The 53340-nt window shown below is 37.8% G+C and carries 50 protein-coding genes, 1 riboswitch and 1 other annotated feature; of the genes, 40 read left to right on the top strand and 10 right to left on the bottom strand.

Going from position 1 to position 53340, the window contains the following annotated elements; all coding sequences use genetic code 11:
* Positions 1-443: 443 nt before the first annotated feature.
* Positions 444-1886, top strand: a complete 1443-nt coding sequence (locus tag AC3WOM_RS15505; protein WP_492447486.1) for an MDR family MFS transporter — start codon at positions 444-446, stop codon at positions 1884-1886.
* A 145-nt stretch (positions 1887-2031) separates the two neighbouring features.
* On the opposite strand, the gene AC3WOM_RS15500 is transcribed toward AC3WOM_RS15505, so the two are convergent.
* From AC3WOM_RS15500 to hisA, 3 genes are all read right to left on the bottom strand, one after another.
* The gene (locus AC3WOM_RS15500) at positions 2032-2760 is read right to left on the bottom strand and encodes a GTP pyrophosphokinase (RefSeq protein ID WP_427549941.1); all 729 of its coding nucleotides are present in this window, start codon (positions 2758-2760) and stop codon (positions 2032-2034) included.
* Positions 2761-3149: 389 nt separating this feature from the next.
* Entirely contained in the window at positions 3150-3437 is a 288-nt protein-coding gene (locus tag AC3WOM_RS15495) for a hypothetical protein (protein WP_427549939.1), read from the bottom strand.
* Positions 3434-4201, bottom strand: a complete 768-nt coding sequence (gene hisA, locus AC3WOM_RS15490) for a phosphoribosylformimino-5-aminoimidazole carboxamide ribotide isomerase (protein ID WP_492447485.1) — start codon at positions 4199-4201, stop codon at positions 3434-3436. Before hisA ends, AC3WOM_RS15495 begins: the two co-directional genes overlap by 4 nt.
* Positions 4202-4391: 190 nt before the next feature.
* Between hisA and recD2 the strand changes: the two genes are divergently transcribed.
* Both recD2 and AC3WOM_RS15480 read left to right on the top strand, forming a co-directional pair.
* The gene (gene recD2 / locus AC3WOM_RS15485) at positions 4392-6815 is read left to right on the top strand and encodes an SF1B family DNA helicase RecD2 (protein WP_492447484.1); all 2424 of its coding nucleotides are present in this window, start codon (positions 4392-4394) and stop codon (positions 6813-6815) included.
* Positions 6816-6845: 30 nt separating this feature from the next.
* Complete coding sequence (locus AC3WOM_RS15480) at positions 6846-8543, top strand: polysaccharide deacetylase family protein (protein ID WP_492447483.1); 1698 nt, start codon at positions 6846-6848, stop codon at positions 8541-8543.
* Positions 8544-8621: 78 nt separating this feature from the next.
* On the opposite strand, the gene AC3WOM_RS15475 is transcribed toward AC3WOM_RS15480, so the two are convergent.
* Positions 8622-8810 carry a hypothetical protein gene (locus tag AC3WOM_RS15475; RefSeq protein ID WP_492447482.1) on the bottom strand — a complete coding sequence of 63 codons (189 nt, stop codon included), beginning with the start codon at positions 8808-8810 and terminating at the stop codon, positions 8622-8624.
* Positions 8811-9151: 341 nt separating this feature from the next.
* Between AC3WOM_RS15475 and hpaB the strand changes: the two genes are divergently transcribed.
* The 21 genes from hpaB (at position 9152) to mtnN (ending at position 30550) form a co-directional block, all read left to right on the top strand.
* Positions 9152-10591 (top strand): 4-hydroxyphenylacetate 3-monooxygenase, oxygenase component, encoded by a 1440-nt coding sequence (gene hpaB, locus AC3WOM_RS15470; protein WP_492447481.1) that lies wholly within the window; start codon positions 9152-9154, stop codon positions 10589-10591.
* Between the two features lie 60 nt (positions 10592-10651).
* Positions 10652-10819: riboswitch (M-box (ykoK) riboswitch) on the top strand.
* Positions 10820-11062: 243 nt separating this feature from the next.
* On the top strand, positions 11063-12028 hold the full coding sequence (locus AC3WOM_RS15465; protein WP_492447480.1) for a magnesium transporter CorA family protein: 966 nt from the start codon (positions 11063-11065) through the stop codon (positions 12026-12028).
* Between the two features lie 69 nt (positions 12029-12097).
* Positions 12098-12311 (top strand) — a binding site (T-box leader).
* Positions 12312-12389: 78 nt separating this feature from the next.
* Complete coding sequence (gene alaS, locus AC3WOM_RS15460) at positions 12390-15050, top strand: alanine--tRNA ligase (protein WP_492447479.1); 2661 nt, start codon at positions 12390-12392, stop codon at positions 15048-15050.
* A gap of 87 nt (positions 15051-15137) precedes the next feature.
* Positions 15138-15404, top strand: a complete 267-nt coding sequence (locus AC3WOM_RS15455) for an IreB family regulatory phosphoprotein (protein WP_004226839.1) — start codon at positions 15138-15140, stop codon at positions 15402-15404.
* Between the two features lie 2 nt (positions 15405-15406).
* A complete protein-coding gene (ruvX, locus tag AC3WOM_RS15450; RefSeq protein WP_492447478.1) occupies positions 15407-15823 on the top strand; it encodes a Holliday junction resolvase RuvX in 417 nt (138 codons plus the stop codon).
* Between the two features lie 19 nt (positions 15824-15842).
* Positions 15843-16151, top strand: coding sequence for a DUF1292 domain-containing protein (locus AC3WOM_RS15445; RefSeq protein ID WP_427544308.1), 309 nt, complete (start codon positions 15843-15845; stop codon positions 16149-16151).
* A gap of 301 nt (positions 16152-16452) precedes the next feature.
* Positions 16453-16980, top strand: coding sequence for a DUF1292 domain-containing protein (locus AC3WOM_RS15440; RefSeq protein ID WP_492447477.1), 528 nt, complete (start codon positions 16453-16455; stop codon positions 16978-16980).
* Positions 16981-17311: 331 nt separating this feature from the next.
* The gene (locus AC3WOM_RS15435; protein WP_427544299.1) at positions 17312-18121 is read left to right on the top strand and encodes a MetQ/NlpA family ABC transporter substrate-binding protein; all 810 of its coding nucleotides are present in this window, start codon (positions 17312-17314) and stop codon (positions 18119-18121) included.
* 40 nt (positions 18122-18161) lie between these two features.
* Complete coding sequence (locus AC3WOM_RS15430; RefSeq protein ID WP_492447476.1) at positions 18162-19241, top strand: methionine ABC transporter ATP-binding protein; 1080 nt, start codon at positions 18162-18164, stop codon at positions 19239-19241.
* Complete coding sequence (locus tag AC3WOM_RS15425; protein ID WP_427544338.1) at positions 19234-19836, top strand: methionine ABC transporter permease; 603 nt, start codon at positions 19234-19236, stop codon at positions 19834-19836. Before AC3WOM_RS15430 ends, AC3WOM_RS15425 begins: the two co-directional genes overlap by 8 nt.
* A 14-nt stretch (positions 19837-19850) precedes the next feature.
* Positions 19851-20687, top strand: a complete 837-nt coding sequence (locus AC3WOM_RS15420; protein WP_492447475.1) for a MetQ/NlpA family ABC transporter substrate-binding protein — start codon at positions 19851-19853, stop codon at positions 20685-20687.
* Between the two features lie 14 nt (positions 20688-20701).
* Positions 20702-22045, top strand: coding sequence for an LLM class flavin-dependent oxidoreductase (locus AC3WOM_RS15415; RefSeq protein ID WP_492447474.1), 1344 nt, complete (start codon positions 20702-20704; stop codon positions 22043-22045).
* Entirely contained in the window at positions 22045-23232 is a 1188-nt protein-coding gene (locus tag AC3WOM_RS15410; protein ID WP_427544287.1) for an acyl-CoA dehydrogenase family protein, read from the top strand. Before AC3WOM_RS15415 ends, AC3WOM_RS15410 begins: the two co-directional genes overlap by 1 nt.
* Before the next feature lie 152 nt (positions 23233-23384).
* Entirely contained in the window at positions 23385-24512 is a 1128-nt protein-coding gene (mltG, locus tag AC3WOM_RS15405; protein WP_427544284.1) for an endolytic transglycosylase MltG, read from the top strand.
* 291 nt (positions 24513-24803) lie between these two features.
* Entirely contained in the window at positions 24804-25436 is a 633-nt protein-coding gene (locus tag AC3WOM_RS15400) for an O-methyltransferase (protein WP_427544281.1), read from the top strand.
* Positions 25437-25441: 5 nt separating this feature from the next.
* Positions 25442-26374, top strand: coding sequence for a peptidase U32 family protein (locus tag AC3WOM_RS15395; protein WP_492447472.1), 933 nt, complete (start codon positions 25442-25444; stop codon positions 26372-26374).
* Positions 26375-26388: 14 nt separating this feature from the next.
* A complete protein-coding gene (locus AC3WOM_RS15390; protein ID WP_492447471.1) occupies positions 26389-27669 on the top strand; it encodes a peptidase U32 family protein in 1281 nt (426 codons plus the stop codon).
* Complete coding sequence (udk, locus tag AC3WOM_RS15385; RefSeq protein ID WP_427544272.1) at positions 27669-28307, top strand: uridine kinase; 639 nt, start codon at positions 27669-27671, stop codon at positions 28305-28307. The genes AC3WOM_RS15390 and udk overlap by 1 nt, the downstream gene beginning before the upstream one ends.
* A 186-nt stretch (positions 28308-28493) precedes the next feature.
* Positions 28494-28982, top strand: a complete 489-nt coding sequence (gene greA / locus AC3WOM_RS15380) for a transcription elongation factor GreA (protein WP_427544269.1) — start codon at positions 28494-28496, stop codon at positions 28980-28982.
* Positions 28983-29145: 163 nt separating this feature from the next.
* Positions 29146-29799, top strand: a complete 654-nt coding sequence (locus tag AC3WOM_RS15375; protein WP_427544266.1) for a YrrS family protein — start codon at positions 29146-29148, stop codon at positions 29797-29799.
* A 58-nt stretch (positions 29800-29857) separates the two neighbouring features.
* On the top strand, positions 29858-30550 hold the full coding sequence (mtnN, locus tag AC3WOM_RS15370) for a 5'-methylthioadenosine/S-adenosylhomocysteine nucleosidase (protein WP_427544263.1): 693 nt from the start codon (positions 29858-29860) through the stop codon (positions 30548-30550).
* Positions 30551-31016: 466 nt separating this feature from the next.
* On the opposite strand, the gene sigK is transcribed toward mtnN, so the two are convergent.
* Positions 31017-31724 (bottom strand): RNA polymerase sporulation sigma factor SigK, encoded by a 708-nt coding sequence (gene sigK / locus AC3WOM_RS15365; RefSeq protein ID WP_283868838.1) that lies wholly within the window; start codon positions 31722-31724, stop codon positions 31017-31019.
* An 87-nt stretch (positions 31725-31811) separates the two neighbouring features.
* Positions 31812-32312, bottom strand: a complete 501-nt coding sequence (gene pssA, locus AC3WOM_RS15360; protein ID WP_427544335.1) for a CDP-diacylglycerol--serine O-phosphatidyltransferase — start codon at positions 32310-32312, stop codon at positions 31812-31814.
* A 136-nt stretch (positions 32313-32448) separates the two neighbouring features.
* On the opposite strand from pssA, the gene AC3WOM_RS15355 reads away from it, so the two are divergent.
* From AC3WOM_RS15355 to AC3WOM_RS15315, 9 genes are all read left to right on the top strand, one after another.
* Positions 32449-33231, top strand: coding sequence for a phosphatidylserine decarboxylase (locus AC3WOM_RS15355; RefSeq protein WP_492447470.1), 783 nt, complete (start codon positions 32449-32451; stop codon positions 33229-33231).
* A gap of 36 nt (positions 33232-33267) precedes the next feature.
* Positions 33268-33789 carry a YqeG family HAD IIIA-type phosphatase gene (locus AC3WOM_RS15350; RefSeq protein WP_427544257.1) on the top strand — a complete coding sequence of 174 codons (522 nt, stop codon included), beginning with the start codon at positions 33268-33270 and terminating at the stop codon, positions 33787-33789.
* On the top strand, positions 33786-34889 hold the full coding sequence (yqeH, locus tag AC3WOM_RS15345; RefSeq protein ID WP_427544254.1) for a ribosome biogenesis GTPase YqeH: 1104 nt from the start codon (positions 33786-33788) through the stop codon (positions 34887-34889). Before AC3WOM_RS15350 ends, yqeH begins: the two co-directional genes overlap by 4 nt.
* Before the next feature lie 231 nt (positions 34890-35120).
* A complete protein-coding gene (gene aroE, locus AC3WOM_RS15340) occupies positions 35121-35951 on the top strand; it encodes a shikimate dehydrogenase (protein WP_492447469.1) in 831 nt (276 codons plus the stop codon).
* Positions 35952-35956: 5 nt separating this feature from the next.
* Entirely contained in the window at positions 35957-36259 is a 303-nt protein-coding gene (gene yhbY / locus AC3WOM_RS15335) for a ribosome assembly RNA-binding protein YhbY (protein WP_427544248.1), read from the top strand.
* A gap of 9 nt (positions 36260-36268) precedes the next feature.
* Positions 36269-36859, top strand: a complete 591-nt coding sequence (locus AC3WOM_RS15330; RefSeq protein WP_427544332.1) for a nicotinate-nucleotide adenylyltransferase — start codon at positions 36269-36271, stop codon at positions 36857-36859.
* Positions 36828-37400 (top strand): bis(5'-nucleosyl)-tetraphosphatase (symmetrical) YqeK, encoded by a 573-nt coding sequence (yqeK, locus tag AC3WOM_RS15325; RefSeq protein ID WP_427544245.1) that lies wholly within the window; start codon positions 36828-36830, stop codon positions 37398-37400. Before AC3WOM_RS15330 ends, yqeK begins: the two co-directional genes overlap by 32 nt.
* Positions 37397-37741: a ribosome silencing factor gene (gene rsfS, locus AC3WOM_RS15320; RefSeq protein ID WP_427544242.1), complete on the top strand. Its 345-nt coding sequence runs from the start codon at positions 37397-37399 to the stop codon at positions 37739-37741. The genes yqeK and rsfS overlap by 4 nt, the downstream gene beginning before the upstream one ends.
* Positions 37742-38482, top strand: coding sequence for a class I SAM-dependent DNA methyltransferase (locus tag AC3WOM_RS15315; protein WP_427544239.1), 741 nt, complete (start codon positions 37742-37744; stop codon positions 38480-38482).
* A gap of 162 nt (positions 38483-38644) precedes the next feature.
* Here AC3WOM_RS15315 and AC3WOM_RS15310 read toward each other — a convergent pair whose 3' ends face one another.
* Both AC3WOM_RS15310 and AC3WOM_RS15305 read right to left on the bottom strand, forming a co-directional pair.
* Positions 38645-41230, bottom strand: a complete 2586-nt coding sequence (locus AC3WOM_RS15310) for a polynucleotide kinase-phosphatase (protein ID WP_492447468.1) — start codon at positions 41228-41230, stop codon at positions 38645-38647.
* Positions 41227-42522: a methyltransferase domain-containing protein gene (locus AC3WOM_RS15305; RefSeq protein WP_427544233.1), complete on the bottom strand. Its 1296-nt coding sequence runs from the start codon at positions 42520-42522 to the stop codon at positions 41227-41229. The genes AC3WOM_RS15310 and AC3WOM_RS15305 overlap by 4 nt, the downstream gene beginning before the upstream one ends.
* 209 nt (positions 42523-42731) lie before the next feature.
* On the opposite strand from AC3WOM_RS15305, the gene AC3WOM_RS15300 reads away from it, so the two are divergent.
* From AC3WOM_RS15300 to AC3WOM_RS15290, 3 genes are all read left to right on the top strand, one after another.
* Complete coding sequence (locus AC3WOM_RS15300) at positions 42732-43382, top strand: helix-hairpin-helix domain-containing protein (protein WP_492447467.1); 651 nt, start codon at positions 42732-42734, stop codon at positions 43380-43382.
* A gap of 109 nt (positions 43383-43491) precedes the next feature.
* Positions 43492-44061 carry a ComE operon protein 2 gene (locus AC3WOM_RS15295; protein ID WP_427544227.1) on the top strand — a complete coding sequence of 190 codons (570 nt, stop codon included), beginning with the start codon at positions 43492-43494 and terminating at the stop codon, positions 44059-44061.
* Between the two features lie 107 nt (positions 44062-44168).
* Positions 44169-46349, top strand: a complete 2181-nt coding sequence (locus AC3WOM_RS15290; RefSeq protein WP_492447465.1) for a DNA internalization-related competence protein ComEC/Rec2 — start codon at positions 44169-44171, stop codon at positions 46347-46349.
* 33 nt (positions 46350-46382) lie between these two features.
* On the opposite strand, the gene AC3WOM_RS15285 is transcribed toward AC3WOM_RS15290, so the two are convergent.
* Positions 46383-46520, bottom strand: a complete 138-nt coding sequence (locus tag AC3WOM_RS15285; RefSeq protein WP_492447464.1) for a YqzM family protein — start codon at positions 46518-46520, stop codon at positions 46383-46385.
* A 165-nt stretch (positions 46521-46685) separates the two neighbouring features.
* Between AC3WOM_RS15285 and holA the strand changes: the two genes are divergently transcribed.
* Positions 46686-47696 (top strand): DNA polymerase III subunit delta, encoded by a 1011-nt coding sequence (gene holA / locus AC3WOM_RS15280; protein WP_492447463.1) that lies wholly within the window; start codon positions 46686-46688, stop codon positions 47694-47696.
* Positions 47697-47800: 104 nt separating this feature from the next.
* On the opposite strand, the gene rpsT is transcribed toward holA, so the two are convergent.
* On the bottom strand, positions 47801-48049 hold the full coding sequence (rpsT, locus tag AC3WOM_RS15275) for a 30S ribosomal protein S20 (protein ID WP_283868823.1): 249 nt from the start codon (positions 48047-48049) through the stop codon (positions 47801-47803).
* A 163-nt stretch (positions 48050-48212) separates the two neighbouring features.
* On the opposite strand from rpsT, the gene gpr reads away from it, so the two are divergent.
* The 3 genes from gpr (at position 48213) to AC3WOM_RS15260 (ending at position 52468) form a co-directional block, all read left to right on the top strand.
* Entirely contained in the window at positions 48213-49229 is a 1017-nt protein-coding gene (gene gpr, locus AC3WOM_RS15270; protein WP_427544215.1) for a GPR endopeptidase, read from the top strand.
* 52 nt (positions 49230-49281) lie between these two features.
* A complete protein-coding gene (gene spoIIP / locus AC3WOM_RS15265; protein WP_427544212.1) occupies positions 49282-50115 on the top strand; it encodes a stage II sporulation protein P in 834 nt (277 codons plus the stop codon).
* A 454-nt stretch (positions 50116-50569) separates the two neighbouring features.
* Positions 50570-52468: an acyltransferase family protein gene (locus AC3WOM_RS15260; RefSeq protein ID WP_492447461.1), complete on the top strand. Its 1899-nt coding sequence runs from the start codon at positions 50570-50572 to the stop codon at positions 52466-52468.
* The last annotated feature ends 872 nt before the right edge of the window (positions 52469-53340 follow it).

The following is a 53340-nucleotide window of genomic DNA, read 5'->3' as shown; positions in this document are numbered from 1 at the left end:
CCTGGAGCGAGCAACGCGAGTGAAGCGGCTCATCGGACGCCCCCAGGAAAGCACTCAGTCGGAACGGAGATCAACCCTCGTTTTGAAAAAGGGGCTTTACTTTTTAATTTGTCACCTTGATTTCATTGACATAATAGTATTTCAACAACATGAGTAGCAAGTGTCATTTCATGAACTTGCTGCTTTTTTATCTTGATTCAGTGGGCATTTGTACGCCCACTGAATATAAAGCCTGTGGCGGATGTCACGAATATTGAGGAGGGGCTTTTTGAGCGAGCTCGAAAAACATTCGGACGCAATTGATTTAGTAATAATCCGAATAGAGAGATTGAAGAAAATTAAAGTGATGAACTATTATTTTTTTATAAAATGAATCCTTTCTTCTTTTATTATCAGCTCAAACTTGGTAATGTATGTCATGCAGGAAAGGAAAAGGTGACAAGATGAATAAAGTATTTATTGCACTACTACTTGTAACAGCACTTGCTGCAATTGAAGGGACGATTGTTAGTACTGCTATTCCAAGCATTACAGCTGATCTATTAGGTGTGGACTTAATAAGCTGGATTTATTCGGCTTATTTATTAGCTTCTGCCATTGCTGCGATTATTTTTGGAAAGTTAGCCGATTTATTTGGACGTAAACGGATGATTATTTCAGGTATCATTATTTTTTTATTAGGTTCCATGTTATGTGGTTTAGCACAATCGATGGAGCAATTAATTGTCTTTCGCGCGGTCCAAGGTATTGGCGCAGGTTCGATTTTACCAATTACATTAACGATGGTCGGCGAGCTGTTTAAGACCGAAAAAGCGCGTGCTAAAGGACAAAGCTATTTAAGCATGGTATGGGGCGTATCTGGCGTGGTTGGTCCATTATTTGGAGGATTTATTGTTGACCAAGTGTCATGGCATTTTATATTCTTCATTAATGTACCATTTGGCTTAGCCTCCATTTATTTAATTGTCAAACATTATCAAGAACATTTAGAGACAGTGAAACGTAAAATTGACTACTTAGGCGCTGTGTTATTTACAATTGGAATGGTTTCGCTGTTATATGTTATTATCGAAAACAGTAAAACCCAGGCTTGGTTATCGAGCCAATCGCTTCTTATGTATGGAGTCGCAGTTGTACTTTTAGGAATTTTTATATGGGTGGAGCTACGAGCAGAAGAGCCGATCATTCCGTTAACGCTGTTTAAAAATGGTCGCTTAATGGTGATTAATGCCTTAACATTAAGCGGAATGTCTATTGTGATTGGTGTGACAGTCTATATTCCGATATTTGCACAAAGTGTTCTTGGTAAAAATGCAACACAGGCAGGCTTATTATTAACACCGATGTCTATTTTCTGGACAGTGAACTCTATTATGGCAGGTTATTTAATCGGACGTTTAACGAATAAACGAATTATTCAAATGGGTACGATTTTACTGGTTACGGGGACGCTATTGCTTGCTAGACTATCTTCAGATTCTAATGATTTCAGTGCTTATTTCGCTTCATCATTAATCGGACTAGGGATGGGCTTTATCATGCCAATGTTGATGATTTCCATTCAAAAGGTGGCAGATCCGAAACAGCTCGGTATATCAATTGGTCTGAACTCCTTTACGAATACCTTTAGTCAAGCGGTTGGTGCAGCACTATTTGGCATGATTTTTAACCTTGCAACGAGTGAAAAAATGGCTTCCTTAGGAAAAGGTGAAATTCAATTAAATGGTGAATTTGCAAAAGGTGGCTTTAGCATAGATGAAGTAAGCTTTTTAAAGGAAACCATTGCGAATGGTGTAAGCCATGTATATATAGCTGCCTTTATTTTTGCCATTTTGGCCCTTATTTTCTCCTTCTTTATAGCAACTAAATCTAAACAGCAGGCGTAAGATGCTAAAAGGTTCGTAATCTTGAAACAGTAAAAATCCACTTCACTTTCTGTGAGAAGGCATATTGGACCTATAGGGTCTTTTGCTTTTCTCCCAGAATGCTAGGTGGTTTTTTTGTTCTATTAAAAAATCATTGGTAGCATTATCAATATTTTTTATTGCTAGGCAGCTGTGTTAAGTATTTAGCTAAATGTGATATAGATGTATTATCTAACAATGAAGGCTCTGCTTCATTTTCTTTTAAAATATTGATCTCTTTATTCAGTCGCTCCATTTTTCGATCTAATTCAGCTGCTTGTAGTGCAGCTTCCTTTAGTTCAACACGAATACGTTCGGGTACTTCTTTGTTATACTTATAATAAATTTTGTGTTCTAGGCTTGCCCAAAAATCCATCGCTATTGTTCGGATTTGAATTTCTGTATAAACCTTCTCCATATGATCTGACATAAAAATAGGGATTTTAATAATGAGGTGTAGGCTTTGATAACCATTTTCTTTTGGCTCAGCAATATAATCTTTAACCTCTACAACCTCAATATCATGCTGTGCCTGTAGCATGGCACTTACCTTATAAATATCCTCCACAAATGAACAGGTGATGCGAGCCCCTGCTATATCACGAATGTTTTCACGAACGGCTTCCATTGATGGGAGAAGTTCTTTTTTCATCATCTTTCCTAAAATACTTTTAGGCGATTTTACACGTGTGGAAATATGCTCAATTGGGTTATATTCATGAATCAACTTAAATTCTTCTTGTAAGATATTTATTTTCGTCTCCACTTCTTGTAGGGCAAATTTATAGGCTAAAAAGAAGCGTGTTAATTCCGTTTGAAATGATTTTAAAGAGTTTACTTCAAGTTCTGTTTTCATATTTTATAAGTCCTTTCTTGTTTTAGGAGGACATACCATCATAAGTAAATACTCCTGTATACGTGAAAAAAGAGGGTTCTTATGTATTGGTATTATTTTGATAACCATAGCAAAAAAAACTAATGCCAATATCCAGATGAATATATTTTGTATCCAAATGCTTAAGCCTATACCATAGTAAGAGATTATGGTGAGCATTCTTACTAGAAGAACGGGAAAAGTTAAGATTGGGTATTTTTATTAAAAAATTTACTCATGTGAACTCTCTATACTTCATGCTATACAATAAAGAACTCATATGACAAATAAAAGGTTTCAGAAATACTGGAAAGGAATAGAGGAGAAGGGATGAGGAGTTAAAACAAAGGGGAGCTAGTTGTCCCTTTGTTTTAACTAATAATTTCAGCATGTAAGTTATAACGCTTATTGAACTCGTCTACAAATACTTGTAAATCGATATATGTCCCAATATAAGGCTCTGTTTCTTGGTCGCGCAGGAAGCCGCATGTTGCTTTTAATGATTTGGAAAACTCTAATAGCATTTGCTCATTATCTAGCTGTACATGCAAGGAACGTGAATTATCCTTAGTATTAACCTTAAAGTACTTGCCGTCTATAATACGCTCTAAATTTGTTTCTTGAAAAGGGAAAATAATATCTTTATAAATTAACTTCACAATACCCCGCCTTTTTTACAATAGTTCACTACATCTGAATACGATAAATCTCCACCGAAAATTGAAAGGGCACTTCCAATTGTCACGTGAAGTTTACCATTCGCTAACTTCTTGAATTTCTCTAAGTCCTCAATAGAACGGATCCCTCCAGCATATGTTGTTGGGATAGTAGTCCATGCTGCTAGATCACGTACTAAGCTTTCCTGCATACCACCTTTTTTTCCTTCCACATCAACCGCATGAATGAGCAGCTCATCACAGAAATTTTCAATATAAGGGATGGACGCAGCATTGACCTCGAAATCACTAAATTTTGTCCATTTATCAGTAACGACATACCATTTATCATTGCGCATTCGACAGCTTAAATCAATGACTAAATGCTGTTTGCCAATTTTCTGTACGAGTTCCATCAGTCTATCCATATCAAGCTTGCCATCATGAAAAATAAAAGAAGTCACAATCACATGCGAAGCGCCAGCATCAATATACTTTTTGGCATTCTTTGAGGTGATTCCACCACCTATTTGTAGACCATGAGGATAAGCTGCAAGTGCTGTTAATGCAGCCTCTTCATTTCCTTCACCGAGCATTATAACGTGCCCACCTGTTAATTGATCTTGAGCAAACATTTTTGCATAATAACTAGAGTCATGATTGGAAATAAAATTTTCAATGACTTTTTGATTTTCATGTCCTAATGTGCTACCCACAATTTGTTTTACTTTGCCATCGTGTAAATCGATGCAAGGTCTAAATTCCAATAGCTTCACAATCCTTCCGTGCAACAAAATTCATCTCTATCATAGCATGGAAAGATTGATAAAAGATGTGAAATATCAATTGTCAAAATAATGTTAAAAGAATTGAGCGAATTCTCTTTTTAAACGATTATAAACATTATATTGTGGTAAAATAAAAAGATTGAAACGCACATGAAAGGACGAATCGACAATGGCTGAGAATCTTGATTTATTTGAACTAAATAAATTTTTTATACTCGGACGTCCAATCGTCTCTATCTTTCATAATGCTCAAAATATGTATTCGATTGTTCGTGTAAAAATTCAAGAAACCAATTTACAATATGAAGATAAGGAAATAATTGTTGTTGGCTATTTTCCACCATTACAAATGGATGAACAATATCGTTTTACAGGTTTATTGAGACAGCATCCAAAATATGGTGTACAATTTCAAATTGAGACGTTTACAAAAGAAGTACCAGCAACAGAGCAAGGAATTATTCACTACCTATCGAGTGATTTATTTGTTGGAATTGGAAAAAAAACGGCTGAAACGATTGTAGAGAAACTTGGAGCCAATGCTCTACGTCTAATTTTAGAGGACCCAAATGTACTTGATATTGTCCCTCGTCTATCAGCTGAAAAAAAAGAGGTTATCCACCGTACGATCGAACAAAATCTGGGTCTTGAACGAGTAATGATACAGTTGAATGAATGGGGTTTTGGACCTCAGCTCGGTATGAAGATTTATCAAACATATCGCACTGATGCCATCGAGCTTCTAACAGAAAATCCATATCGTTTAATTGAAGATGTTGAAGGTGTGGGATTCTTTCGTGCAGATGAATTAGGTGCAAAATTAGGGATTACTGGCAATCATCCAGACCGTATTAAGGCCGCTATTTTACATATTCTAAATACAGCAGCTTTATCAGAGGGGCATGTATTTTTAGATGCTGAGCAAGTTTTGCCCTTAGTAAAAGATATGCTAGAGCAAAGCCAACGAGAGGATATACCATTTGAGACAATATCAAAGTCCTGTATTGAATTGCGTGAGGAAAGTAAAATTTGTGGGGAAGAAACGAGGCTGTATTTACCATCCCTCTATTTTTCAGAAGTAGGAATCGCCTCCAAAATAGTGGCATTAATTGAGCGCAATAAGAAAGCTGAGCATTTTAGTAGGGACGAAATTCGTAAAGCGATTGGAGAAACAGAGGACTTACTTCATGTGACCTATGCCGAAACACAGGCGAATGCTATCGAACAGGCCTTAAATTCGGCTGTGATGATTTTAACGGGTGGACCAGGTACTGGTAAAACAACGGTTGTTCGAGGTGTCGTGGAAGTATATGCAAAGCTCCATGGTTTATCACTAAACCCAAAGGAATATGCGCAAAAGGAAGAACCCTTTCCCATCATTTTATGTGCACCTACTGGTCGTGCTGCTAAGCGTTTATCGGAATCAACAGAGCTTCCTGCAATGACCATTCATCGATTATTAGGATTTACTGGGCAAGAAAAGGAAGAAGAAACAGAGCGTGAGGTTACAGGAAAGCTCATCATTGTAGATGAAATGTCCATGGTGGATACTTGGCTTGCTCATCAATTATTGAAAGCTCTACATGAGGATGTGCAGGTTGTATTTGTGGGTGATCAGGATCAGCTCCCACCAGTAGGACCTGGACAGGTGTTAAAGGACTTACTAGCCTCACAGCAAATTCCTACTGTTGAATTAACCGAGGTGTATAGACAGGCTGAGGGCTCAACAATTATTGAACTGGCTCATCAAATTAAACGCGGTACAATTCCAAAAGAATTAACGGTAAAGACATCTGACCGCTCCTTTATTAAAGCCTCCTCAGATCAAGTAGCAAGTGTTGTTACACAGGTTGTAAAGAGTGCTGTGGCGAAAGGACAAGAAATTCGCAATATTCAAGTGTTAGCACCAATGTACAAGGGACCTGCAGGCATTGATAACTTGAATAAAATGATACAAGAGCTAATAAATCCAAACGATACTGGTACAAGAAAAGAGCTTGTTTTTGGTGATGTAACATATCGCATAAAGGATAAAGTATTACAGCTTGTCAATCAGCCTGAAAGCAATGTTTTTAATGGAGATATGGGTGAAGTCATCAGTATTATCAAGGCAAAGGAAACTATTGAGAAACAGGATTTACTTGTCGTTTCATTTGACGGCATAGAAGTAACCTATCAGCGCAGTGATCTCAATCAATTGACGCTCGCCTATTGCTGCTCCATTCATAAATCACAAGGTTCGGAATTTCAGACCGTAATTATGCCAGTAGTTCGAGGCTACTCTAAAATGCTGCGTCGTAATCTGCTATATACTGGTATAACCCGTGCGAAAAATTTTCTGATTTTATGTGGTGAGCCAGAAGTGCTCGCTGACGGCTTACAGCGTACAGATGACCTACAGCGCTTTACTTCTTTACGTGCAAGACTTAATCCTATGGATATAGCAGTGGAAGTGGTTGAAATAGAAGCAGTATCGGTGGGAATAGATAAGCAGCAGATAAGAGATGTAAGGTTAACGGTTGAAACAGAACCGTTTATCCATCCTATGATAGGGATGGATGGTGTTTCACCGTACGATTTTTTAGATGACTAAAGAGGATTAAAATATTTTGAGGTGAAGAAAGTGAAACGCATAGTATTATTGCTTCTATTCATGATGATCCTACCTTTTGTAGGAAAAGTATATGCAAATAATATGATCTTCCAAGTGAATGAAGAAGCAACTGTCTTTGATAATCGTTCAGGCTCACTTGAGCAGGTGGGCACATTATCAGCAGGGCAAACCTTTGAAGTAACAAAAGATTACGGGGCTAACTGGTGGCAAATACGTTGGGGAGGTTATTACGGGTATGTTGATAAGCGTTATACAACAGTAGTACCAGCAACAACCTATAAAAACAAAGTCCCAACACTGGCATCGATAAAAAATTATCTTGTTCCAACGCGTGTTGCACCAATTTTTGATAATACTGGTAATAAGCTTGTGCAATTTGCAACCCTATCAGAGGGAGTTCGTTTCCCTATTTATAGTAAAATGGGGGATTGGTATGGCATTGCGGTGAATGGCCGATTAGGATTTGTACATAGTAATTTTGTTGAAGAAGAAAAAGGACAAGATACTACAAATCCAAATAACGCAAAACCCGTTGAAAAGCCTACTCCTACCCCAACTCCTCCTAGTAAGCAAAATGGTTATATGGAGGCATTAGAAAATGTCACCCTTTATGACCTGCGTCGAGACAAGCCAATGACTATTGCAATATTAATGAAGGGGCAACAACTTGAGGTTGTCGATGCATCAGACGAAACATATGTAAAGGTTCGATGGGGGCAAACTTATCTTTATGCAGAAAAAGATAAAATTAAATTAATGAATACTCCTTCTTATAAGAATACTGGGAAGGATCATACTGTAAAAAATGAGTATTTCATCCCGATTTCTGCAAACAGTGAAATTTATGACTGTACCAATAAAGCATTATATCCCTTTGCAAAGTTAGATACGAATCGCCGTTACCCGATTTTACGAAAAGAGGGCAGCTGGTATGTAACAGTTCTTGGAGGCCGTGAGGGGTATATCCATAGCTCGAAAGTGGCGCTGGATCGCGGTGTTCCTGTTATGATGTATCATCATTTTTTAAAGGAGCATGAGCTTGGTCGCTTTAAATATGTCAGTACAACAATGACAGATGTACAATTTACAAAGGAAATGCAGTATTTAAAAACTAAAAGCTACGAAACGATTACAACGGATGAATTATTGCGTTTTATGCGTAATGAAATTACATTACCCGCTTATTCCATTGTACTAACTTTTGATGATGGCTTACTATCGACACGTGAATATGCATATTCTGTCCTTCAAAAGAATGGCTTTAAAGCTACTCAGTTTTTAATTACATCACGTAATGAAAGTTCATCAGCTGAGCAAATGTTTAATTATGACGACTTGCAGGCACTTTCACGTCAGGATGTTGAAAATATGCAAGATGTCTTTTCCTATGGGTCACATACTTACAACTTACATGATCTAATAGGAAATAAAGGTAAGATGCTACTAATTCCATACCATGAAGTAGTGCAGGATTTAAAACAGAGCTTAACGTTTATCCCTGAAGCAAAAGCATTTGCATATCCATTTGGACAATATACATCGAATACAATTTATGCAGTAAAAGAAGCCGGTTTTGACATGGCGTTTTCAACGCAGCCTGGCTATAATAAGCCATATGATGATGTGTATCAAATTAAACGACTATATAGTGATCAGAAAACTACCTTTGAACAGTTCCAAAAAATGGTTCTGCCGTACGCTAAATAAAAGCACTTGTCCAATCATAAAAACCTAAAAAGCGCGAGCATTGATTGCTCGCGCTTTTCTCTGTACTTTCAAAGGTGATTAGTGAATGCCTACAATGTGATGTTTGACAACTTCATATGCCTGGCAAACATTATTATATTGAGCCTTGTCTTGAGCAATTAAATTGGAAGCAATAGAAAATAAAAGATTTTCTTCGTTATGATCCTCTATTCGATTCATTAAGGCAGCTTCTAATTCTTCGACATATGCAATGATTTTATGATTCATCTATAATTCTCCTTTGAAAAAAGATGTTTTTGTTTTGTTTACGAGGTTATCTTACACCTGCATGAAGTAAAAATCTAGCAACTCTGTACTAGTTAAAACAGACTTTTTCATGAATGTGACGTAAAATTGAACATGTTAAAAAACCGCTTATTGTAATCGCTTTTATCTAAAGTAACTGAAAAATCAGCAATATAAGCAAATTTCCTTTGTATTAATAAAGTGGTACAGTTTTCTTGGATTCATAAGTTGATGTAATACAGTTGGCTACCATGGAACCTAAAACTGGGAAATCTCATATACTAAATGAGTATAAAACATTTGGAATATTTAGGGGTGACTGCATGCCAGTAATTACAGGACAGCAATATATTGAACGTATTGATGCGTTGCAATCGTATATTTCCATTGATGGTGAAGTTGTAACAGGGAAGGTGTCGGAGCATCCAGCATTTAAGGGAGTTATGCAGAGTCAGGCAAGACTCTTTGATTTACAAAATGAGCAGGCATTGCTTGACAAGATGACCTATGCATCACCGACTAGTGATCATCGTGTAGGGATGTCTTTTCTACAGGCATTGACAGGTGAGGATCTTGTAAAAAGACGTCTTGCCGCAAGAGAATGGGCACTATCCACCCATGGTCTTATGGGAAGAAGTCCAGATTATATGAATACAACATTAATGGCACTAGCATCAGCTGCTGATTATTTAAAAGATAAACCAAATTGTTTCCCAGAGCATTTACTGAAATTTTATGAGCATGCTCGCGAAAATGATTTAACGATGACCCATACCTTTATAGAGCCACAAGTTAATCGGCAGAAGTTTTATTTTGAGGATGAAGAAGTTACTATAGCCGCTAAAATTGTTGCCAAAACAAGTGAAGGATTAGTTATTAAAGGGGCAAGATTACTTGCCACACAGGGAGGAATTACCGATGAACTCCTTGTTATATCAACAAATGGTTATGACGGGGGAAAAGGCTTTGGATTTTCGATTCCTAGTAATACAAAAGGCCTGAAATTTTTATGTAGACAGTCATTTGTTGGTGGTGAATCGACTTTTGATTATCCATTAAGTTGTCGCTTTGAGGAAATGGATGCAATTGTTGTTTTTGATGATGTGGTTGTGCCATGGGAGCGTGTCTTTTATTATGAAAATATAGAAGTTGCCAATACCTTTATGAACATCAGTGGCTTCCAGTCCTATGGCTTACATCAGGTGCTTTCGCGCCAAATAGCTAAAACAGAATTTATTTTGGGCGTTGTGCAATCTATTGTAGATACGATAAATATCGGAACCTATCAGCATGTGCAGCAAAAGGTTGTAGATATTATTGTGGCGTTAGAGACAATGAAGGCTTTATTGTTGAAGTCAGAAATTGAGGCAGCAAGGGATGCTTTTGGCTTTATCAGACCAGATCATCCAACATTACAAGTTGCAATTCATGTTTTTCCAAAAGTGTACCCGACTTTTACAGAAATCATTCAAATACTTGGTGCGAGTGGATTAATGTCCATTCCAAGTGAAAAAGCATTTCTGACGGATAATGGAGACTTAGAACATTATTTACAGTCATTTAAAGATGGCGGTAAAGAGCGGGTTAAAAAATTCCGTTTAGCTTGGGATTTAACAATGAGCAGCTTTGGCACAAGGCAAACACTTTATGAGCGCTACTTCTTTGGTGACCCTGTACGCTTAGCATCTGTCCTTTATCAAAGCTATAATCGAGAACAATACATTGAAAGGGTGGAAAACTTTTTAAAAGATGGTTGTTCCTAAAACTTTTCAGTTTGACAGTTGTTTCATAATGCATTATGATTTACAGGAATAAAAAAATAACGATCCCTTCGTTAGGTGAGGCTCCTATGCTGGAGATACGCTACTACCCAAAAATGTCGAGAGACGCCAATGGGTCAACAGAAATCATCGAAATAAGGTGTTTTTTAACGTAGCTGGAGTGAATTTCCTATGCCGCATAGTGCTAAAACTCAACGTTTGAAGGTAAGAAAGCAAAGTACTGTACTTTACTGTGCTGTTTTTTTGATATGTGTATTCAACACGCCTTCATTCATCGAAGGCGTGTTTTTGTTATTTAAGGAAGGTGATGAGAAATGGATAGTAGTCCTGAGCCGAGTAAGCAAATACAAAGTAAAAATAAACAATTAAGGATCGTCGATTTCTTATCGCCGAAACAACAATAGGTGACGCCTGTTTGTTCTCCTTAAATAATAAAACATGAGGTGAAAAACAATGATTAAAATCCATTATTTTAAAAAAGAAAACAACATAGTACATCATGATTTTAATTTGAAAGAATTTAAACTTGGTCTCCATGCTGAGGATTTATTATGGGTTGATTTATATGCATATAGCTACAATGAATTAAATGATATCGCAGAAATTTTTGGCTTCCATCCATTAGCTGTAGAGGATTGCTTAAACGAAGGTTCTCGCCCTAAAATGGATAATTACGGTGATTATAAATTCTTTGTTTTCCATGCTCCTATTTATAATGAAAAAAGCAGCAATGAAATAACTACAGTTGAATTAAATATTTTTATGGGTCCTAATTATGTTGTAACGGTTCATAAACAAAAGCTTAAATGGCTAGGTCACATCGAAAATATTTGCTTAAACAGTACGAAGTATTTAGATAGAGGCACCGATTTTCTTTTGCATACAATTATCGATGGCATTACTGATGAATATTTCCCAGTCTTAGAACGAATAAGAGCACGCATAGATGAGCTTGAAGAGGAAATATATGATTATCAGCCGAAAATAGTTACAGAGGAATTTCTTGCTCTCAAGAGAACTATTATATTTATTCGACAGGCAATAATGCCACAAAAAAGAATTTTTTCAAATAGTAATGGTCAGTGGAAATTTGAAATTCGTGAGGAAAATATTCCATTCTATAAAGATTTAAATGACCACCTTGAACGAATTGTTGAATCGACGGAAACTTACAGAGATTTAGTAAACAGTACCTTAGATACCTATTTTTCGATTATCAGTGGAAAATCAATTGAGAAGCTTAATCTACTTACAGTAATATCAACAATTATGTTGCCACTATCTGTCATTACAAGCTTTTTTGGCATGAATGTTCCACTACCATATCCGGATTCACCAATTACAACGATTACAATTAGTGTGTTTTTAGTCGTATTTACTTGGGGAATGTGGGCATACTTCAAAAAAATGATTGCTTAATGATGATTAGCCATACTAGTGCCAATTGACAGAACAAAATATTTTTTTTATAATGCTCGATAGAAAATAGTAAAAACGATGATGGAACAAGTACGTATTTGTGGGTGTTAAGAAAGGGATTTCTTGGCTGAAAAAATCCTCGCATTGCAGATACCGAAAGCTACTCCAGAGTGCAGTTAATCTCTGCCGTTCACTTACGTTACAAGTGCTAAAGAGGTAAGTATTTTCTACTTACAACTAGGGTGGTACCGCGAGACAACTATAACAAGTCCTCGTCCCTTATTGGGATGAGGGCTTTTTTATGCTTATTTGCGGATTCATATCGTGAACTTTACAAAATTAATAAGGAGGAATTTATCCTATGAAAGCAGCAGATATTCGCCGTATGTATTTGGAATTCTTTAAAGAGAAAGGTCATCATCATGAGCCATCAGCACCGCTAGTACCAATTAATGACCCATCATTACTTTGGATTAACTCCGGTGTTGCCACTCTTAAACCATATTTCGATGGTCGTGTCATTCCAGATAATCCACGTATCACAAATGCCCAAAAATCGATTCGTACTAATGACATTGAAAACGTTGGTAAAACAGCGCGTCACCATACGTTTTTTGAAATGCTTGGAAACTTCTCTATTGGAGATTACTTCAAAAAAGAAGCGATTCATTATGCTTGGGAGTTCTTAACGGATAAAAAATGGATGGGCTTTGATCCAGCACTATTATCTATTACATTACATCCAGAAGATCAAGAAGCCTATGATGTTTGGCATAACGAAATTGGTATACCTGAAGATCGTTTAATCCGATTAGAGGGGAACTTCTGGGATATTGGAGAAGGTCCTTCTGGTCCAAACTCGGAAATTTTTTATGACCGTGGAGAAGAATATGGCTCTAATGATAGTGATCCAGAAATGTATCCAGGTGGAGAAAACGAACGATACCTTGAAATTTGGAACTTAGTGTTCTCACAATTCAACCATAATCCAGATGGTACGTATACGCCACTGCCAAAGCAAAATATTGATACAGGTATGGGACTTGAGCGTATTGTATCGGTTGTGCAAAATGTTCCAACTAACTTTGATACTGATTTATTCATGCCTATTATTGAAAAAATCGAGGAATTTGCTAACCGTAAGTATAAGCGCCCTGGTGAAGTAGATTTAAATGAAATCTTCGGTTCTGAAGAGGATATTAATACACCATTTAAAGTAATTGCTGACCATATTCGTACAGTAGCGTTTGCAATTGGTGATGGTGCACTTCCTTCAAATGAAGGTCGTGGTTATGTATTACGTCGTTTATTACGTCGTGCTGTTCGTTATGCAAAACAAATTGGTATTGAAAAACCATTTATGTTTGAATTAGTACCAACTGTAGGCAAAATTATGGAGGATTTCTATCCAGAGGTAACGGAAAAAAGTGAATTTATCCAACGTGTAATTAAAAATGAAGAAATTCGCTTCCATGAAACATTAGACGGTGGTTTAGCTATCTTTAATGAAGTCGTTGAATCACAAAAAGCAGCAGGACATGATTATATTCCAGGTGCAGATGCCTTCCGTTTATATGATACTTACGGTTTCCCAATCGAATTAACAGAAGAGTATGCAGAAGAAGTGGGTATGAAGGTAGACCATGAAGGCTTCGAGGCGTCAATGGAAAAGCAGCGTGAGCGTGCTCGTGCAGCTCGTCAAGATGTAGATTCCATGCAAGTACAAAATGAGGTTCTTGCAAATTTAACAGTTGCCAGCGAATTTGTAGGTCATGATACATTAACAGCAGACACAAAAATTGCAGCGATGATTGTTAATGGACAAGAAGCAAAGGTTGCCTCTGAAGGTCAAGAAGCGTTAGTTATTTTAGCAAAAACACCATTTTATGCTGAAATGGGTGGACAAATTGCGGATAACGGTATTATTTCAAATGATAGCTTTACTGCTGTTGTCAAAGATGTCCAAAAAGCACCGAATGGTCAGCCACTCCATACAGTGGTAGTTGAATCTGGTGAAATGCATGTAGAAGATACTGTGCAAGCAGTTGTTAATCGTGATGATCGTAATTTAATAATTAAAAATCATACAGCTACACATATTATGCAACGTGCATTAAAAGATGTGCTGGGCAATCATGTTAACCAAGCTGGTTCATATGTAGGTCCTGATCGCTTACGCTTTGACTTCTCTCACTTCGGTCAAGTGACAAAAGAGGAATTACAGCAAATTGAACGTATTGTAAATGAAAAAGTGTGGGATGATATAGAGGTCGTGATTGAAGAAAAAGGCATCGATGAAGCGAAGGCAATGGGGGCTATGGCATTATTCGGTGAGAAATATGGCGATATTGTGCGTGTAGTTTCAATTGGTGATTATTCTATTGAGCTTTGTGGTGGTATTCATGTGAAACGTTCTTCTGAAATAGGTTTCTTCAAAATTGTTTCAGAGGGTGGAATCGGTGCAGGTACTCGCCGTATTGAGGCTGTCACAGGAAAAGTGGCTTATGAAGCAGTTAAAGAAGAGGAAGCTTTATTAAACGATGCTGCAGCCTTATTAAAAGCAAATCCGAAAGATATTGTGACAAAAGTACAGGCACTTCAAGCAGACTATAAAGAATTACAACGTGATAATGAAGCATTATCACAAAAAATTGCGAATGCACAGGCAGGGGCAATTGTAGACGCAGCTCAAACAATTGGAGATGTAACAGTCTTATCTACTAGAGTAGAAGCGAAAGACAATAATCAATTGCGTCAAATGATGGATGATTTAAAAGTGAAAATGAATAAAGCAGTTGTTGTTTTAGGAGCTGTTGATGGCGAGAAAGTAATGCTTTGTGCTGGTGTCACAAAAGATTTAGTGGGCGGCAGCTATCATGCAGGAAATATCGTAAAAATGGTAGCCGAGGCATGTGGTGGTAAAGGCGGCGGTCGTCCAGATATGGCGATGGCAGGTGCAAAAGATACAACAAAACTTGAAGAAGCACTACTTTCTGTGTATGATTATGTTAAATCCATTTAATTAATACGCCAAATCGGTTATAATAAAGAGAAATTGGAGATGAGCTTTTTTGCACATCTCCTTATTTCTGAAAGCGAGGTGCTGGTCATGAGTTCATTTGATCAAACAATGAAATTTAATTTTCCAGAAGAATCAATGGAACAGGAAGTCAAGCAGGTAATGTTGAAAGTTCATTCTTCATTAGAGGAAAAGGGATATAATCCTATCAATCAGATTGTCGGTTATTTACTTTCTGGTGATCCGGCGTATATTCCTCGCCATCAGGATGCTCGTAATTTAATTCGCAAGCTTGAGCGTGATGAAATTCTAGAAGAGCTTGTTAAATTTTATATTAAAAAGAATAACGAGGACTAGAAATGAGAATTATGGGATTAGACGTTGGGTCAAAAACCGTGGGCGTTGCAATAAGCGATGCGTTAGGGTGGACGGCTCAAGGTATTGAAACCGTAAAAATTGATGAAGCAAACGGTGAATTTGGTATTGAACGAATAGCCGAGCTAGTAAAGGAATATGCTATAACGGAATTCGTTGTAGGTTTTCCGAAAAACATGAATAATACGGTGGGACCACGTGGAGAGGCATCTAAAAACTATAAAAAGCTTTTAGAGGAGACCTTTTCACTGCCAGCAAAGCTTTGGGATGAACGTTTAACGACAATGGCTGCTGAGCGTATGCTAATTGATGCAGATGTAAGTCGCAAAAAACGGAAGCAGGTCATTGATAAAATGGCTGCTGTGATGATTTTACAAGGCTATTTGGATAGCAAAAATTAATTGATGAGGTGACAAGCACATGGCACACGAGCACAACCATGAAGAAGAATTACACGTACAACACATTACAGTGATTGATGAGAACGGAAATGAACAGCTTTGTGAAGTGATTCACATTCATGAATCGCCTGAATTTGGCAAATCCTACGTATTTTATTCAATGGTAGGAGCAGAAGAAGATGAGGACGGTTCTGTAGAAATATTCGTTTCTTCATTCGTTCCTTCTGAAAATGGTGAAGATGGCGAGTTAACACCAATCGAAACAGAAGCAGAGTGGGATATGGTAGAGAATGTATTAAACGCTTTAGAGGATGAATACGAAGACTAATCTTCTTTCTTAAAGCTTGGAACAAGGATCGCAACTTGCAGCCCTTGTTCCTTTTTTATTGGCGGGACATATAGAAGTTTGCTTAATTATGGAGTGACAGTCATCGAAAATTGTGGGGAGCCGCTCAATTCGAATTTGAAAGTCAGCAAATAAAGTGGAAGCCGCTCAATAGTGATCTGAAAGTGATCAAAAGACGCCAATCCCACTCAATTTAAGACTAACTGCACCACACAAAACAATGACCCTAATCCTCAAATGTACCTTTAACTTTAAACATAATGACCATGAAGGAGGAATTTGAATGAATGAAGAAATACAAGAATTTATGATTATAGGTGAGAATGGCAAGGAACAAAAATGCAGGGTTGTCTTTACCTTTGATGCAGAGGAAAAATCATATGTACTCTTTTCATTAATTGACGAAGCAGGTAATGAAATTCCAGGAGATATTTCTGCTATGACATTTGAGTACGATGATAATAACGGAGAAATGACCAATTTAATGCCTGTTGTAACTGAAGAAGAATGGGAAATGATTAATGAGGTTGTGCTAACGCTTCTTGATGAATTTGAAGAGGAGCCACAGTTAATCACAGTTACAGATGAGGATGGAACGGATCAAGTCTGTGAGGTCATTCATAAATTTTCATCCGAACAATTTGGAAAATCCTATGTTTTATATGTACCTGCAACAGACGAACCTATTGAGGAACGAGATATTTTTGCGGCTCAATACCTATCGGACAAAGACGGTTCTATAGAAGAATTATTACCAATTGAAAGTGATGAAGAATGGGCATTTGTTGAAGATGTATTGAACGAATTGTAAAATCTCTGGGTGGTTGTGAGCCACTCAGAGTTTTTTTATTTTTTAACTACTTTCAGCAGAACAAAGCCGATTCTGGAATCAATTATGCCGAGGCAAAATTGATTTAATAGAAATTTTCTATCAATGCTCTAAAAGTATTCTATCTGCAAATAAAATTTTTGTACTTTCGATTGAATAAAGTGATTTTAAGAGAGAAATTATGCTTTTTAAGATTTAAATTTCTGAATTTTTGAATAAACAGAATAAATAAGGCATTGACCAATTCGAAGTAAATAGATAAGATTTGTCTTACATTAAACCAAGTAAGTTGATTAATTAAGGAGGTAATAGTATGAGAAAAGGTTGGAAATTGTTAATAGGAGCAATGGTAATAGGCTTGTTGGCTGGCTGCACAAGCAAAGGAGAGGAAGATAAAGAGGAGGTTGTAACGTTAAAGGTAGGAGCTGCCAATGTACCTCATGCGGAAGTATTGGAGTATTTAGCAAAAGATATTGAAAAGGATGGAGTGAAACTAGATATTTCCATTATAAAAGATGCTGTTCAAACAAACCAACAAACGGCAGATGGTGAGTTGGATTTTAATTATTTTCAACATGTTCCGTTTTTAGAACAGACGAATAAAGAAAGTCATTTGGATTTAGTCAGTGTAAAAGGAATTCATATTGAGCCATTTGGTGTGTATTCCAAAAAACTAAAAGATATTAATGATTTGCCACAAAATGCAAAGGTAGCTGTACCAAATGATGTTGTTAATTTCTCTCGTGCGTTACTACTATTTCAAAATAATGGATTGATTGAATTAGATAAAGCGAAGAAAGGTGATTATACAGTCGAAGATATTACGAAAAATGAGAAAAAAATTCAATTTATCGGTGTGGATTCTCCATTACTTGTTCGTTCATTAGATGATGTAGACGCATCTGCTATTAATACGAATTATGCCTTAGAGGGGGGCTATAACCCTATGAAGGATGCACTGATTATAGAGGGTTCTGAATCACCTTATGTCAATATTATAGCTTCGACAAAGGAGAAAAAGGATGATCCAGCTATACAGACAGTCGTTAAGTGGCTAACAAGTGAAAAGGCACGTTCTTTCTTTGAAGATCAGTATAAAGGTGCTGTTGTTCCCGCATTTTAAAGCTTTGTAAACAACATACATGCTAAGGAGGTAAACGTGCATGATTGAATTTATTGAAACAACAAAAGAATTTCAGATAGGAACATCAACAGTGACGGCCCTAAATCATATCAATTTAACGATTCAGAAGGGGGATATTTTTGGTGTTATCGGCTTTAGCGGTGCTGGTAAAAGTACTTTAATTCGAACAGTAAATTTACTGGAGGAGCCAACGTCTGGGCGGGTGCTTGTAAATGGAAAAGAGTTAACTACGCTTACTAAAAGGCAGCTTCGAGATGAGAAGAAAAATATCGGCATGATTTTTCAACATTTTAATCTCCTCCATTCTAAAACTGTATTTGAAAATGTGGCAATGCCTTTAATCATAAGTGGTGTAAAAAAATCGAACTTGGAAGGTCAAGTGAAAGAGGTATTAGCATTTGTTGGCTTAACGGACAAAGCTGATCGCTATATTGACGAGCTATCAGGCGGGCAAAAACAAAGAGTCGGCATCGCTAGGGCACTCGTTACCAAACCGACTATCCTATTATGTGATGAGGCAACTTCTGCTCTCGACCCACAAACGACCAAATCGATTTTAGCGTTACTAAAGAAGGTCAATATAGAATATGGTATTACGATTTTGATGATTACTCATGAAATGGAGGTTATTCGGGATATTTGTAATCGTGTGGCTGTCATGGAAAATGGAAGAATTATTGAGACAGGTAATGTACTTGAAATTTTTTCTACACCAAAAGAGGAGACAACCAAAAACTTTGTCCAATCGGTTGTTCGTGATGAAATCCCGTCTTCTGTTTATGAGCAATTAAAAGGTATAGATGCTTCTAAGAAAATTTACAATTTAAAATTTATCGGAGTAGATGTTGGTCAGCCAATTGTCTCACAGGTAGCGAAGAAATTTGCTGTAGATGTCAATGTTTTATTTGGCAATATCACAGAGCTACAAGGGATTCCATTCGGTCATTTAATCGTAGAGCTCGTTGGTTCTGATAAGGAAATACAAAAAGCATTTCTATTTATTCAGGCTAAAAATATTCAAATAGAGGAGGTTGTTGCTCGTGAAAGTGAGCACTCAAATCATTATCGACGCGGTTCTAGATACGCTGTACATGGTTAGCATTTCGTTATTTTTTGGTGCCATTTTAGGCTTCGTTTTAGGAGTGGTCTTAGTTGTAACGAGAAAGGGACATATTCTTGAAAATAAATTAATCTTCTCGATTGTCAATCCGATTGTCAATACACTGCGCTCCATTCCGTTCATTATTTTACTTGTTGCAATTATTCCATTTACACGATTACTCGTTGGAACTGCAATTGGAACGACAGCTGCCATTGTGCCGCTAGTCTTGCATATTGGACCTTATATATCAAGATTAATAGAAAATTCATTATTAGAGGTGGATGAGGGCATTATTGAAGCAGCAAAAGCAATGGGAGCCTCCCCATTTCAAATTATACGAAAGTTTCTATTGCCTGAAGCTTTTCCATCTTTAATTCTAAGTGTCACGACTGCAACAATAGGGCTTATTGGTGCGACGGCCATGGCAGGAGCTGTTGGAGGCGGAGGCCTAGGTGATGTCGCCATTACTTACGGCTATCAACGCTTTGATAATGCGACGATTTTGGTAACAGTGGTTATTTTAGTAGTACTTGTACAGATTATTCAAAGCATCGGCAACAGTCTTGAACGAAAAATACGCAGAGTTTCTTAAGGGAGAATGTCAACATGAAAAAACTTAACTATTTATTAGGACTTTTTACATTACTATTTTTACTAGTGGCATGTGCAGAAGCAGATGAAAACGATACTGTGAAGGTCGGTATTCGTAGCTCAGAATTGAAAACCTGGGAGTATATTAAGGAACAGGCTAGCAAGGAAGATATTAACCTCGATTTAGTAACATTCTCTGCGCAATATGATCCAAATCAAGCACTGGCAGAGGGAGAAGTAGATATTAATGCTTTTCAACATGTTGCCTATTTAAATTTATTTAATACGAACAACAACTCAGATTTACAGGCAATTGGCACAACAATAATGGCACCTATTGGCTTATATTCAAACAAATATAAATCGTTAGATGAATTAAAAGAAGGTGCAAAGATCGCTGTACCGAATGATCCTTCCAACTGGGGCAGAGCTTTACTGCTACTTCAGGAGAATGGATTACTAACAGTAACGGACAATTTTGATGGTAATGGCGGAGAAGATCGAATTAAAGATAATCCAAAAAAATTAACAATTTTGCCTGTTGACGGTGCTACAACGCCAAGGGTAATGGAGGATGCTGATTTTGCCATTATAAATAATGGTGTGGCTGTAGAAGCTGGACTTTTATTGAAAGATGCGATCATTCATGAGAGTGAAACAGCTAAGCCATTTATTAATGTTATTGTGGCAAAGGCAGAAGACAAAAATAATGAAACATTGAAAAAAATAGTGGAAATTTATCAGCGTGATGAAACGGCTAAGTTTATTAAAGAAATATCAAACGGAAACTATATTCCGGTGAAAATGCCACTGGATGAATTAGCAACATGGAAGGATTTCTATTCATATTAGAAAGGGTGTTAATAATGACTAAGAAAAGAGAATTAAAGCTAGCACTATATTTAATTGGAGCAGGTATGCACGTTGCTGCATGGAAGCATCCGTCTGCACAAGCAAATGCAAGCATCGATATTAAAGCATTACAAAAAGCAGCCCAGATTGCGGAAAAAGGAAAGTTTGATATAGCATTTGTGGCAGACAGTTTAGCTATTAATCATGAATCCCATCCGCATATTTTAAATCGCTTCGATCCATTAATTCAAATTACGGCTTTAGCAGCAGCGACCACTAAAATTGGACTTGGTGCAACAGCTTCAACTACATACAGTGAGCCATATGTGCTAGCAAGACAGTTGATGTCCATCGATCATATAAGTGATGGGAGAGTTGCTTGGAATTTAGTGACTACAGCAGATGCTACAGGGGAAACAGCCTTAAATTTCAGTCGTGACAAGCATTGGGAGCATGATCATCGCTATGAACGTGCAGAGGAATTTATCGATGTTGTTCAGTCATTATGGGATTCATGGGAGGACGATGCCTTTCTCTATGATCGAGACAATAATATCTTTTATGATCGTCATAAAGTGCACGAAACCTCGTTTAAGGGCAACTATTTAACTGTCAAAGGTCCATTAAATATTGCACGTTCTGTACAGGGGCAGCCTGTTATTGTAGAGGCTGGTGCATCTAAACCGGGACAACAATTAGCAGCACGTACGGCAGAGGTTGTATTTGTCCATTGGGATGAAATTGAAAAATCGAAAGAACACTATCGTCAATTAAAGGCACAGCTTGCTCCATTTGGACGTACAGAGGAAGAGCTTCTCGTTTTACAGGGAATTTCTCCAATCGTAGGTGATACAGAGGAGGAGGCGATCCGTAAATTTAATGAATTACAGTCGTTGATTGATCCATATGAAAGCTTAAAATTTGTTTCTGGGTACATGGGGAATGTTGACTTTTCAAAGTACTCACTCGATACACCGGCTATCGAAGTGGAATTTCCAGAAGTCAATAGTATACAAAGTCACTTTTATGAGCACTTAGAGATTATTAAAAAGGAAAATTTAAAGGTTGGCGATTTATATGCGCGCCTATTTGGACCTGCAAAGCGTGATGCTTTTGTCGGAACACCGACTCAAATTGCAGATGAGATGGAGCGTTGGATTTCAGAGCGAGCAGCAGATGGCTTTATGCTGCAATTTCCATTATTACCACGCGATTTAGAGGATTTTGTTGACAAAGTTATACCAATTCTACAAGAGCGAGGCATTTATCGTAAAGATTATACAGGCACAACGTTAAGAGAGCATTTAGGATTGAAAAAGCCGCTGAATCGTTTTGCTAAAAGTAAGGTGACACAGTGATGATTGATGTTTTTATTCGTAATGAACGGGAGCAAAAACTCGTTCAGTATGCTCAGAATTTAGCAAAACAAATTGAGAAGACAGCTAATCAATATGATGAGAGTGGTGAATTTCCTTTTGAGCACTTTCAGATTTTAGAGGATGCAGGTTATTTTCGATTAACAGTGCCAAAAAAATATGGTGGAGAAGAAATTTCTCTCTACGAAATGTTATTAGTACAGGAGCAATTAGCTAGAGGTGATGCTTCTACTGCATTGTCTGTTGGCTGGCATTTATTAACGTTTTTGAATGTTCGTGAGGCGAAAACATGGCCAGAGCCTATATTTGCAGAATTAAGCCGAAAAGCCGTTGAAGAAGGCTCTCTACTGAATATTATTAATAGTGAACGTGGAAAAGGGAATATTTCTCGAGGAAGTTTACCTGGTACAATTGCTAAAAAGGTGCCAGGGGGATATCGTATTACAGGTGAAAAGGCATTTGCTTCCTTAGCACCAATTTTAAAACAATTCACCATTATTGCTTATCTTGAAGAAGAAAATCTAACAGCAGAGTTTCTCATTACTAAAAATGAACAGGTGGAAATTGTTGAGACATGGGATGCGATGGGCATGAGGGCGACAGGCAGCCATGATATTATTTTTCATGATACGTTTGTACCAGAAGAAGCATTGCTATACAGACATCGCCTAAATGAAGTCAATCGTTTCTTAGCGGATGGTCGTGTCTATTCGTTAGAAATTCCAGCCGTTTACTTAGGAGTAGCAGGTGCAGCAAGAGATTATGCCATTGATTTTGCTAAAAATACGTATTCACATAGCTTAGAAAATACAATCGCTCATGCCAGCCATGTTCAACAAAAAATCGGTGAAATAGAAGTACTTTATCAAACTGCACGAAGAACTCTATATAGTATTGCAGCGCAGGTAGAACAAAATCCAGCCCTTAAGGAGCAGCTATCGGAGTCTGTTAGTATTGCGAAGTATATTATTTGCAACCACGCGATAGATATTGTAACAAAAGCTATGCAGGTTGTAGGTGGACGAAGTTTATCGAAGGAAAACAAAATCCAGCGCCTATTTAGAGATGTTCAATGCAGCCGCTTTAATCCTCCAGCAGATGATGTGGTTATTACTCAACTTGCGATGGGATTACTGATTGATAAGAAGCAAGAAACTTTTCAATTATAGTATGAACCCTGAAAGACTTCCAAAGAGATTATCTGCCAGCAAAAATAGTTGGCAGATTTTTTGCGTGAGCCATTTCTACTGAATTGTCGATTTCTGTTTGTCGTGAAAGTTGATTTCTAGTATGATATTGGATAGTGATAGGGGGGAAACCCGTGAATAACGGTTCAAAAAAACAAGAAATGTTTTCAAAAATGCAAGAAAGAAAATCTGAGGTAAAAATCGTGAGAAAAATCGTTGCTATTATAGCTATTGTTTTTGTTCTACTATTAGTGATTGTTGGTTTCCTTGGCTACAATTATGTCAAGAGTGCCCTCAAACCAGTGGATCCAGATGCAACAAAAATAATTGCCGTTGAAGTACCAATTGGCTCAAGTTTAAGCTCTATTTCTGCCTTATTAGAGAAAAAAGGCGTTATTAAAGATGCCCGGGTATTTAAATATTATGCAAAGTTTAAAAATGAATCTCAGTTCCAGGCAGGGAATTATGATTTAACAAAGGCAATGACGCTAGATGAGCTAATCAAAAGTTTAAAAACAGGAAAGGTATATCGTAAGCCAGTCTTTACGATGACAATTCCTGAAGGCTTAACGCTTGAACAAATCGGTAATATTGTGGAGAAGAAAACGCCATATACGCAAAAGGAATTTATGGACTTAGTAACAAGTGAAGCATTTGTTCAACAGATGATGGCAAACTATCCTGAGCTTGTGACAGATGCAGTTTTAGCTGACAATATTCGCTATGATTTAGAGGGATATCTTTTCCCCGCAACTTATTCTTATTTTGAAGAGAAGCCATCATTAGAAGCCATCGTAGAAGAAATGGTGGGGGCGATGAATAAGGTTGTGAAGAATTACAGTGATTTACTTGCAGAAAAACAGATGTCTGTTCATCAATTAGTAACATTTGCTTCGCTACTAGAAGAAGAAGCTACTGCCCAAACTGATCGAGAAACTATAGCAAGTGTATTCTATAATCGTCTTGATCAGGGAATGCCGCTTCAAACTGATCCAACTGTTTTATATGCACTTGGCTCTCATAAAAACCGTGTGCTATATGAAGATTTAGAGGTAGAAAATGCTTACAATACTTACAAAAACAAAGGCCTACCGCCTGGTCCAATTGCGGGGGCAGGGAAGTCTTCTATTGAAGCAGCATTGAATCCAAGCAGTACAGATTATCTATACTTCTTAGCGGATAAAGAGGGCGTAAACCACTTCTCTAAAACCTATGATGAGCATTTGCAAAAAGTGGAAAAATATTTACGTAAGGCAGAGTAAATAGAAAAAGTATATAGTATGCATATGGATAGAAGGAAAGAAAAATAGCTTTCCTTCTATTTTCGTGCTATTATAAATTGTGATTTTTGATAAATCCGCATACGGTCAGAACTTTCATGCTGGATATAGTATACGTGGTGGCAATTGTTTTGAGCATAAACAAACAATTGCTCATTTTTGTATGGCGAAGTACCAAGACATCACGTTTGGTCTTTTTCTTTTTGGTGTAAATGATGAAGTACAGACAACGGCGAAATGCTTGTTGCCTTTTAAATGAGGGTGGATTTAACAATGGAATTATCAGATGCATATATACAATCATTTATTCAACCACGTAATGAACTGCTTTTAGAAATGGAAGCATTCGCGGAGGAGAATCATGTACCGATTATGCAGCTTGCAGCTATCGATGCACTGAATCAACTGCTACGTATTCAAAATCCGTCAAAAATTTTAGAAATTGGTACTGCTATCGGCTATTCTGCACTAAGAATGGCAGAGGCTTTGCCAAATGTGAATATCGTTACAATAGAGCGTGATCCAGAGCGTGTGACAAGTGCCAAAGCTTATATTAAACGTTCAACCGTATCAGATCGAATTACGGTCATTGAAGGCGATGCTTTAGAGGTAGACGATGAGGCTATTCAAACAGCATTTGATGCAGTTTTTATCGATGCAGCTAAGGGACAATATCAGCGCTTTTTTGAAAAGTACGCCCCACTAGTGAAATCAGGGGGAGTCTTGTATATCGATAATATGTATATGCATGGCTTATCTGATTTAGATTTGAAGGATGTCCCGCGTCGTAAGCGTACAATGATTCGCAATTTAAAAAACTTCACGGAATGGATAATGGAGCACCCTGATTATACAAGTGCTTTTTTACCAGTCGGTGACGGTTTATTACTATGTTTGAAGAGGTGACTACTATGAAAAAACCAGAATTGCTTGTAACACCACAATCATTAGAACATATAAAAGCACTTTTAGAAGCTGGAGCAGATGCTTTTGTAATTGGTGAACAACAATTTGGTCTACGTCTAGCAGGAGAATTCTCTGTTGTTGAAGTGGAAGAAGCAAAGAAGCTTATACACGCAGCAGGTAAAAAGGTTTATGTTGCAGTCAATGCACTTTTCCATAATGAAAAGATAGACGCCCTTGCTGAATATTTAAAAGAAATGCAGCGTATCGGTGTGGATCGTTTAATTTTCGGCGACCCAGCGATATTAATTATTCGTCGTGAGCAAGGAGTAACAATTCCATTACATTGGAATCCAGAAACAACTGCTACAAACTGGTTTACGGCAAACTATTGGGGGAAACGCGGCGCAACTCGCGCAGTACTTGCACGTGAACTTTCGCTAGATGAAGTGTTGGAAATAAAAGAAAGTGCTGAACTAGAGATTGAAGTACAAGTTCATGGTATGACATGTATGTTCCAATCAAAGCGTCCATTATTGGGGCATTACTTCTTATATCAAGATAAAGTAATGGAAATTGAAAATCGTAATGAAAATCGTAACATGTTCCTACATGACGATGAGCGGAATAATAAATACCCAATTTATGAGGACGTTAATGGAACACATATTTTCAGTCCAAATGATATGTGTATTATTGATGAACTAGGTGAATTATTTGAGGGTGGCATTGATGCTCTGAAAATTGAGGGTGTACTGCAAACACCAGAATATGTGGTGACAGTAACAGAAGCCTATCGCAAAGCCATCGACGCTTATTTTGATGAGTCAGAAGAAGCATATGAAGATATAAAAGATGATTTATTAGCAAAAATTGAAGAGATTCAGTCAGCCATCAGACCACTGGACACTGGCTTTATCTTCAAGGAAACAGTTTACTAAGAGGGGGGCAAGACATGGCATTAGCGTTAGTACAAAATGACAAAATCCGTGAGATTGTTGACGGTAAACGTGTCATTACAAAAAAACCAGAGCTGCTTGCCCCAGCAGGTAGCTTAGAGAAATTAAAAATAGCTGTTCATTATGGAGCAGATGCTGTATTTATTGGCGGGCAGGAATTTGGTTTACGTTCAAATGCAGATAATTTTTCTATTGAGGAAATGCGCGAGGGAGTAACATTCGCCAATAAATACGGTGCGAAAATTTATGTTACGACAAATATTTTTGCTCATAATGAAAATATGGGCGGCTTAGAGCAATATTTAAAGGATATTGAATCTGCAGGTGTTACAGGCATTATCGTAGCGGACCCTCTGATCATTGAAACATGCCGCACAGCTGCACCCAAGCTTGAAATTCACCTTTCTACACAGCAATCGCTTTCAAACTGGAAGGCGGTACAGTATTGGAAAGAGGAAGGCTTACATCGAGTAGTGTTAGCCCGTGAAGTAGGCGGCGAAGAAATGCAGCTGATGAAGGAAAAAGTTGATATTGAAATTGAGGCATTCGTACATGGAGCGATGTGTATCGCTTATTCTGGTCGTTGTGTGCTTTCCAATCATATGACTGCTCGTGACTCCAACCGCGGTGGCTGCTGCCAATCTTGTCGCTGGGACTACGATTTATATGAATTAGAAGATGGCGAAGAAAAAGCGCTATTTGATGACAATCATGCACCTTTTGCTATGAGTCCAAAAGATTTAAAGTTAATTGAAGCTATTCCTCATATGATTGAGCTTGGCATTGATTCGTTAAAGGTTGAAGGTCGCATGAAATCCATTCACTACGTGGCTACAGTTGTTTCCGTGTATCGTAAGGTAATAGATGCCTATTGTGCAGATCCTGATAATTTCAACATTAAACGTGAATGGCTAGAGGAGCTAGACAAATGTGCAAATCGTGATACGGCTGAAGCATTCTTCCACGATGCACCTGGCTTAGAGGAGCAAATGTTTGGTGTTCATGGCCGTAAAACAACCTATGAATTTGCTGGTTTAATTTTAGACCATGACCTAGAGTCAAAAATTGTCACAATGCAGCAACGAAATTATTTTAAGCCTGGTGATGAAGTAGAGTTCTTTGGTCCTGAAATCGAAAACTTCTGTTTAACAATGGGAGAAATATGGGATGAGGACGGTAATAGCTTAGATGCAGCCCGTCATCCATTACAAATTGTTAAATTTAAATGTGATACACCATTAAAACCGCATAACATGATGCGAAAGGAGAATAATTAATGGCAGCAAAGCGTCCAGTCGTCATCGGAATCGCTGGTGGCTCATGTTCAGGTAAAACGAGTGTGACACATGCTATTTATGATGTTTTCCGAGATCATTCAGTGGTTGTAATTGAACAAGATTTTTATTATAAGGATCAAAGTCATTTAACGTTTGAGGAGCGTTTAGGTACAAACTATGACCATCCGTTAGCATTCGATAATGATTTGTTAATTAAACACATAAAAAAATTGTTGGCTCGTCAATCCATCGAAAAGCCAGTATACGATTATGTACAGCATACAAGAGCAAAAGAGGTTATTCATGTTGAGCCTGTAGATGTTATTATACTAGAAGGTATTTTAGTGCTAGAGGACGCAGATTTACGTGATCTAATGGACATAAAGCTATTTGTTGATACGGACTCAGATTTACGAATTATCCGTCGTATTATGCGTGATATAAAGGAGCGTGGACGTACAACAGATTCTGTCATCGACCAATATTTAACGGCCGTTCGTCCAATGCATAATCTATTTATTGAACCAACAAAACGTTATGCTGATATCATTATTCCAGAAGGCGGAGATAATGAAGTAGCCATCGATTTAATGGTAACGAAAATTAAAACTATTCTTGAAACCGGCAACGTATTGTAATAAGATAGAGTGGTATTGACAATATTTACATGCTTATCGGTGCATATTTCTGAAAAGCATGCATACTATTAGGTCAAAGCGTAATTTGAAAAACGTTTAAAAATAATAAAATTCGATTAAATGCTTGTTATAGGCATTTAGTCGAGTTTTATGTTTTTATATTGATGAAATAAGGAGTGAAGGACTTTGGCAAATGAAAAACAATACCCAATGACTGCTGAGGGTAAACGAAAATTAGAAGAAGAATTAGTGAAATTAGAAACGGAAACACGTAAGGAAATCGTAGAACGTATTAAAATTGCACGTGATTTCGGAGATCTTTCTGAAAATGCTGAGTATGATTCAGCAAAAGAAGAACAAGCCTTTTTAGAAGGACGCATTTCTACATTAAAATCAATGATTCGTAACGCGGTAATTATTTCTGAGGATGAAACTGACAACAGTGTAGTATCACTTGGGAAAACGGTTACATTTGTAGAAATCATTAATGGTAAACCATCAACTGAAGAGGAATCATATACTATTGTAGGTTCAGCTGAAGCGGATCCAATGGAATTCCGTATCTCTAATGAATCACCAATCGCAAAAGGTCTACTTGGCCGTGCTGAGGGTGAAGAGGTTGCTGTACAAACACCAGGCGGCGAAATGAAAGTTAAGATTCTTTCTATAAAATAATTATATATGTACAAGCAGTTAACTTCTCTTCTAAAAGAAAGTTAACTGCTTTTATTTTATAAAGATTAGTGTTTCACAATATATGGAAAGCAAGAAATAGACACAAATATTTTGCATGTGCTGTCGAAATTGATAAAATATTGGCTAGAGAGGGGGAGAATTCATGAGTGAACGACAAACTCGAAGCAGTCGTCATTTGCAGCCATCTCATAATAAAAAGCTAGATAAACTATTGAATGTATTAATTGGTATTGTTGTAGTATTAATTATTATCACGGCTACCTATGTGTTTAAATGGCAAGATGATGCAGAAAAAGCCGTGAAAGACGAGCCGGCACAAGAGCAAAAGAATGATGATAGAGAGGTTGAGGAAGAGCCTTCTAAAGAGGATAATAAGGATGCTACCACAGATGATAACGAACCCGCAAAGGAAGAACCTGCGGAAGAAGAACCAACATCTGAACAGGACAAAGCTCAGGAAACTAAATCTGATAATCCAATTGTAGACAAGGTTGTTACCAATAAAAATTGGAAGCCTACACCTACGACACAAGCAGGTCAGCATGTGTCTTCATACGATGATAAATCTGTAGACTGGGCAGAAAAGGTGGCAACAATTACAGCTGCAACAGGCATTGAAAAGGACAATATGATTATTTGGCGTATTCAAAATAACGGTAGCGCTAATACGGCTATAGCAACTGTTTCAACGAATGATAAAACAGCAATGTATAGAGTTAGTATGGAATGGGTTGACCAAGAGGGCTGGTTACCAGTAAAGCTTGAGCAGTTAAATACATTAAAGGGCGCCTATTGACGAAAATAACTCTTTTGTTTATTTTTAATAGAGTATAAAGAAGGGAAGAAATATATCTATGAAAATTGCAGTAATTGGCGCAATGGAAGAAGAAGTAGAGCTACTACGAGCATCATTAGAAGATGGAAAAAGTACAACAATTGCAGGTAGTGAATATACAACAGGAATCTATGATGGCAAAGAGGTTGTGTTATTAAAAAGCGGCATTGGTAAAGTAAATGCTGCGATGTCAACTACGATTCTCTTACATGAATTCAAACCAGATGTAGTCATTAATACTGGCTCAGCTGGAGGCTATGATGAGGCACTTGAAGTAGGAGCAGTTGTCATTTCAGACGAGGTTCGACACCATGATGTTGATGTGACAATATTCGGCTATGAGATTGGACAGATGGCTGGAATGCCAGCAGCTTACAAATCAGATGAGAAGCTTATGAAAGTGGCTGAAGAGGCTGTAAAGGCAGTTGGGGAGCATCAATTTGGTATTGGGTTAATTTGCTCAGGAGATGCTTTTATGAATGATCCAGTGCGTGTAGAAGCCGTGCGTCATCATTTCCCACAAATGAAGGCAGTTGAAATGGAAGCAGCGGCTGTTGCGCAAGTATGCTATCAATTCGGAACACCATTTGTTGTGATCCGTGCTTTATCAGATATCGCAGGGAAAGAATCCAATATTAGCTTCGATGAATTTTTACCTGTAGCGGCAAAACATTCAACACAAATCGTCTTAAAAGCAATTGAAATGATATAAGTTACTTTACTGACTGAGAGATTCAAAATGAGATAAATTACACATAATCGACACAATGTACAATTAGTAGTGTGAGAAAAATCACAGTTAAAAAATTTAATGGATGCTACACTGTCATTAATTAAATCTCTTCATATTTGATTGGGAGGTATTCATGATGTTATTTTTAACAGCTGGTGTAGTTATTATTACAACTTTACTTGGTTCACTTATTTCAGCAGAGCTCTCAGAAACTGTATAGGAACGTGAAAAAAGCTTCCTTGCGATATTTTTATCGCAAGGAAGTTTTTTCAGTATAAGGGTGCGAAAAATACTCGGAAGGTTTACATACATATATTTTCCTTCTTTCGTGATACGATTGCTAAAACTCAATTTATGTTTGGTAATTGTAACAAAAAATACAAGAATACTAGCCGAGCATATTGTAGATTTTATTGCTATTTTCGAAACATCAATTTACAATAAATTATTCAATAGTCTTTTGGTCTCGTTTATATAATTGATAGAGCTTGATTAGTGCCCGCTTTTCAATGCGCGATACATAGCTACGCGAAATATTTAAGCGTGCTGCAATTTCCTTTTGTGTAAGAGCATCCTGCTGGTTTAAGCCATAGCGGAGAGTCACAATTTCGAGTTCACGTTCGTCAAGCATGTGCAAATAATGATAGAGCTGCGCAACATGCTCCTTATGCTCAATTTTTTCTGTGGCGCTTTCCTCATCACATTGTAAAAGATCGCGAATTTGTAGCGCATTGCCATCTTTATCAGTGCCGATTGGCTCGAATAAGGAAACATCCTTTTGCACCTTTTTCTGTGTCCGCAGATGCATTAATATTTCATTTTCAATACAGCGGGCAGCATAAGTGGCCAAACGAGTTTTTTTGTCAGGTGTATAGCTTTCTACAGCTTTCATAAGACCAATAGTACCAATAGAAATATAGTCATCAAGTTGCTCGTGCTTTGGATGGAATTTTTTCACAACGTGTGCAACGAGTCGCATATTGCGCTCTATTAAATCAAGACGCGCCTGCTCATCACCGCCTAAAAATCGTTCAATACAAGCAGCTTCCTCTTCTTTTGAAAAGGGTTTATGGAAGGTTTGCCCCTTTAAATAGCCAAGTAACGCTGGGATCTCAAGCCATAACTGCAACATAGATGTAAAAATTCCGCTCATTGAATGATTTCATCCTTTCCCCATTTTTCGACAGTATATGTTTTGAAACTGTGTTAAATGAAAAAAAGTGCAACAGCAAATGCGCTGTTACACTTTTTTTAACGTGAATGTACTAATCATCAATAGAGCTAGTATTGGAAAAAGGAAAAGATAAAATGCCGGGTGGAACGCAGTAGATGCAAAATACGTTAAAGTTAAGAGAGTACCTGCAGCTGTAATTGGTAACCCTGTAAAATAGCCGTTTGGTTCACTAATATTAAAGCGAGCTAATCTCATCGCACCACAGATGATATACAGTACGGTCATCATCATGCCGACGTAACCAAAGTCTACTAAGACCACTTCATACATTAATAATGCAGGCGCTACACCAAATGATATAATATCACTCATAGAGTCTAACTGTTTACCTAAATCAGACACTTGTCCGAGAGCTCTGGCTACCTTCCCATCGTAACGATCAAGAAGGGCAGCAATAAAGATAAATAAGACACTGTAGCTATAGTATTCATGTAATGTAGCCATAATGGCTGCGCCACCAAAGGACATATTACTGATTGTAATGAAGTTTGCTGCTTGCGATTTCATTTTCTTAACCGTGGTATCCACCAACTTGTGATAAAAAAACAAGGGGGATCACTCCTTTACACTTAAGATATTGTACCATTATACTTCGAATGCGAAAAAATTGACAGTCTAAATTAATCGATAGGGGTTTTGTTTTATGAAAGAAAAATTATATCAACGCTTGATTGAATTAACAAATGGCAAGCAATCCTCTCAACTTTTACAAACGATTGCAAAAGCTAAGTGGAGTAAACGAATAATCCCTAGCTATATGAAGGTATACGATATTAACCTTGAAGAAGTTTCAAAAAAACCACAACAATTTTCAAGTTTACATGATTTTTTTACAAGAGAGCTTTTGGAGCATGTTAGACCAATTGAACAAAACCCGACTACTTATACAAGTCCTGTTGATGCAAAAGTGGAATCCTTTGGTCGTATCGAATGGGATATGACATTTCTTGTAAAGGGGAAGCCGTATGCATTACAAGATTTACTTGGCAACAACGAACGTGCTGCACAATATACTGATGGTCATTTTATTGTGTTTTACCTAAGTCCTGCTGACTATCACCGTATTCATAGTCCTATTGATGGATTAGTGCTAAGACAATATACACTTGGACAAAAATCCTATCCTGTGAATCAGCTTGGCCTTTCCTATGGAAAAAAACCGATTTCCCATAATTATCGTCAAGTAACAGAGTTGAAGGTGACTAATCATCAGCAGATAGCGTTTATTAAAGTAGGTGCTACTTTTGTCAACTCGATTGTCCTTACAAATACTACAACAAAGTGGCATAAAGGTGAAGAAGTAGGTTATTTTTCATTTGGCTCAACGGTCGTTATGTTATTTGAAAAAGGAGCAATTGAATTTACGGACAATGTCGTGCAAGGAAGCCCAATTCGAATGGGTGAAGCATTTGCAAATATGCTATAATGGTCGAATAATACGTTTAGATTAGGGGTCGCTATTTTGTATAATTTTTTATTACCAGATGAATTTGTGACGAGTATTTTTGAAATTACACCAGAAAAGCTTCAAGACTTAGGCATTAAAGGAATTATTACAGATTTAGATAATACCCTTGTGGAATGGGACCGTGCTGATGCAACGGAAGAGCTGATTATTTGGCTTCGTATCATGAAGGAATCAGGTATTCGTGTTATTATTGCGTCAAATAACAATGAAGCGCGTGTTAAGCATTTTGCTGAGCCATTAGGTATTCCTTATATCCATAAGGCAAAAAAACCATTTCGTAATGCCTTTTATAGTGCCATTGTTCAATTAGGGCTACGTCCAAATGAAGTGGTTATGGTAGGAGATCAACTCTTAACGGATGTCATGGGTGCCAATCGTTTAGGCTTGCATACGGTACTTGTAAAACCTGTTGCACAATCTGATGGGCTCGTAACAAAATTCAATCGATTCATTGAACGACGCGTGTTCAATGATTTAAAACGAAAAGGAATTATAACTTGGGAGGAAAAAGAATGAACGAAATGCCAAATTGTATTGGCTGTGGTACAACAATCCAAACAGAAGATAAAACAGCAGTTGGGTATGCCCCTCCATCATCATTAGAAAAAGACGCGGTCATTTGCCAACGCTGCTTCCGTTTGAAAAATTATAATGAAATTCAACCAGTGTCATTAACAGATGACGACTTTTTACGCATTCTTAATGGTCTTGGAACACAGCAAGGCTTAATCGTAAAAATTGTTGATATTTTTGACTTCAATGGGAGCTGGCTACCAGGACTTCACCGTTTTGTTGGGAAAAATCCTGTGTTATTGGTTGCGAATAAGGCTGACCTATTACCGAAATCAGTAAAGCCGAAAAAAGTAATTAATTGGTTAAAACGTGAGGCAAAGGCTCTTGGTCTGCAACCTATCGATGTGCTTTTAGTAAGTGCCCATAAAGGCAAAGGAATGGCTGAAGCGATGGAAGCCATTGACGAGTACCGAAATGGGAAAAATGTGTATGTTGTAGGTTGTACAAATGTTGGGAAATCCACGTTCATTAATCGCATCATTAAACAGGCTACAGGTGAGGGTGAGGTGATTACTACATCTCATTTCCCGGGAACGACTTTGGACATGATTGAAATTCCATTAGATGATGGTAGTGCATTATATGATACACCAGGGATTATTAATCATCATCAGATGGCACACCATATCGATGCAAGTGAATTGAAATATATTATGCCGAAAAAAGAAATAAAGCCGAAAGTATATCAACAAAACGCTGGGCAAACTTTATTTATTGGTGCACTTGCACGTTTTGATTTTATTCAAGGAGAACGTTCAGCATTTACGGTCCATGTAGCTAATGATTTACCAATTCACCGTACAAAGCTGGAGAAGGCAGATACATTATATGCAGAGCATAAGGGTGAATTACTTACACCGCCAACTAAGAATTTTATTGATCAGTTGCCACCATTAGTGCGTCATGAGTTTTCGATAAAAGAAGCGAAAACAGATGTTGTATTTTCGGGTCTTGGTTGGATCACGGTACAGCATGCAAATGTAGTTGTGGCAGCTTATGCACCAAAGGGAGTACAAGTTTCTATTCGCCCATCACTAATTTAACTTCTTTCAGCAAGTATTTTTTGTATCGAAAGCATAGCGGCAGCGGCAGATATATGTCACGGAATCGAAAAGGAGTTAATAAAGGATGTTAGCCTAAAATCATCGTATCCATGCGATAACGGCTAACTGACCTGCATCACGCAGACCTAAGCACAAAGCCGATTCCAGACGCAATTATGCCAAGGCATAATTGATAATGTAGTAAGATAAGTAGAGAAGAGGGACTAGGAAATGAAGAAATGGTTTGCGGTTATAGGTGATCCTATTGAGCACTCAAAATCACCAGCGATGCACAATGCTTGGTTTGAGGGAATGTCGATAGATGCAACATATATTCCAGTGCATGTATCATCTGAAAACCTCGAGTCTGCAATTGCTGGTATGAAAACGTTAGGCGCAAGTGGTTGGAACGTTACAATTCCACATAAAACAGCGATCATTCCCTATTTAGATGAGCTAGATGAGCTAGCCGAAAAAATGGGTGCTGTAAATACGGTTGTTCGAACAAAGGAAGGTACATTAAAAGGGTATAATACTGATGGTGTTGGATTTGTCCGCTCGTTAGAGGAAGCTGTTGGCAAGTCACATAAAGACAAGCCAGTTCTGTTAATCGGTGCTGGCGGTGCTGCCCGAGGTATTGCTTTTGCGATGCAGCAGCAGGGCTATGAAAATTTAACCATTGCCAATCGTACAGTAGCAAATGCACAGGCGATTGTTGATGAAATGGGTTCTGGTCAAGCTATATCCTTAACAGAGGCTGAGGCAACCCTAGCTGATTTCGGCATTTTGGTGCAAATGACATCGGCTGGGCTTGCTACGGGCAATTTTTCTATGCCATTTTCACTGGAACATCTTACAAAGGGCGCAATTGTTGCGGATATTGTGTATAATCCATTAATGACACCTTTTCTTAAAGCAGCTGAAGTAAAAGGAGCAACCGTTGTCACAGGACTTGGAATGTTTGTTCATCAAGGGGTCATTGCCTTTGAGTATTGGCTAGGTGAATCCCCAAATACAAATTCAATGATTGCGCAATTAAAGGCGCAATTAGGAGGATACTAATTTTTATGTTAACAGGTAAACAAAAGCGTTTTTTACGTGCGGAAGCACATCACTTAACACCAATTTTTCAAGTAGGAAAAGGTGGCGTTAATGACGAAATGACGAAGCAAATTCGTGAGGCATTAGAAGTACGAGAACTCATTAAGGTCCGCATTTTAGATAACTGTGAGGAGGACAAGCATGAGGTTGCAGAAGCACTAGCAAAGGGTGCGCATGCAGAGCTTGTGCAATTAATTGGATTAACAGTTGTTTTATATAAAGAATCCCGCAATCAAAAAAAGATTGTACTACCGAAAGCAGCGAAGTAAGGTGAGATGATGAAACGGATCGGTTTATTGGGAGGAACATTTAATCCGCCACATAATGGACATTTAATGATGGCAAATGAAGTACTTCATGCATTGGATTTAGATGAAGTACGCTTTATGCCCAATGCGCTACCGCCACATAAGTTTGCTCGGCATGATGCAAGCGATGGAGAGAGACTTGAAATGGTCAAGCATGCTATAAGTCCATATCCACATTTTTCTGTGGAGTCGTATGAGGTTGAGAGGGGCGGCGTATCCTATTCATATGAGACACTTTCTGCATTGTGCATAAGAGAGCCAAATGTAAAATTTTACTTTATCATTGGAGGCGATATGATTGATTCCCTTCATACGTGGCACTGTATTAATGAGCTAATGAATCTTGTGCAGTTTGTAGGGGTCAAGCGTCCGAGAACAGAGGCTATTTCAGAGTACCCTATTCTAATGGTGGAAGTTCCTCAAATCGATTTATCGTCCACACTAATTCGTGAACGTCTTGCCACTGGTGGAACAGTTACCTTTTTATTGCCTGAAGCGGTAGAGACGTATATACGAGAGGAAGGTCTTTATGGAACGCGAACAGTATTTAGCGGCGATTAAGCCTCGTATGCCTGAAAAGCGCTATATTCATACCATTGGGGTTATGGAAACAGCTATTGAATTAGCCAAAAAGTATGGCGAGGATGAGAAAAAAGCAGAAACAGCAGCTATCCTCCATGATATTGCAAAATATGCTGATATTGAATGGATGGAGAACATTGTTCGAACTGAAAGATTAGACGCTCATTTGCTTGGCTGGGGCAGTGAACTGTTACATGGTCCAGTAGGTGCATATATCGCTGAAAGTGAATTTGAATTAACAGATGAGGATATGCTTAATGCTATTCGTTTTCATACAACAGGGCGTGCTGGTATGAGCCGTTTAGAAAAAATAATTTTTGTAGCAGATATGATTGAGCCTAACCGTAAATTTGATGGTGTGGATCGTCTTCGCAAAAAGGCGGAAAAGGGTTTGGATAAAGTAATGAGTGCTTGTGTGCGCCATACATTGGCTTTTCTAATCGATACAAAACAGCCAATTTATCCATTATCAATAGAATGTTATAACGATATGATGAAAAGAGAGGACAGTGAAGGATGAATTCAACTTTATTACAAGCAGCTTACAAAGCAATTGACGACAAACATGGGGAGGACATTGTCGTTTTAAATATGCAAGGTATTTCACTTTTAGCGGATTACTTTATCATCGCTCATGGTAACTCAGATCGACAAGTGCAAGCTATTGCGCGTGAATTACAGGATGTAGCTGAAAAAGAGGGCTATGAAATTCGTCGTGTCGAAGGTTTCGATGCAGCTCGCTGGATTCTTGTAGACTTAGGAGATGTAGTGGCGCACGTATTCCATAAGGATGAGCGTGCTTATTATAATTTAGAGCGTCTATGGGGCGATGCACCGCAGCTAGACATGCCAGAGGCTTAAGTGAGTAGTTACGAACGCTTTGCCCACGTGTATGATGAGCTGCAAGTCGATATCCCCTACGATAAGTATGTGGAATGGGTTTTGCAGCATGCACCATGTAATCAATTTCCTAAGCTTTTAGACATTGGCTGTGGTACAGGTGTGCTGAGTCTGTTGTTTGCCAAGGCTGGTTACAGGGTGAGTGGAATTGATCTATCTGAAAATATGCTCTCAATTGCCGCAGAGCGATTTGCTGATGAAGGATTACATGTGCCCCTATTTTGTATGTCAATGGATGAATTAGAGGGTTTTGAGGCGCTTGACGTTGTAACGATTGCTATTGATTCAATAAATTATGTCATACAAGAAAAAGCAGTATATGCCACATTGGAACGAATTTATGATGCTCTAAAAGATGACGGTCAACTATTTTTTGATGTTCATTCACTATATAAAATGAATGATATTTTTTTAGATAGTCCATTTACGTATGACGACGGCGATATTAGCTATGTATGGCATACAGAGCCAGGTGATTTAGAGCACTCTGTTATCCATCAAATGACGTTTTTTGTCAGAGATGCAGCAAGTGATCTGTATGAACGCTTTGATGAGGAGCATATTCAACGTACATTCCCAATTGAGCAATATATGACATGGCTTCATACAATTGGCTTCAAGCATGTGGAGGTAACCGCAGATTTTACAAATGATGCCCCTGAATACGAAAGTGAACGCATTTTTATACGTGCAGTTAAATAAAAAACAGCTTGTTGGTATTTATCCAGCAAGCTGTTTTGCTTTATTACAGTCTAAGAAAAATCGCGTATCGGTGGATAGAAGAGTAAAAGTGATGGATAGAATCCACGAATCAGCGGATAGAACAGTCAAAATGATGGATAGAGTTCACATACTTATGAATTTTTAAAGTCTTGGGTCGACAGGGTCGCTTTCAAGTGCTAATGTACCAAGCACACATTCATGTATGCGGGAGGTTGATTCGCCTCTTACAAAACGTTCAATTCCTTCTAGTCCAAGTGCGAATTCACGTAATGCATGCCTCATTTTTTTACTTGGATTGCGTTCCCTAAGTTTTGCTAAATTTGAAGCTTGTAAATAATCCATGCCATAGATAATGCGCAAATACTCCCGCCCACGAACTTTAATTGCTGGCTGAATTAATTTGCCTTTATATGTTGTTACAAATAGTTCAGGTTTAATCACAATTCCTTCATGACCAGCAGCAGTCATTTCCTCCCACCATGCAATGACCTCCTGTTCAGAGGCTTCGTCATGTATAATTTTATAGTCTGTTTCAATGAAGATCGTAGAATTTTTGGCAAAGAATCGATTCATTTCCATATGCCATGTATGCGGTTTGTGGAAATATGTTTCTGAGCTATGTGCTAATATATGGAAAGGTGCTATTTGAATAGCTGACGTGTCTTGAACCTCCCAGCAGTAGTTTTGATAAACCGTTGAAAATTGTTGTGCATTGTTAAGTAAGTGCTGATAGTCTTGAAGCCATTCTGACACATTGATTTGTGTTGTATTTTGTAATTTCTCTACAAGCTTTGAACGGTCCATCAGAGCTTGTTCAGCGACATGTGCATATTGCTGATCAATTAGCTGTTGTGCTTTTAAGTTCCAAGGTAGAATCTCCGCATCTAGCAGAACAAAATTCGTATTAAAGTGTTCAAAGTAGTTTTTCTCAAGTAGTTCAGAATGAAGCTGTTGAACAATTTTATGTTCCATCTCTTTATCAAAAAAGCGTCTGCCTGTTCTAGTAGTCAAAATACCGAGCATTTCCGTGTCCATATATTCTTTGGCAAGATGTGCATCCTTAAATAATAAAACTACTGCACGGCTCCCCATATGCTTCTTCTCGGCAATCATTGTTTGAACGCCATGTTTTTTATAATAAGCAAATGCTTCAGCAGGATGCTCTAAAGTATTGTCAAGAGCAGAAGTTTGTGGAGTGGGACTCATAGTTGGTGGTATATAAAAAAGCTGCTCTAAGGGCACTGTGTAGTGTGAAACGCTGTCGATAGCTGCTTTTGCCTGTGGACCGTCAATTTGTATTGTACCAAAGTATGGGGTTTCAACAGCGAATCCTGCTAAAAATGTCGCAATGTTTGGTGGCTCGAACCGCTTTGCTTTCGCTTCGATTAAGGGATTGTTTTGCGTTCCAGCATAGTTTTTATAGGCATTTACAGTGGTAATTGTTTGTTCGGGATACCGAAATGCTGTTAATTGACCACCAAAGACAACACCCTGATCAATATTCAAAGTACGATTTTGTTTAAGGGGATTGATTTTTGGGTCATGCCCCCAAATAATTAGCTGGGATGTTTGATGCTCTGTAAACCAATCATTGCGTATAGGCTTGCCAGAAATATCTAACTCTTGTACATCTCCATATCGACAGAAATCAGAAATTCTAGCTGATTGCTTGCCTATATAATGATCACGGATTCCTGCATGTGTGACAACAGCGGATGCAAGACCATTATTCACCAGCACATAATGGGAGGGTGCGGATAGTAAACATTTTGCTAGTCGAGCTTTTAAGGCTGCCGTTTGCTCCGCTCCATAGGTATTTTCATAGTCCAAAAATTCTGCTTCTACCAGTTCATCCCCATGCTGTAATGAAACATGGCGTCCATCTAACCAGCGAGCGATTTTCCAGCCATGATTACTATCAGTCATATAGGCAAGCCCGCGCAAGATATGACGTTCAATAAAGTCCATGGTTTCGATTGATTTTGGCCCTCTACTCATAATATCGCCAACTGAAACAAAGCGTCGACCTTGTGGGTGAATATAGTAACCATCCTTATTTACTTCGTAATCGAGCTTTTGAAGTAATTCAAGTAATTCGTCAAAGCAGCCATGAATATCACCAATAATATCAAGCCCTGCCTCTACCTTTAGATACAATAGGGACTTTTGTCTAGTCAGTGTTAGCTCTTCTATTTCTTTTACAAAATACGTTTTCAAAAACGACTCTTTTTTTATCAATCGTTTTTCTGAATTCAATAATCGGGCCTGCTGTTTAATACGTTTACTCCCTCTAGGTTCATTACGCAACGTATCACGACGTAGTAATTCTTCTAAAGGAATATCCAATACAATCGCACAAACAGGGACATGTAGTTTTTTACCTAGTAATATATATTGCTGACGTTCTTCCGATTTTAAGTGAGTAGCATCAACAAAGGTACATTTATTTAACTTACATCGTGCCTCTAAGACGCGCTCCATAACGGCAAATGCTTGTGACGAGATTGCGAAATATTGTTCATATAAAAGCTCTGCTTCTTCCTGTGAATGACCTTGAAAATCAATATAATTTGTATCTGAAACAATTGTCCGATATGTATCAGAACTAATGATTTCTGAAGGAGAAAGTATGCCTGTATTTACCCAATGCTGTAAAAGTGTAGATTTCCTACTATTGGATGGACCAATTAGCAGTACAATCCCAGTGCTTGGTATCGTGATGTTCATATACACATCTCCTTTTTCCTAAAAATACACATTTGAGTAGGTTGTCCATATAGCTCGTGTTGATCACCAATGCCTGTAAATGAAAGCTCATATTGTTCATGATTATTCATCGCATGACACCATTTTTGGAATTGTTCTCGAGTCCATTCAAATCGGTGATCATTATGACGCATAGCATCCAGTTCATAAACTTTGTTATATTCCGCATTTGGGGTTGTTAGAATTAACGTATGAGGACTGTAATGAGTTAGCAATAATGTCATAATCTTAGGAAGACGTTCCTCATCAATATGTTCAATGACTTCACATAATATGATGACATCCTTATGCTGTAAACGTGCATCATAGTAGAATAAAGAACCCCATGTAGGTGTAGGGGATACATACACTCCCTCTAGCGCTTCAAAACGCTTAAGCGCTTTTTTCATAGCTATTTCACTTGGTTCAACCGCAAGCAGCTCCTCAATGCCTTTTACATAGGCGAGTAAACTTGAAAGCTTGCCCTCACCAGAGCCTAAATCCACAATAGTCGATTTTCGTGGCAGTTGCTTAATCGTTTCCACTATTTTTTCATAACGTAATGTATTTAGAGAACTAGTAGAAGTTTTTGCTGTTGTGCTCTTATTATATAGATGTGAGAAACGAAGTGCTTTTTTATAAATAACCTCTTGCATAGGATGTATAGCTAACCAGCCCTCTCCATAGCGATTAAGCTTATCTACCTCTAATTGGTCAATAAAATAGTGCTTGTAATCATCTAACACTGGGATGAGCACAAAAAGATGCTGCAGTGCTTGTTGAAGCGTGATGTCCGCTGATAATGTTAGAAAACGTGCACGTTGCTGATAATGTATAGCTTCAATGCTGACTGTATACCCTAGAGGCTCAAATAAACCATTTATCTCCTCATTTGTCATTGTGGATGCGATGGGTCCCACTTCAAATTCAAATGCAAATGAATGTAAGACCCATTCTGAATACTCTTCGTTTGGCTTACCATTTAATGCTGTGCCTAAAGCAGAACGGATAAGGGATAAAAAAATACTGCTTGCGGCGAATTCGCGATCATTAATATAGTGTGTTATATCAAGTGCATTGTCATTTTGGACAAGTGCAAGCGGATTTGGTGTAACAAAGATTGTTACAGATAAATTTGTTTCAGTGAACTCATGATAGACAAGTCGAACTAAATGCCCCTTGACTCTTCGTTCATATAGATTATTCGGATTTTTTGAAAGTAAATAGGAGATAGCTTTCACATTTTCTCCCTTTGCCCGTATTGTTAGCTGCATTGTCATCCTCCATTTCAGTACGCAAAGGTTTGAAGTGTCTCTTTCAAAGCATAACATAATTTTGCATAATAATGTCAGAGTCATATAAGGTTCCGTCAATCAAAAAGATATATCATTTTATTGTTAAACTACCTTTTCAATACAAGGATGATATTGTAAGATGAAATAGACTCCATATGATTACCTTTTGCAAAGAAAGGATGTAGAGAATGCTCCAATCCTTATGGCAAAAGTATAAAAAGAGTATGCTGCTCCCCGCCATACTTGTAATCAGTGGACTTTGTTACTTCTTTTTTTCGAGTTCCGACTCTTCATCTCCCCAGAAAGAGCTCGTCGAAACAATCCAACCAATTGAACCAATTGAACAAGATGAACCTGCTAAAGAAGCGGTCATACAGCAGGTGTTTGTGGATATAAAGGGTGCTGTTATGTATCCTGGTGTTTATGAGCTACAAGCCGACCAACGTATTATGGATGTTGTGCAGCTGGCTGGCGGCTATACGCAGGAAGCTGCTCCCCAACTTATTAACCATGCCCAGAAAGTTCAGGACGAAATGGTTATTTATATCCCTGTTAGGGGTGAAAAGCTAGACGAAATCACGGCTTCCATTGTGTCGATGCCTACTAGTGGAATATCACCCAGTGAAAGTAATCCAAAAAGTCAAAAGGTCAATTTAAATAAAGCAGATGAAGCAGCCCTGTCAACTTTATCAGGGATTGGCCCGTCTAAGGCCCAAAGTATAATTTCCTATCGTGAGGAGAATGGAAGCTTTACAACCATTGAGGATTTAAAAAAAGTAAATGGAATTGGTGAAAAAACCTTTGAGAAGCTGAAGGATTCTATTACAGTAAAGGAATAACTGAAAATTTAGTCATATTGACGACTCTTTTCTAAAAGGGCTACACTATAGTAGAAAAGTGATATGATAGAAAGTTAGATTTTAAAATAATTTTTTTGGAGGTAGTCATATGGAGCGAATTACTTGGAACCAATTTTTTATGGCACAAAGCCATCTTCTTGCGTTGCGTAGTACATGTACAAGACTGGCCGTTGGCGCAACCGTTGTGCGGGATAAACGAATTATTGCTGGAGGCTATAATGGCTCAATTACAGGTGATGAACATTGTATTGAGAAGGGGTGCTATGTTGTAGACAATCATTGTGTACGTACAGTACATGCTGAGATGAATGCACTTCTACAATGTGCTAAATATGGCACGCCTACGAGGGGGGCAGATCTATATGTGACTCATTTTCCATGTCTCCCATGCACAAAATCTATAATTCAAGCGGGTATTGAGCGTGTGTACTATGCGACAGATTATAAAAATAACCCGTATGCACAGGAATTATTTGAAAAAGCAGGTGTGGAGGTCGTTCACGTACCATTTGATGAACGTAAAATCGACTTTTTAAGCGACGAAAAATTAGCCTTGTACATAGACATGCTAAATGAGCTTCGTGAGAATGGAATGTCTGCTGAAAAATTGCGCCCATATGAACAGAAGGTGAGTGCATTATTTGGCAAAAATCTTTAAAGCATAAATGGATTCACGTAGCATTAGCTGTACTTGCAGCCTCAATAGCGGCACACAAGTCAGCTTGGCTACTGTCTATTCTCCTCCTTGTTGTTGTCTGGCTTTACTTGAAAGGTGAAACACATTTCACCTCAGGTTTGGTAATCGGCACGGGATTACTTAGCTATCTCTTCCTTGTTACATTTCAACTGACGGAACCTTCCCCGCTACCGTCAACATTTCAAATTACTTGGACAAGTGAATATAAAATAAATGGTCAAAACCTTCGAGGCTTTGCAAAAACCAAGACAGGTGACAAACTGTATGTCGTGTATACGTTTTCTTCTGAGCAAGAGAAAACCTATTATGAAAAAACCTCAATAACAGGCTTCACCTACCTTGTACAGGGGGAATTAGTTACACCTCTACCTCCAGCCCATCAATATGCATTCTCGATGGAGAAATACCTGCTAAGCAAAGGTGCAGTTGGAATAGTTGAGATTTCAGGCTGGACGTATGTAGAAGAGAAAAAATCTATTCAATCTTTCCTTGCAAAGCAGAGACACACTATAAAAAACCATATCGAGAGAACGTTTCCACCATCACTCGTTGCAGAGGCACAGGCACTTCTAATTGGTTTACAGGATCAAGTAGATACTGAGCTTCAACGAGCCTATCAAAAGCTTGGAATTACACATCTTTTTGCGATTTCTGGACTACATGTGGCTCTTGTGTCATGGTTATTATTTGAAGGTCTCTTACGGATAGGTGTACGGAGAGAGATAGCTACTATAGTGCTTGTCATCATTTTACCCATATACGGTGTATTAGCAGGGGGAGCACCCTCTGTTTGGCGTGCTGTATCTGTCGTTGAATTAATTCTACTAATGCGCCATGCTAAGTTGCAGCTTCCTATCGATGATGCGCTTGCTATAAGTTTTATAGGCTTTGTCCTTTTTGAGCCAGGTGTTATTTTTCAAATTGGCTTTCAATTATCCTATTTAGCTGCTATTAGCCTTATTTATTCAGGTGTCATCTTTAGGCAATCAGCAACTACGCTGATTCGTTCCTTTTTCATTACGCTTGTTTGTCAGCTGCTGGTTTATCCTTTATTACTCCATCATTTTTATGAAATATCCATTTCTTCATTTATTGCAAATATTATTTTTGTTCCATTATTTTCATTTGTTATTTTACCCATTAATATTGTTCTTCTTGTACTAACGTTTATATCCTTACCTGTCACAAAACTCTTCTTTGCTATCTACGAGCCGCTTCGAGTTTGGCTTACAGAGTTTATCCTTTATAGCCAGCAGTGGCCGTTTCAATTATGGTCACCAGGAAAGCCTTCCTTTTGGCTAAGTTGTGCGGCAATGGGTAGTGTATTAGTGGGCTTTTATTTTTTAGAGAAGAAGCATTATGGTAAATTTGCAGCTGTGATTCTGTTACCTGCATTTGCTATTCATCTGTCTCCAATGCTGTTTAAAGACACTAAGCTTACATTTTTAAACGTTGGGCAAGGAGATTGTACGGTGATTGAATTACCGTTTAGAAGGGCTGTCTATGTCATTGATTCAGGAGGTTTACTGCGCTTCGAGCAGGAATCATGGAAAAAAGCCGATAATCCATATGAAGTCGGGAGGCAGATTGTTGTACCGTTTTTAAAAGGAAAAGGGATTCGCAATATAGATATTTTTATCGTAACACATGCAGATGCGGATCATGTAGAGGGAGCTGAGGAGGTTTTGCAGGAAATAAATATGCAGGAAATTCATGTTACTCCAGGTTCACTTAATAAGCCCGTTATGTATGATTTATTAATCGAGGCCAAAAAGCGAAAAATTCCTGTGAAAGAAAAAATGCAAGGGACAGCTTGGCAAGTGGGAAATACTAGCTTCCACTATTTGTGGCCCCGCGATACTCACTATGAGGGAAATGATGATTCAATTGTTCTATTTGTGCAGCAGGGAAGCTTTCGAGCATTGTTAACTGGTGATTTAGAGGAGCCTGGTGAACATCAGCTGATCAAGCTATATAAAAGCCAATTGGCGAATATAACGTTACTGAAAGCTGGACATCATGGTAGTAAAACATCTAGCATGGAACAGTTCGTGGAGCTACTGCGGCCTGAAATAACTATTTTTAGTGCAGGGCTTCATAATCGATATGGACATCCACATGAAGAAGTGATGAATCGTTTCTTCAACCGAAATCTACCTACTTTGATTACTGGTATAGATGGTACGATTGAAGTGCGTGTTCATGGAAGTAAATGGTCAGTGCAAAAGGAAAAAGACCTTGTCCAATGAGCAGGGTCTTTTTCCTTCTTACATTATGTTCGATTATTTAGATACGAATTCTACTACAGTTGCGATGATAAACATAACTGCAAACACTCCGAATGATACACCGAAACCAACGCCAGAATCGATTGCATCATTACGGCGACATTGTATGTTTTTTCCTTCAAATGGATTCATTGTTATCCCTCCAATTCTGTTATTTATTATAAGACATCATTTTCATAAAAGCTATATCGAAAAGGAGAATTCACGCTGTGGCAAGGAATCGACACAATTCAGTCAAAGTCACATAGGAAAAATAAATGATGTATACTAATAGTATTGCTAGATGGAGGGAAAAGTATGATTTCAACGGTTTGGAACAATATTAAAAAAGCACAGCTCTCGCCTGTATATTTACTTGTTGGAGAAGAAAACTATTTTATAGATGAAACGGTTAAACGAATAAAAGAGGCAATGGGACCCGATGAGGAGCTAGAATTGTCTACATTTGATTTAGAGGAATTGCCAGTCGATGCTGTGATGGATGAAGCAGATACAATTCCTTTTTTCTCTGAGCGAAAGCTTATTATAGCCAAAAATGCCTCTTTTTTAAAGGCGACTGAAAAGGGCAAGGAAAAAATTGACCATGATGTTAAGCGATTAGAGGCATGGCTGGCGAATCCCTCTGATTTTTCGATAACTGTATTTATCGCACCCTATGAAAAATTAGACGAACGTAAAAAAGTAACAAAAATGATGAAGGAACACGCACTATTAGTACAAGCTGAAACTCCAAAAGAACAGGATTTAGCTGTGTGGATTCAAAGTGTTGTTAAAGCAGAGGGCAATAGTATTACACAGAATGCTATTGAGCAGCTTGTGGCGATGGTTGGACCAAATATGTTACAGCTACAAATGGAGATTGAGAAGTTAAGTCTATATTTAGGTGATGGAGGAGAGATTACAACTTCGTTAGTCGAGGATTTAGTCGCAAAAACATTAGAGCAGGATGCCTTTAAAATGTTAAATGCTTATTTTGCAAATGACTCTGTTGCGGCTTTGACTATTTATCATGATTTATTGCGTCAAAAGCAAGAGCCTATCATGCTTGTTGGATTGCTTGCATCAAATGTACGTACGATGTCCAATGTATTTTATTTATTGAAAAAAGGCTACCATCCACAGCAAATTGCAAAAAATTTAAAGATACATCCATATCGTGTTAAGTTAATGGTGGAGCAACGTCATCGTCCATCGGAGGAGAGCCTGTTGAAAGCATTGTATCAATTAGCAGAAGTCGATTTACAGTTAAAGTCGACTGGGGGTAATCGTGAGCGTTATTTAGAGCTTTTCTTATTGCGTCAACTCTAATAATATGATAGAAGAGCTGTCTAGCATTAAAGGACAGCTCTTATTTGTCTCTATAAATAAAAAAGACCAGCTACTCTTAAAGAGTATACTGATCCTTTAAACAATTACGCTTTTTTAGCAAGGCGAGACTTTTTACGAGCCGCCGCGTTTTTGTGGATAAGTCCTTTTGAAGCTGCTTTATCTAAAGATTTGTAAGCTGCTTGTAAAAGTTCTTGTGCGTTTTCAGCATTAGCAGCAACAGCGTTTTCAGCTTTTTTCACTGTAGTACGCATTGCAGATTTAGCTTGAGAGTTAGCAGCGTTAGCTTTAGCGTTAACTTTTACGCGTTTAATTGCAGATTTAATGTTTGGCATATCTTTCACCTCCTAAATTAGGTACGAGATGATATCTTCTCATTGATTTCTTGTGTCAATACAACAAAAATCATTTTAACAAACGCTTGACCAAATTGCAATAGATTTATGCAAAGAATATTTACTTGACAGTTTGAACAAACTACAGATTGAGGTGAACTGTATGCAAAATTTAAATTGGCAACGTACAGATTTAATTGACGAATCTGAAGAGGTAGTGTTACACCAAACGAAAGAGCAGAAAGAAACACTTGAACAATCGAGCGGGATTCAAGTTGAAGATCGAACTGCTGGTCGAGTAAAAATTACAGATGTGTTAGTGAATGCAGAAGGTGAAAAGCAAATTGGTAAAAAGGAAGGTCAATATATTACCCTCTCTGTACCAACTTTGAGGCTAGATGATCACGATGGATTTGAGCAGCTTGAAAATGAGTTGCTTGAGAATTTTAAAAAAATGCATGAAGCATTATCTTGGAATAAGGATGACAAAATTTTAATTATTGGTTTGGGTAATCGCACCATTACACCTGATGCAATAGGACCATATCTTATTGATCATTTGCATAGCCTGGATGTGATTGATGAAAAATTTGTCATGTATGCGCCTGGTGTAACAGGACAAACAGGTTATGAAACAGGAGAATTTGTAGCTGCAATAGCAGAGCGACTAAAGCCTAAATTAATTATTGTTGTCGATGCATTGGCAACAAGAGCCAGCACTCGATTATGTAAAACAATTCAGTTAACGAATACAGGTATCCATCCAGGTTCTGGTGTAGGAAATCAGCGTAAGGAAATTTCCTATGAAATGCTGGGGATTCCTGTAACAGCAATTGGTATTCCTACAGTTGTCGATGCGCCAGTATTAATTGCGGATGCTGTAGAGCTCATGCTTCGTTCAATAGCTGCACGGGTTGCAGAACGGAGTAAGCCATCATCCAAATTGTCCTTGTCGTCCTGGCAGCCAGATATCAATAAAGAAGTAGATATGTCTTTAGTAAAACCAATCTTTGGTGAGTGGGCTACTTGGTCAAAGGAGGAGCGTCAACAATTGTTTGAAGAGACGTTTGCAGGCTCACATACACAGCTGATGGTGACGCCAAAGGAAGCCGATTATTGGATAGATAGCTATGCAAAACTCGTTTCATCTATGCTGATGAAGTGGGCAAATAAACTCTAATTTTTTTCGTTCTAAAAGATGCACCCCCTCCATACGATAAGTGGAGGAGGGTGTGACTTTGCTAAAAAAACTACAGTGGTCATTTGGTTTATTATTGTTCTTCTTCGTATTACCTGTCATTGCTGGGCAACTTCCGTTCAACAAGCAAGCATCGACTCCGATTAAACAACCCGAGGATAAGCAAGTCGTGTTTGCCGCTACGAATCTAGCTGAACAAAGTGCACTAGAGCAGACAAAAGAAACTAATCCTTTTAAAGTATTATTATTATTTACCCATTCCCAAGAATCCTATCAACCAATGGTGAAAGCTGTCAGTGGAAAAGCGGATGTTTATGATGAGAAAACAAATATTTATAATTTACAAGGTGCTATTTCTAAGCATTTTAGTATGAATGGTATTCAAACGGATGTTTTAGATGTTGATGTTATGAAGGTAATGAAGCTTGAGGGAAAAACTTTTCCAGATGCTTATAATACGGTGCGTCCTTATTTATCTAAACGTTTGCAAGAGCAAACCTATGATTTAGTTATTGATTTGCATCGAGATTCTGCCAAGAAAAATGCTACAACGATCACACACAACAATGAGTCCTATGCTCGAATTGCCATCGTTGTAGGAGCAGAGCATAAAAATTATAGATGGAATACTGCTTATGCAGAAAGCTTATCAGCTGCTATGAATGAAATTGTGCCGAAAATTTCTAGAGGCGTGATCTCTAAAAGCGGTGACAATGTAGATGGGCGCTATAATCAGGATTTAACGAAAGAAATGATTTTAATAGAACTAGGTGGAATAGATAATACAGAAGATGAATTGAATCGTACAATTGCTATAATTGGGAAAGCCATTGCCAAATCCTTTATTACAGAAAAACAGGATTCATAATAGTATAGTAGAGAAATGATTTGCCTTCTTTTTGCTAATTTAAAAGAAGGCAAAAATCATGTTTTGGACAAAGTATGAAAAATGAACAGCTGTTAACAAAATTACCAAAAATTTATTTACAAAAACATAATGAAAAGCCTTTAAATTGTTTATTTCTTGTCTTATAATTTTCGAGTTAGCTCTTATATTAGGGCAGAAAATTAAGGCATATGCGCTAGGCGATCACGCTTTTAAAGCATCTACCATTAATGGAGATGCTTTTTTTGAATGCACATACATATAGATTTACATTTGCATAATAAAAATTTTACGAAGATAGCACTTATTATTAACTTTTAAAGCGCCTTATTCGTCATTATATAAGTGAAATACAAAAGGAGACGATGTTGGCTTTAATATTTTTTTACATTATACATGGTGAAAAGGTTTATAAATTATTGGGAGAAGGAATATTATGTCAGGCAAGTCATTCAATCATCGTTATATCCCTGGACTCGATGGGATCAGAGCATTAGCAGTATTAGCTGTTATTGCTTATCATTTTAATTTCAGATGGGCCAGTGGGGGATTTTTAGGAGTCGATATCTTTTTTGTTTTATCAGGGTATTTAATTACCTCAACTATTTTACCTTTAAAAGGAAGTCAGTTGTCTGTTGGATTGAAGAAATTTTGGCTAGGACGATTTAGACGTTTACTTCCAGCTGCCTATGTCATGATTATTGTAACATTTACATGGGCGACTTTATTTCATAAGGAGCTACTTCATACACTACGTGGTGATGCGATTTCCTCTATTTTTTATTCAAGTAATTGGTGGTTTATTTTTCACAAACTCTCCTATTTTGATAGTTTTGGTTCCCCTTCGCCATTAAAGAATTTATGGTCGCTAGCTATTGAGGAACAATTTTATTTATTATGGCCAATTCTTTTAATGCTTGGGTTACTTATTGCCAAAAAGCAAAATAAGCTCGCTATTTTTGTTTTTCTGGGGGCATTCAGTTCCGCGGTGCTAATGGCTATACTATATCAACCAGGAGCAGATCCTAGTCGTGTATATTATGGAACAGATACGCGTTCTTTTGAATTATTAATAGGTTGCTGGTTGGCTCTTATCTGGCCGATGAAAAGACTTTCAACACAAAAAATCTCTACTAATCATGTCTATCAGCTAAATAGTGTAAGCTTAGTAACTTTTAGTATTTTCATTATCAGTATTTTGTTGGTGGATGAATATCAATCTTTCCTATATCGAGGAGGGATGTTCGTATTTTGCTTAATTGCAGCCATCTTAATAGGTTGCGTATGTCACCCAGTTAGCTTTTTAGGAAAAATACTTTCTTGGAAGCCTTTGCGTTGGATTGGTTCAAGATCATATGGGATTTATCTATGGCATTATCCAATTATTGTTTTAGGTACTCCAGTATACGAAATAGGCAATCCAGCTTATTGGCGAATTGCTCTACAGCTGATGCTTATCTTTATAATTGCAGAACTATCCTATCGTTTTATTGAAATGCCGATTCGTAAGGATGGGTTCCGCTGTTATTTTAGACAGTACTTTATATTCAATAAACACAAATGGGGAAGCTTCACGCTTGTTAGAAAAATTTCAACCACGCTCATTCCACTTTTCCTTCTAGTATTTTTTACTGGAATGACAGGGGTTGTAGGTGAAGAGAAAATAGAATCTATTGAGTCACGGCCTACGAATATTAAAATAGATGGTGGAAAACAGCAGCCTTCAACCAATCATGATTCCGAAAAGGAGCAGGGAACATCTCAGCAGGAGTCGTTAATTGATGAAGAAGAGAATGTTGATTCAAATACGGATCAATATGCAGTAGAGCCTGAGCAGGAGGAAAATGAGACAGAAGTTCATGAATCATATAATGGAATATTGGCCATTGGCGATTCTGTAATGATAGATATTGCTAAGAGCTTACATAACATCTATCCTAGCATTACCATAGATGCAAAAATTGGTCGCCAAGTTTCACAAGCCGTTAAATTAGCACCTAATTATGCAAGCTTTAATCAACCGGATAAAGCAGTCATCATTCAGCTCGGAACAAACGGCTATTTTACAAATACACAAATTGATACCCTATTAAAGACTTTTTCCAATGCTGATATTTATTTAGTAAATACACGTGTACCCCGTTCATGGGAGGGGAAAGTAAATCAAGCATTGCAAAAGAAAGCGCAGGAACATGAAAATATTACGTTGATTGATTGGCATGCTGCTGCAATCAATCATCCAGAGTTTTTCGCTCCAGATGGCGTTCATTTAGAGCAAAAGGGGATTGCTTCTTTATCAAATCTAATTCAACAAGCTATAGATACTATCCATTGATTCATATAAAGGCCCTAAATATCCGGCATACAGTAGCCGGATATTTTAATGCGAGGTAACTTTTTTTCAAAAAATTTAGTTTAGGTGAAACTTTTTTTATGACTGCTCGTATTAATACTATACATTTTTTATCTTGATTCAGCAGAATACTCCACCTCTATAGGTGGCGAGATGAATGCGATTTATTTCCTATTCAGTGGGGTACAAACGCCCGCTGAAATAGAGGAACTCAGACTAAGAACGCCACGTCCTGTGGCAATGACTGAGTGACCAACATCACGTTGGCCCAAAGCCCCTGACGGATGTCACGGATTTTGAAGAGGAGCTTTTCGAGCGAGCTCGAAAAAAATCCAGACTCAATTACGCTGGGGCGTAATTGATTGATTGCACTAAAAAGGAGAAATATATTTTTGAATCATTGAACTAAACAATTACTTTTTGTCATTTACCTAATTACGATTGCTGAGGCATATTACTCAACGTTATTTATTGAACCAAAAGCGCCCCCACAGCATCAGACGATTAAAGCATCTGCAATGACAACCGTTCAAGTGCGGTAGCAAACCTTATAAAAAGAAACGTACAGCAAAAAGCTTGAAGACTTTTATACTTCAATTTCTGCAGAGCACTAAGAATATCAAAGAAAAAGCCCATCTTTATAAAGCTCTTGTGAATAGATTAAGCGATAAACGCAAATACACGCGGAAATCACCGTTTATCAATTATCACAATCACCGTGTACGTTGCTGAAAACAGATGAAACAAAAAGCTGCAATTAACTGCAGCTTTTTTCAAAGTGTTGAAAAACTAAATGGTCAAGGGACTCTTTGTGAACACTACTAAGTCAAATGAAGGTGATTTCCGTTCCAGGC

Source organism: Lysinibacillus sp. FW301-JW8, assembly GCF_058788755.1.
The sequence above is the reverse complement of the archived record's forward strand: the minus strand, read 5'-3'. Positions and strand labels throughout refer to the sequence as shown.

Excerpts from the sequence above, each read along its gene's own strand:
- AC3WOM_RS15505 (WP_492447486.1), top strand. The coding sequence starts at position 444 with ATGAATAAAGTATTTATTGCACTACTACTTGTAACAGCACTTGCTGCA.
- AC3WOM_RS15500 (WP_427549941.1), bottom strand. The coding sequence starts at position 2,760 with ATGAAAACAGAACTTGAAGTAAACTCTTTAAAATCATTTCAAACGGAA.
- recD2 (WP_492447484.1), top strand. The coding sequence starts at position 4,392 with ATGGCTGAGAATCTTGATTTATTTGAACTAAATAAATTTTTTATACTC.
- AC3WOM_RS15475 (WP_492447482.1), bottom strand. The coding sequence starts at position 8,810 with ATGAATCATAAAATCATTGCATATGTCGAAGAATTAGAAGCTGCCTTA.
- hpaB (WP_492447481.1), top strand. The coding sequence starts at position 9,152 with ATGCCAGTAATTACAGGACAGCAATATATTGAACGTATTGATGCGTTG.
- AC3WOM_RS15465 (WP_492447480.1), top strand. The coding sequence starts at position 11,063 with ATGATTAAAATCCATTATTTTAAAAAAGAAAACAACATAGTACATCAT.
- alaS (WP_492447479.1), top strand. The coding sequence starts at position 12,390 with ATGAAAGCAGCAGATATTCGCCGTATGTATTTGGAATTCTTTAAAGAG.
- AC3WOM_RS15455 (WP_004226839.1), top strand. The coding sequence starts at position 15,138 with ATGAGTTCATTTGATCAAACAATGAAATTTAATTTTCCAGAAGAATCA.
- ruvX (WP_492447478.1), top strand. The coding sequence starts at position 15,407 with ATGAGAATTATGGGATTAGACGTTGGGTCAAAAACCGTGGGCGTTGCA.
- AC3WOM_RS15445 (WP_427544308.1), top strand. The coding sequence starts at position 15,843 with ATGGCACACGAGCACAACCATGAAGAAGAATTACACGTACAACACATT.
- AC3WOM_RS15440 (WP_492447477.1), top strand. The coding sequence starts at position 16,453 with ATGAATGAAGAAATACAAGAATTTATGATTATAGGTGAGAATGGCAAG.
- AC3WOM_RS15435 (WP_427544299.1), top strand. The coding sequence starts at position 17,312 with ATGAGAAAAGGTTGGAAATTGTTAATAGGAGCAATGGTAATAGGCTTG.
- AC3WOM_RS15430 (WP_492447476.1), top strand. The coding sequence starts at position 18,162 with ATGATTGAATTTATTGAAACAACAAAAGAATTTCAGATAGGAACATCA.
- AC3WOM_RS15425 (WP_427544338.1), top strand. The coding sequence starts at position 19,234 with ATGGTTAGCATTTCGTTATTTTTTGGTGCCATTTTAGGCTTCGTTTTA.
- AC3WOM_RS15420 (WP_492447475.1), top strand. The coding sequence starts at position 19,851 with ATGAAAAAACTTAACTATTTATTAGGACTTTTTACATTACTATTTTTA.
- AC3WOM_RS15415 (WP_492447474.1), top strand. The coding sequence starts at position 20,702 with ATGACTAAGAAAAGAGAATTAAAGCTAGCACTATATTTAATTGGAGCA.
- AC3WOM_RS15410 (WP_427544287.1), top strand. The coding sequence starts at position 22,045 with ATGATTGATGTTTTTATTCGTAATGAACGGGAGCAAAAACTCGTTCAG.
- AC3WOM_RS15400 (WP_427544281.1), top strand. The coding sequence starts at position 24,804 with ATGGAATTATCAGATGCATATATACAATCATTTATTCAACCACGTAAT.
- AC3WOM_RS15395 (WP_492447472.1), top strand. The coding sequence starts at position 25,442 with ATGAAAAAACCAGAATTGCTTGTAACACCACAATCATTAGAACATATA.
- AC3WOM_RS15390 (WP_492447471.1), top strand. The coding sequence starts at position 26,389 with ATGGCATTAGCGTTAGTACAAAATGACAAAATCCGTGAGATTGTTGAC.
- udk (WP_427544272.1), top strand. The coding sequence starts at position 27,669 with ATGGCAGCAAAGCGTCCAGTCGTCATCGGAATCGCTGGTGGCTCATGT.
- AC3WOM_RS15375 (WP_427544266.1), top strand. The coding sequence starts at position 29,146 with ATGAGTGAACGACAAACTCGAAGCAGTCGTCATTTGCAGCCATCTCAT.
- mtnN (WP_427544263.1), top strand. The coding sequence starts at position 29,858 with ATGAAAATTGCAGTAATTGGCGCAATGGAAGAAGAAGTAGAGCTACTA.
- sigK (WP_283868838.1), bottom strand. The coding sequence starts at position 31,724 with ATGAGCGGAATTTTTACATCTATGTTGCAGTTATGGCTTGAGATCCCA.
- pssA (WP_427544335.1), bottom strand. The coding sequence starts at position 32,312 with ATGAAATCGCAAGCAGCAAACTTCATTACAATCAGTAATATGTCCTTT.
- AC3WOM_RS15355 (WP_492447470.1), top strand. The coding sequence starts at position 32,449 with ATGAAAGAAAAATTATATCAACGCTTGATTGAATTAACAAATGGCAAG.
- yqeH (WP_427544254.1), top strand. The coding sequence starts at position 33,786 with ATGAACGAAATGCCAAATTGTATTGGCTGTGGTACAACAATCCAAACA.
- aroE (WP_492447469.1), top strand. The coding sequence starts at position 35,121 with ATGAAGAAATGGTTTGCGGTTATAGGTGATCCTATTGAGCACTCAAAA.
- yhbY (WP_427544248.1), top strand. The coding sequence starts at position 35,957 with ATGTTAACAGGTAAACAAAAGCGTTTTTTACGTGCGGAAGCACATCAC.
- AC3WOM_RS15330 (WP_427544332.1), top strand. The coding sequence starts at position 36,269 with ATGAAACGGATCGGTTTATTGGGAGGAACATTTAATCCGCCACATAAT.
- yqeK (WP_427544245.1), top strand. The coding sequence starts at position 36,828 with ATGGAACGCGAACAGTATTTAGCGGCGATTAAGCCTCGTATGCCTGAA.
- rsfS (WP_427544242.1), top strand. The coding sequence starts at position 37,397 with ATGAATTCAACTTTATTACAAGCAGCTTACAAAGCAATTGACGACAAA.
- AC3WOM_RS15310 (WP_492447468.1), bottom strand. The coding sequence starts at position 41,230 with ATGAACATCACGATACCAAGCACTGGGATTGTACTGCTAATTGGTCCA.
- AC3WOM_RS15305 (WP_427544233.1), bottom strand. The coding sequence starts at position 42,522 with ATGCAGCTAACAATACGGGCAAAGGGAGAAAATGTGAAAGCTATCTCC.
- AC3WOM_RS15300 (WP_492447467.1), top strand. The coding sequence starts at position 42,732 with ATGCTCCAATCCTTATGGCAAAAGTATAAAAAGAGTATGCTGCTCCCC.
- AC3WOM_RS15295 (WP_427544227.1), top strand. The coding sequence starts at position 43,492 with ATGGAGCGAATTACTTGGAACCAATTTTTTATGGCACAAAGCCATCTT.
- AC3WOM_RS15285 (WP_492447464.1), bottom strand. The coding sequence starts at position 46,520 with ATGAATCCATTTGAAGGAAAAAACATACAATGTCGCCGTAATGATGCA.
- holA (WP_492447463.1), top strand. The coding sequence starts at position 46,686 with ATGATTTCAACGGTTTGGAACAATATTAAAAAAGCACAGCTCTCGCCT.
- rpsT (WP_283868823.1), bottom strand. The coding sequence starts at position 48,049 with ATGCCAAACATTAAATCTGCAATTAAACGCGTAAAAGTTAACGCTAAA.
- gpr (WP_427544215.1), top strand. The coding sequence starts at position 48,213 with ATGCAAAATTTAAATTGGCAACGTACAGATTTAATTGACGAATCTGAA.
- AC3WOM_RS15260 (WP_492447461.1), top strand. The coding sequence starts at position 50,570 with ATGTCAGGCAAGTCATTCAATCATCGTTATATCCCTGGACTCGATGGG.